This window comes from Bacteroides sp. 51, assembly GCF_010500965.1.
GTDB lineage: Bacteria > Bacteroidota > Bacteroidia > Bacteroidales > Bacteroidaceae > Bacteroides.
In genome coordinates this window covers 57,672-115,342 of the sequence record NZ_QVMI01000010.1, presented here as the reverse complement: position 1 = coordinate 115,342, position 57,671 = coordinate 57,672, and the positions used below count along the sequence as shown (strand labels likewise).

Sequence of the window (57,671 nt, the reverse complement as noted above, 5' to 3'; positions counted from 1 at the left end):
CAACATCAAGGATGAGCAACTGGCCATTGGCGGACTTGTTACGATTGAAAAGGTTTACAGTCTGGAGCCTATCCCTGCCGAATTGAAGGAGAGTGAAAAGAAGTACATTCTTGGTGCGCAGGCCAACCTTTGGACGGAATACATTCAAACCACCGAGGGCGTTGAATATATGGTCTTGCCACGTATGGCGGCCCTTTCCGAAGTACAATGGACCGAACCTGAAAAGAAAAACTATGCCGATTTCACCAAACGCCTGCCTCAATTATTGAAGATATATCAGCACGAGGGTTACAACTATGCTAAACATGTTTTTGACCTGAGGGCAGAGTACAAGCCTCAACCAGAAAAGCGCGCGGTTGAAGTGGTTCTCAGCACAGTAGACAATGCTCCGATATATTATACATTAGACGGAACAGAGCCTACCGTGAAATCACAGCTTTATACCGAACCGGTCTTCATCACAGAGAATGCCGCCTTCAATGCAGTAGCTATTCGTCCGGAGGGAAGCAGCAAGATGATTTCCGAGGAAATCAGGTTCAATAAAGCAACCGGATGCCCTATTACACTAAAAATGGAACCGTCGGATAGATACAAATTCAATGGTGCGGTTGCACTTGTAGATGGCTTGAAGGGCAATGATAGTTATTCTACCGGCCGTTGGCTCGGATTTATCGGTGGCGATATGGAGGCGGTGATTGATTTGCAGGAACCAACCGAGATTAGCCGTGTATCGACACAGGCGCTTGTAGACATGCCGTCATGGATTATGGGGTCTACCGGACTGGCGGTATATGTATCGGACAATAATACGGACTTCCGTGAAGTGGCATCCAAAGATTATCCGGTAGATACGGATTATGGTAAAAGGAACATCGACACGTACGAGGTTAGCTTCGACGCTGTTACGACTCGTTACGTTAAGGTTGTAGCCAAACGAAGCCTCGCATTGCCTAAGGGTCATGGTGGCGAAGGAAGAGCGCCGTATATGTTTATTGATGAGATTTCGGTTGAGTAACCTAACGCGCAACTAACGCAGAGATACAAGGTGCGATTTCAAAAGCTTATTCATTAAATCCAGCCCGCCACTTTGCCGGGGATCAAAAGACCCGGGTGTTTCACTCCAATACACCCGGGTCTTTCTGCATAAAACACCCGGGTGTATGCGACCGGAACACCCGGGTGTTCCAAGGTCTATGAAAGTTTCTTTTTAAACATATTCCACTGAAAGGCGACAAAAACAGAACTGCTTCCCTTTAAAACTGAAAGTATATAAACGGTTGAATCTCACTGCTCTTCACCTGAATAACCAGATAGACGAGAGCCACCATCAGCACCACCTTGCCAAGCAGGGGCAGACGGATAACGCCATTGGCAAAAGACGCCTCCCATGTCACCGGAGCAAAATGCAGCAAGAATCCCAGCAACATTAATGCAAATACCCGCCAATAGCCTTCGATGAGCTGCACAAAAAGCTGTGGTTGGAAATTAAATGCGATCTGACGAATCATATCCATCGACCCCTCAAAGGTCGTATTCCGGAAGAAGATCCAGCAGAAACAAACAAAGTGAAAAGTTATGATCACCCCGAAGAAACGACGGCAGCGAGCCGCTGCACCCAAGTTTAGCTTACGCTGACCACCATCCGCATGGACATCTGGGTGCAGCACCTTGCTGATCGTCATCCATGCCTTATGTAGCGCCAACGCCACGCCGTGAAACATACCCCATACAATGAAATTCCACGAAGCACCATGCCACAATCCGCCAAGAAACATTGTTATGATAAGGTTGAGGTATTGACGAAACTTCCCCTTACGGTTCCCCCCCAGAGAGATGTACAGATAATCGCGCAACCAGCTCGACAATGAAATATGCCACCGCCGCCAGAACTCGGTGATAGAGGCCGATTTGTATGGAGAATCAAAGTTCTTGTTTACATGAAACCCTAACAACAGAGCAATACCAATGGCCATATCGCTGTAACCCGAGAAGTCGCAATAAATCTGTAAGGCATATCCATAAACACCCATCAGATTCTCCACCCCGGAGTACAACGTAGGGTTAGCAAAGATTCGTTCTACGAAGTTAACGCCAATATAATCGGAGATAATCGCTTTCTTAAACAGACCACACAGGATATAGAATACGCCCTGGCCAAACATCTCTTTGGTAACGCAAAGCGGCTTCCGTATCTGCGGAATAAAGTCGCGTGCACGAATAATCGGGCCGGCAACCAGCGGCGGAAAGAAAGACACATAGAAGGCATAATCCAACAAGCTCGTCAGCGGAGTAATTTGCCTGCGGTACACATCAATCGTATAGCTCAACGACTGGAAAGTAAAGAACGAAATCCCCACCGGAAGGAAGATATCCAAAGCGCTAAACGTGCCTCCGGTGATTGAAGCAATCACTTCGCCAAAGAAATTGGTATATTTAAAATAACAAAGCAATCCCAGGTTAATCGCAAGGCTAAGTACGACCAAGACCTTTCGCATGGCCTGCCGGTTTATCTGGTCCATAAAGCGTGCAATCAGGAAATCGCTCACCGTAACCACCGCCAACAAGAAGAAATAGGTGCCGCTACTCTTATAATAGAAGTAATAAGAGAACAGCGTCACAAACAAAATACGGGGTGTATTCAGTTTCTTCAGCAGTGAATATATAATGATAAATCCGGCAAAGAACCAAAGGAATACCCCACTACTGAATATCATTGGCGCCTGCGGATCATACATAAATACATCGCGCAATTTCTCTAAGTCGATATCAATCAGAGACATACTTGTTATATGCGTTAATTAGTCCTTCAAATAAAATCTCGCCTTGCAGTACGTATCCCTCCGCAATATAATGCACATGATCGGGCCGCATCAGTCCGGCATCCCACCAGTTGCGGCAGGCATAGTCTTTTCCTCCAACCACATTATACATATCCCACACCGCCAGCTTCTGATCCTCGGCGTATTTGCGGATGGTATTTACTGCAATCACCGTACGCTGATTAATTGAATAAGTACGACGGCGACGGCTTTGCCGGAAACTTTCGTACGATCCCGGAGGCGTAGTCAACAAGATCGGAACACCGGGCATGCGCGAGCGCAACAACTTCACCAATTCATCCATCTGATGATAATGCACGGTAGAGTTATATCGCTTGTTGTGACTTTCGTTTGTCCCGAAAGACAGAATCAGCAACCCCGGTTTAAGTTCTGCTATAGCCGCAATACGATCAGGATGCGTAAAGGTCAGGCAAGTAGCGCCGTTCACCCCCATATCCGTATAAGAAACAGCACCGAAAACCTCGCTCAGCTTCACCCCCACCGTACGCGGATAAATCCTGCCCCGCACATGGCTGTCGCCAATATGAACGATGCGCAATGTATCTTCCGACGCACCGGTTCGCAAACGGTATAACTGTTCCATTACCGGCTTTAACACATTGGTCCGGTCTATAATCTGATTGGGCTTTGTATGCTGAAAAGCCTCTGGGAAAAGAATATGCACCCCCACCGTATCGGGCGTTAGTTTATATTCTTTCAACTCCCTGATTCCTTTTATACGTACATCCGGACGGGCCGACAAGGGCATCTGGTCCTGTCCCCAACCCGGCAAAGCAACCCAACCGAACATTATACTTATGCAAACCCGAATATACAACCCTTTACTCTTTTTCATACGCACGCCTCTTGTCGTATTGCTCTTTACCATAGATCAGTGTCTCGTAAAGCAATTCCGCCAAATAATCTCCTCCTTTAAAATTGATATGAGTATAATCGTAGTTCGCCATGGCAGGCTTGGCATTCACCAGTTTGGCCATACTTCCATCGCCGCCCATCGCTTCGAACATATTCCAGAAAGCAATTCCTGTCTCGGCCGCCAGATTCTGCTGATAACGTATCAGATTCTTTACGCCAACCATGGTACGTATTTCTCCGTTATCCGATTTATAATCGCGGTCGCCCACGCTAAGCAACAAAATACCTGCCTGCGGGAAACATTTCTTTAAATGGTCAATGGTTTGAAGCATGCCTTTATAGTAGAAATCATAATTACTTCCCCGGGGGGTTGCAATGTTCAATCCGTATTGCAACACAATCAAATCGTAGGGACGTTGCTCATTAAAATCAGTGAGCGCCTTCTCGGGAATATAGCGCAAGGAAAGTCCCGAACTGCCACGCAGCGACAGGTTATCGACGGCAACGCCATGCAAACCATCCATCGTAGCTCCAAAGAACAAGGCCGAATCGGCATGGTTGACTTGCCAGCGCACACTCCCTATACGCCCCTGGACGGACATCTTCTGTAGTTTTGTTGATGCCTCAAAGGTTCTCTGCAAATCATCCCTTTGGTTTATTCTGGCCGTAAGGCTCAGCGCACCTTTATTATAGAAATAAATGGTCGACTGCTCACATGTATCCAACAACGAGGCATACTTCGTTTGCCCCGACAGGTTTACATACGCACCGGGACCCGGTATAAAATAGTGTCCGTTTATGCCCTGCTTTTTTCGTTCAAAGTAAAGGCTATCGGTCACCGCGTGTGTACGCCATCCGCGGTATGAGTGCTTCACCGTAGGACGGAAGCCGTTAGTTGTCGAAGTGATATTTACCAGTCCAACGCCGCAACCACCATACTTTTGTTGCAACATCTCACGCAAATCGGCCGTGAGGATATCTGCTTCAATAAAAGAATCGCCAAAGAAAGCAATCCGTACCGGACGCTTCAGGGAGTCTAATCTACTTAAAGCCTCATAAAAGGGAGTCATTCCGCGCAATGTGGAGTCGCTATAATCTTCAATACAGGTTAATCCGGCACGGCATGTATCCACAAAAGCCGGTTTTATGACCGGGGGAGGGAGAAAGAAACTATCAACCTCTTCTTCTTCGGGAACAGTTGTGCGTATATCACCGAGTAAGTCTACTTGCCGCAATGTATACCCATCAATAGTGATAGGTGGCAGGAAGCCTAATCCAAAAAGACTGGCGAGCACAAGTATAGTAAACCACAGCGAATATTTTAAATAATTCTTCATGCAGACAAATGACTAAGAAGATGCAAAGATAGTGAAAAGAGGGAAAAGGTATTATATTTTAAACCGCAGAGTTTCGCAGATTAACGCAGAGTGATAAATAAAAGTAAAACTCTGCGTTAATCTGCGAAACTCTGCGGTTCAAAATGGCTTCCACCACCCCGGCCTAAAGGCCACCCCTCCTCAAAAAGGAGGGGAATTTCCATACAGTATCAAAACTTAAATGCACAGCGCGGCTTGCTGCCACTGGCAGCGGCACCTTGCCGCCTAGATACCTTTTTCTATGTTCCAGACAAAGGCACGTAAGCCTAATTGTTCTTTTCGCTCGTCCATTTCTTTCAATGCATCCAGTAGCGGGTCCACCCGGTGGTCCTCAACTATGGTAATGATGGCCGAGTTCATTGCAGGCCAGGCGTGGCTACCATAATGTGGCTCACCTGTTTTAGAACCACGTCCCTGCACCTTTTCCATATGTGTAAAACCACGGCAATTCAAACGGTCGAGCGTAGAAAGAACCTGCTCATAGTGTGCCTGGTCGAATGTTATAAGTACTGATTTCATATATTGAACGATTATTTTTTAGCTTTAGTCATCTGGCTTTTATGCTCCTGATAGTAATCATCAAGTTCACGTGCATTTTTCAGTTTCCGGCGTTGACGCTTAATACCCACACCGGCAAACATACAATAAACCACCGGAACGAGAACCAGCGTAAGAATCGTAGATACAGTTAAACCACCAATTACGGAAATACCCATCGGGCGCCACATTTCAGAACCCTGACCTGTACCTATAGCCATCGGGATCATACCCAGAATGGTAGTAGCCGTAGTCATCAATACCGGACGAAGACGGCTCTTACCTGCCGTAACAACCGAGTTAATAACCGCCTGTCCACGCTCACGGCAAAGAATGATATAGTCAATCAACACAATACCGTTCTTCACTACGATACCAATCAACATAATCCCCCCCAGCAAACTCATCACACTCAGCGTACTTCCGGTGAAGAATAGCGCCATCAATACACCACTGGCTGCAAAAGGAACGGAGAACATAATAATAAACGGATAAGTCAGCGACTCAAACTGAGCAGCCATCACGATAAATACAAGGATAATAATCAAGACACCCAATACTCCAAGATCCTGGAATGATTCTATCTGGTCTTCATACGTACCGGCAACTTGTATATTGATTCCCGCAGGAATATCCATATTGTTAATTACAGCGACTCCCTCTGCTACCACATCCCCGAGAACAGCATCTGCACCAACTACAGCAGAGACAGTTACAATACGCTCACGGTCTTTACGCTCAATCGTAGGCGGTGTAAAACGTTCAACGACTGTACCCAGATCCTTCACACGAACAGCCTCTCCTTTTGCATTATAGATGAGAATGTCTTCGATGCTTTCCAAACTGGTACGGAACTCCGGGGCATAACGTACTTTAATATCATATTCATCACCATCTTCACGATATTGCGAAGAGGTAGAACCATTAATACGGTTACGCAAATAATTACCCGCAGTAGACAGGTTGAGACCATGTAACGCCAACTTTTCACGATCGAAATCGACCTGATATTCCGGCTGATAGTCGCCACGGCTAATATTAACCTCCGTCACCCCTTTCAATTCAAAGAGCCGGCGTTTCAATTCCTGGGCCATTTCATCGGTCACAGACATGCTATATCCGTAAATTTCAAAGTCCGCCGTGGCCTGTCCACCCATACCACCACTTCCTCCGACTACAACCTGCGTCTTGCTGAATTCCGGGTAGGCTAGCAAATCCTTACGCATGCCTTCACCGATCTCCATCATACTACGTTCACGCTCACCAACATTACTCAGACGAATATTGAATGATACGATATGTGGTCCATTATCGGACATAGAGGCAAAAATATTATCCGAATCAGCCTGTCCTACACGATAGTTACAAACAATCATCTCGGGATATTTCTGCATCCACTCATCCGTAAGCTTTGCAGTAACCCTCTGAGCCACTTCTTTACGCGTACCGATCGGCAATTCAAGCGTAGCTGTTATCTGTCCACTATCCTGTACAGGGAAGAACTCCGTACTGATAAACTTAGCACAGAACATACTGACAACAAAGAAAACAACACACGCAAGGACAATCACAATACGATGACGTACAGACCAGTCGAGCAAGCGGGCATACCATTTATCCAGGCTATCCAACCCTCTTTGTATAGGACCATAGAATGTTGTAAATGCCTTAGACTGCTTTTTCTGCAAACGCAAAATCTGCGAACACATCATCGGTGTTAATGATAAGGCAGCTATGGTTGATACAATCATAATGGTACACATCATCCAGCCTAACTGTTTGAAGAGCACACCCGTCATACCTGTAATCATGGTCAACGGGAAGAACACAGCAAGCATCGTCAGCGTAGATGCGATTACCGAGATAGCAACCTCATTGGTACCGTGCACAGCAGCCTGTTTAGGATCAGACCCGCGCTCAATATGCGTGGTTACGTTCTCAAGTACCACGATCGCATCATCCACCACCATACCAATCGCAATGGAAAGTGAAGACAATGATATGATGTTCAACGAGTTCCCGGTAATGGCCAGATAGATAAACGAAGCAATCAGCGAGAAAGGAATAACGATAGAAATAATTACCGTAGCCCTCCAACGCCCAAGGAAAAGGAACACAACAAGCACAACGAACAATAGAGCAAAGCCTACGGTTTCGCCCAAACTGTTGATGGTAAGCAAAATATTTTCGGAGGTATCAAAGATAATCCCCAGCTTCACATCGGAAGGCAGTGTTTTTTGTAGTTCGGGCATGGAGTTGATAACCTTTTGAGCAATGTTTACCGAGTTTGCACCCGATTGTTTTTGCACAATGATCATCGCTCCGCGCTTACCGTTTGTATAGGCTTCCTGTGCGCGTTCTTCTACCGTATCGACAACACGTGCCACATCGCGCAGGTAAACAGTTGCCCCATTATTAGTGCCCACAACAATGCTCTCCATCTGGCGGGCATCTTTAAATTCCCCTTCTACGCGCAATGCATATGTTTCGTTACCAATATCAAAATTACCCCCCGGGATATTACGGTTTTCGGCACTGACAATAGAACTGATCGTTTCAACCGTCAGGTTATAAGCCTCCAACTTATTCGGGTCGCAATAAATCTGGATTTCACGCTTAGGTGCACCGGCAATAGAAACCGTACCCACCCCGGGAATACGAGCCAACGGATTGGCCACATTATCGTCCAGTATCTTGTAAAGTGCAGCCTGACTTTCTTCAGCCTGTACAGAAAGCATCACAATAGGGATCATGTCTGTACTAAACTTAAAGATAATAGGTGTTTCTACATCATCGGGAAGAGCAGATGTAATCATATCCAACTTATCGCGGACGTCGTTGGTAAGCACATCAATATCGTAACCATATTCAAACTCCAATGTAATTACAGAAGAGTTTTCTGATGAACGGGAACTGATATGTTTGAGGTTACTAACTGTATTCAACACGTTTTCCAGCGGACGGGATACATTGTTCTCCACGTCCGAAGCACTCGCACCCGGATAAGAAGTCATCACCATGATGGTGTTTGTTTCAATATCCGGCAACAAGTCTACCGGTAGCCTGGACAAAGAAAAGAGACCAAAGATTACCACAGCTACAAAGCACAGGTAGGTCATAATCGGTTTTTTAACCGCTCCTTCGTATATACTCATAATAATTATTCTATTTTATCAGCCTCTCTATTTTAATTTGTTACCTGGACCTCCATGTCGTTCAGTAATCGTGCCTGCCCGGCAATGACCACCTGAGCATTGTCTTCTACTCCCGAGATCAGCTCATACTCAGTATTCATACGGCGTCCAAGCTCTACTTTGTTATAAGACACTTTTCCGTTTTTGTAGACATAAACGTAACGGTCGCCCGAACCGGCCTGCTTAACAATCGCCTGATCCGGAACCACAACGTGCTCAGCAGTACCGAAATTGATCGTCGCACGGGCGAACATTCCCGGACGCACTCTCTGATCTTTGTTAGCCAACTTAATTTCCACAGGGAAAGTACGGGTAAGAGGATCAATAGTGGGGTAAACTAAACTAATATTGCCCGTAAATTCTTCATCGCCATATACATCGACTTTAACAGCGACAGCGGCTCCTTTCTTTACCTTAGTGAAATAGGTTTCGGATACGTTGATCATCAATTTCACCGGAGTGATTTGTTCTACAACCAAAACCGGATTGCCACCACTGTACATATCACCGTTATCATAATTACGGGCTGTAATCACTCCATTAATCGGGCTTACTAACCCTGTGTTTTCCAACAAGTTCTGATAAGATGTTTTCCGAACATCCAAGGTCATTTTTGCAGCATCCCATTCTGATTTAGAAGCACCACCCACTTTATAAAGCTCATCGGTACGTTTAAATTCAATCTCCTGGTTTTCCACCTGCAACTTCAGTTGGAGCAGGTTTGCCGCATCCATTTGTACCAGTTTCTGACCTTTTGATACACGGTCGCCTACTTCCACAAAGATTTTGTCAATACGAACCGGTGACTGAGGTGCTATATTATTTTTCACTTCTGCCTCAACAGTAGCTGTATACTCCTGAACCTGGTCTACCGGACGGGCAAATACATTGGCCAGTTTTACTACCGGCTTTTCTTCTTTTTTTTCTACGGTAGAATCATCCTTCCCACCGGAACATGAGCCCAGCACCACAACAGCAAGCAGGGCAATTAAATAAAAACTCTTTTTCATTTCGTTTTCTTATTTTCGTTTTTTTTCTTCGTTATTTAATGGCAGGCTCCGCACCTAACACCTGATCAAGGTCAGCTTTAGCCGTCAGGTAATCAAAAATAGATTGATTATAAGTGAGTTCTGCCTGGGTAAGTGCTACTTCCGAATCATTCAACTCAAGAATCGTTCCTTTTCCTACTTCATAACGCTTTTTAGCAATCTCCCGGCCTTTTTCAGCCTGGTGAACGCTCTCCTTATTACTTACCACCTGCTCTGTACTTGCATTCATATTGTCCAGATAGCTTGTTGCCTGCATCTGTAACTGACGTTCCGCGTTGGTTTTAGTCTCAGTCAGCTGATACATCTGGATCTTTGTTTGTTTCAGCGTTGTAAAGTTACTTGCTTTAAACAAAGGAATAGTCAGGCTAAGGCCAAGGGTAGAATAAGGATACCAATCATAATGCGCAATGCGGAAGTTCTCATTCATCGACATATAGGTGTAGTTGAACGATGCCCCCAGAGTTGGCATAAAGTTAGTTTGTTTCAGTTTCAAACTTTTTTTCAGCAGTTCTGCATTAAGATCAAGTTGCTTCAAATCACTGTTATTGCTCAGATCAACAGAGCGTTCGTCAAGTTGTTGCTGAAACATCGTTAATTCGTAGTCTTTCAGGTTGCCTATAATGGCAATTTCTATATCCGGGTCCATACCCATAAGCACTTTAAGTTGCAGGCGGGCCAAGTTCACTCCATTACGGGCAGAAACAACTGTCGGAACCAGATTGCGCATCTGTACCTCGGCACGAATCTTATCATATTCGCTCACGCTACCTTGTTCGTACTTTGCATTTACTACATTATAGTTGGCCACAGCCTGATCGTAACTTTTCTTCAGTACCACATGGCTATCCTGCGCCAAAAGCAACTGATAGTAAGCCTTGGTGACTTGGTTAACCATACTGATTTTCGACGAACGGGCTTTTTCCACAGCCAGGTCAACATCTGATTTAGTCAGACTAATACTTTTATAAAGTGCCGGAGCAAATATAGGCAAACTTATATTAAGCCCACCATTGTATGTGTTATCAATACCAATCTCAACTACTTGTCCCTGAAAAGCCATGGACTGCTTCTTTATAGCACGCTGATAACCGCCAACCAAAGATACTTCGGGAAGAAGTCCCGCGTAAGCCTCCCTGTTAGCCGTTTTCTTCAGTGTAATCTCTTGATCTGCCACTTTAATGGTCGGATTGTCATTCAATGCAATTTCCAACGCCTGATTCAGCGTAAGCCTGAGTGTATCTTGGGCACTTTGTGCCCTCACGCCACCAAAAGCCAAAACAAAGGCCAATGCCAGAGTGGTCTTTCTATTCGTAAGACATTTCATTTTCTTCATATTTCATTTCGTTTTCTTCTTAATATTGGAGAGGGGGATAGTTATTCTTTCGACACGCCAGCTTGTTCTTTACGATATTCCTTGATGAAGTCGTCAAGTTCTTCCGCCCCTTTTTGTGTGGCTATGCCACGTAAATACGTAAAAATAATGGCCTCGTAAACTTCCAGGAAAGAGAATTGTTTGGACACGTTGGAGGTCATAAGCAAGTCCATTTGTTCGCGCAACAATGCATGTATGATAGCAAAATTTATATCAGCCCTGAAGATTCCCTGATCCACTCCACGTTTCAGGAAGTTAATAACAACCGTATTATCTTTTTCACGGCTATTCATAATCATATCGTAAACTTTAGGATATTTCTTGATTTCTTCAAAAAACTTCTTGTTGGTGCGGTGGTACATTTCAATGCTACCTTTGTAGCATTTCAGAATAACCTCCAACACATTCTTTGATTCTCTGACGATTTCTTCAAGTCCCCTTTGATTTTGCTGTTGATGATATAAAATACATTCTTTCAATAGTGTTTCTTTATCTTCAAAGATTTCATAAAGAGTACGCTTGGACATTCTCAGCAGGTTTGCAATATCGTCCATCCGGATGCTCTTGATTCCGTGCCTCTTGAATGCCTCCATAGCTTCTATAATCACTTTTTCCTTTAAATCCTCGCGATAAGGAACTTCTTTTGCACTATCTTTCACCATATAATTTAGATCTAGAATGTTTTTCCGGACATATCAGACAGTCCATACGATTACTTAAGATCGCAAATATAAGTAGAAAACTTAAAACACCACACAAGTTTCCTGATATTTGTTTATGATTTGATAAAATTTATCACTTAAGCATTCTTTGATAAAGGTTATTAAACCAAAATAGTATTGACTGTCCTACTGTCAAAAACATGAAAAGGTAATGGATACATGAAAATAATTTAAGAAAAATTGTTCTTTAAGTAAGTTATTCTGTCCTATTTGGCTTTAAAAGCAAAAATATCTTATATTTGTGTTTCAACCAACTAAAACAACGTATTAAGGAAATGGAATCTTCTTCTTTTTTTTCTTCAACACCTTTTATCGCTATGCTCTCTGCCGGAAAAAATGGCATATGGGAATACAATATCGCTTCCGATGAATTAGAATTCGCCAATGATTTTTTCCAAATTCTCAATCTGGATGCTGTTGGCATTTGCTTCGATTCAATGCAACAGCTTTACAGCCTTATACATCCGGAAGATTTACCTCTATTTAACTCTTCATTCAAGATGGTTTCAGAAACGGATGAAGCAAATTCTTCGGTAAAATATCGTCTGGTACATTCCCAGGGAAAGACGGTATGGTTAAAAAGTTACTTTTACTCATACCATAAAGCGGAAAGAATTATTTCATTAACCCGGAATATTCAAAAGCAAGAAGAAGAAAAAGCAGTATTATGTAAAGAGAACAATGACTATAGGAATCTGCTTAAGGCCATACCCGATTTTGTTTTCATCTTTGATAAGAACCTGATATTTCAGGATATTATTCTTCCTGAAGGACTGAATCTGTTTCACAATAAAGAAGAAATAATTGGTCAGAACGGACGCATTATTTATTCGGAAGAAGTAAGCCAGCTATTTCTTGATAATATCAAAGAGTGCCTGGAAACGGGTCAACTTAAAGAGATTGAATATCCGGTTGATCTTTTCGGCACACGCTATTATTACAAAGCACGTATCACCCCATTAGAAGGAGAGAAAGCATTCGTGCTCATATCCGACATCAGCGACCGGATAAAACGTATGGAGAATCTTCTGGAAGCTCGCCTGTTAGCCGAAAAAGCCGACCGGATGAAATCGGCGTTCATTGCCAACATGAGTCATGAGATACGCACTCCGTTAAATTCGATTATTGGATTCAGCGATATTATTGCCACCGAAGAAGACCCCAAACTAAGGGAAGAGTATCTGGAAATTGTTCATACTAACAATACATTGCTACTACAACTGGTGAATGATATTCTTGATTTTACGCAGATTGAATCCGGAAAATATGAAATGAGCTTTACACAAGTGAATATTCATAATCTTATAAGTGAGATTGAACGCATATACCAAACGAAGATAAAGCCAGGGATAGAGTTTAAGGTTATATATCCGGATATAAGTCTGATGGTGTTGACCGATGCGAACCGGGTAAAGCAGGTTGTTTTTAATTTTCTTTCGAATGCTGTTAAGAATACCTTCCGGGGGAGTATCACGTTAGGGGTAGAGGAAAGAGGGGGTTATCTGTATTTCTATGTTAGCGACACGGGAGCGGGCATTCCTAAAGACAAGCTTAAAACTATCTTTAACCGTTTTGAGAAACTCAATAACTTTGCACAGGGAACAGGGCTCGGACTGTCAATCTCCGAAAACCTGGTGGAGCATCTTGGAGGAGAAATCAATGTAGAGTCTCGGCTTGGTGTAGGAAGTACCTTTTCATTTACTCTTCCTTATGAGAAAGAGCTATCTGACGCACAACCCTCAATCGGCAACGAATTGAAGAATGGGGCATCTCCCAAAATTCTGGTAACGGAAGATTCTGAGTCGCGGTTTGAAGTAATAAACGAAATACTGGAAAAGAACTATCAAGTGGTATGGGCCAAAAACAGAGACACGGCTATCCGCTCTTTTATCTTGGAGAAACCGGATTTTGTACTGATAAACATTCAGCTTGAGGGAATGAACGGAATAGATGCGATGAAAAAGATACGGGATATATCAAGTACGGTTCCTATTGTGGGAATTACTTCCAGCAATTTCTACATGGAACAACGCTGGGCTATGGAGAGTGGCTGTAATGAGGTTATTGCATATCCTTTCTCGGCGTCTAAACTAAAAGAGGTGGTTTTATCGTATATTTGATTATAAGAAAACAAAAGTATTACTGTAGGGGCGGTTCGCGAACCGCCCGAAGTTAGTAGATTAAAATTCCACCTTTATCCTATTCAAGAAAGCCACGGTTTTATGTATCTCTTTATACATCACGATATCATCCTTTACAAACGGCACCTCTTTACGATAAGCATGAAGGTAGCGTTCCAGAATCGGAGATGTTTTTGCCGGGCGACGGAAATCAATGCCCTGAGCAGCATTCATTAGTTCAATGGCAAGGATATGTTCCAGATTATCCATGATACGGAATAGCTTAACAGCCCCATTTGCCCCCATGCTCACATGATCCTCCTGTCCGTTGGATGAAACAATGGAATCGCTCGAAGCAGCATAACAATACATTTTATTCTGGCTGACCATAGATGCGGCGGCATATTGAGGTATCATAAAGCCCGAATTAAGCCCCGGATTGGCAACAAGAAACTCCGGCAGTCCGCGAAGCCCCATAATGAGTTGGGCCACACGGCGCTCGGAGATGTTTCCGAGTTCGGCTAAAGCGATGGCCAGGAAATCATAAGAAATTGCCAACGGTTGCCCGTGGAAGTTACCACCGGAAATAATCAAGTCTTCATCGGGGAAGATCGTCGGATTATCGGTTACGGAATTTATTTCCGTCAAAAGAACTGAGGATACATAACGAATAGCATCTTTCGTTGCCCCATGCACCTGAGGGATGCAGCGGAATGAATACGGGTCCTGAAGGTGCTCCTTGTCACGGGCAATAAGTTCGCTACCCTCCAACAGGCGGCGGAAGTTCTCGCCGGTTTCTATTTGTCCCTTGTGCGGACGGATCTGCTGGATACAATCCATGAAAGGGTCCAGCCGTCCATCAAAAGCCTCCAGAGAAAGAGCAGCAATCATATCGGCTTTCTTGGATAAACGGAAAGCCCGCAGAATAGCAAAAACACCGTTGGCACTCATAAATTGTGTACCATTGAGCAAGGCGAGCCCCTCTTTACTTTTCAGTTTAACGGGTTCCCAGCCAAATTCGTCGAGTACACTGATGGCTTCACGCTTCTGTCCTTTGTAGTACACATCTCCCACGCCGATAAGAGGTAGGAACAGATTGGCCAAAGGTGCCAGATCGCCCGAAGCGCCCAACGAACCCCGGTCGTAGACGATAGGCATGACGTCGTTGTTAAAGAAATCGAGAATGCGCTGAACGGTAATTAACTGCACCCCGCTATGTCCAAGAGAAAGCGCATGGGCTTTCAACATCATCATAAGTTTAATAATCACCGGACGGATCTCTTCGCCTACGCTACAGGCATGGCTTTTTACGAGGTTTTCCTGCAATGTGCTCAACTCATCGGGAGAGATATTGCGATTGCAAAGCGAACCAAATCCGGTAGTGATGCCGTAAAGAGGCGCGTCGGATGATGCTATTTTCTGATCCAGGTATTCGCGGCATTTCTTGATACGAACCTTAGCTTCGGGGGCAAGTTCGAGTTTCAGGTTCTCGTTAATGATACGTTCAATGATATCGAACGTCAAATCTCCCGATCCTATATAATATACGTTATTCATGATTCCAGTTCCTGTTTAACCGCATTAAGCAATGTTTTTTCTTTCTCACAAGCGTGCTGTTCAAGTTCATCGGCTTCTGTCTTTAGCGCCTGAACAAACTCGGCATCTTTTATGGACCCCAGGTTGATACGTACATTCATCAAAGCGCCCAATACCGCCGAGCGGGCAGCCATCATGGCTACACAGGCATCGGTTACGGCATTCTGATTGCCCAGGTGGGCCACATCGGAAATAATATCCATCAGTCCATAGGCATTACGTGCCACTTGCATAGGGACCATAGCGGCATATTTGGTTGCTTCCTGGATAGCCGCGCTACGGGCAGCTTTTTCCTCATCGGTGTTTTTAGGCATCTTAAAGCAGGCAAAAACCTGATTGTAGGCATCCGAGTCTTTATCCACATCGATAATGAATTGCTCTATCTGCTCCCGGGCAATCTCAGCGATATGCCCCATTAATTCCTGATGGGCTTCATAGCCTTTTTTACCCACCGTGAGATTGGCCACCATAGCTGCCAATGCCGAAGCAATGGCTCCGTTAAGGGCTGCCACACTACCGCCACCGGGAACAGGATCACTGCCTGCTACTTTATTTAAGAATTCTCTTACAGAAAGAGATACTAAAGCCTCACCCCGACCCTCTCCAAAGGAGAGGGAGGAAGAAGTTACTTTTTTTTGCATATTATCCATATTATCAATTGTTATATATATTATTACTCACCGCACTGTCTCCTTGCCCCCTCTCCTTTGGAGAGGGCCGGGGTGAGGCTCCCTTCTTTTATGGTCACATCCACGCAGTTCATTCCTACGTAGTAGGGCAACACGTGGTATGTGGGGGAGTTAAGCAATACGAGATCTCCTTTTTTGCCCACTTCGATGCTTCCGATGGAATCGGCACGATTCAGTGCGGCGGCTCCATTCAGGGTCAAAGCTGTAATGGCTTCTTCTACAGAGAGTTTCATGTAGATGCAAGCCAAAGCAAATGTCAACGGGATGGAACCGGAGAAACAACTACCGGGGTTCAGATCGGTGGCCAGGGCAACCGCACAACCGGCGTTGATCATTTCGCGGGCACGGGCATAGGGTTCTTTCAGGGCAAAAGCCGTAAGCGGAAGCAGCGTAGCTACAACACCGGCTTCGGCCATAATACGGATACCCGCATCGGATGCCTGCAAAAGATGGTCGGCAGAAAGTGCGCCCAATTCGGCCGCTAACTCTGCTCCGCCCAGAGATACGATTTCGTCGGCATGGAGTTTTAATAAATAGCCTTGTTCTTTAGCAGCCGTCAACAGCCGGCGCGATTGCTCAACAGAGAAAACTCCTTTCTCACAAAATACATCACAGCATTCGGCCAGATCTTCCCGGCGGATAAGGGGAAGCATTTCACGAATCAGAAAGTCAATATAATCATCGCTTCTGCCGGCAAACTCGGGCGGCAGAGCGTGGGCACCCAGAAAGGTGGAAACAATATCGACAGTTTTCCGTTCATCGTTATTCAGGCTACGCATGACCTTCAGTTGGAGGAGTTCCGTGTCGCGATCCAGACCGTAGCCACTCTTGCCTTCGACGGTGGTCACGCCCATTTCGGTCATTTTCTTGAGGAATCCCTGAGCTTTTACCCGGAGTTGGTCGAAAGAATATTCGCGGGTAGCCCGCATGGTACTGGCAATGCCGCCGCCGCGTTCCATAATGGACATATAGCTCTCGCCTTTCAATCGCCAGGAGAACTCTTCGGAACGTTCGCCGCCAAATACGAAATGCGTATGGGAATCGACAAAACCGGGAAGCAAACAACGTCCCTGAGCATCGTAGAAGTAGTATCCCCAATGGAAACCGGGGCGCTCGCCCCGGCGAGGAGGACCAACATAAGTGATCATGCCTTCGGTAATCTCTACCGTAGCATGATCGATGACGTGCAAAGCGGCCATCTCCTCTCCCCGACGGGATGAAAAACCTAACGGGGTAGCTACTTTGGCGTTGAATATTACTAAGTTCTCTTTCATAAGATAAGGGCTTCTTAGTGTTTAAAGTAATGCTGTGGTCGACCACCTGTACATCTAGTCAGTGACCACCTGTACATCTGGTCGGTAACCACCTGTACATCTCGTCGACAACAACATACTATGATAATTAAACGATCACTCCATGATACGAGCCTCAAGAACCTGTTGTATCGAGAAATTCTCTAATCCCAGATAGTACGAAGCGGTATCAATCAGCGCTTCCATCGGCACCAAACCGATGATTTCACTGCCTACAATCGAAACACCATAACGGCGGGCTTCGATACAGGTCAATTCAAAGGCACGATAAAGTGCTGTTTTTGAATAATCGGTCATGTTGATGGATACCTGGGTAATATTACGTTCCTTCAGCTCCACTCCCATCGCTTTGACAAATCGCAGACCGCCATTTACGTGGCGAATATTTTTGGCGATCCGGGTAGCAATATCCAGATTGTCGGTACTCAGGTTTATATTGTAAGCAACCAATGGCATGCGAGCGCCGATGGCTACAGCACCGGCAGTTGGATGACGCTTCGCCGGACCGAAATCGGGTTTCCATTCGGGCAGCTTAATCTTTTCGGCCATTCCTTCGAATTCTCCTTTACGGACCGTAGCCAGGTTTTCACGATGAGCAGCTGTTGCCGATTTTTCATATAGGAAAACGGGAAGTTGATACGCCTCTGCAACGCTACGGGCTACTTCTTTGGAAAGTCCGATGGCTTCCTCCATCGTCACATTCTTAATCGGAATGAAAGGAACAACATCAACAGCGCCCATGCGCGGATGTTGTCCCTTATGGTGGTTAAGGTCTATAAGCTGAACAGCCACACCAATGGCCTGAATTACTGCATCTCGTAAAGCCTCGGGCTCACCTACAACGGTCACAACCAGGCGATTGTGGTCTTCATCATTGCTATAATCCAGCAATTTCACACCGGGTTTCGCACGGAAAGAAGACACAATCCGGTCTATCTTTTCCAGATCACGTCCTTCACTGAAGTTAGGGACACACTCTACAATTTTATTCCAACTCATAGTTTTATTTACGATTTACAGATGTACTATTTACGATTGATATATGTTTCAATAATATTTTCATCGACAAGGTAGGGCATAGTGATATGGTAACCATCGTCTGTGTGCGATTCATTGAAAGCTCCGCTGGTTTCCATAGCATGCGGATTGCGCGCCCACGAACGACGGGCAACGCCGCCCATTACATCCCAAAGCATAGCGGAGCGAAGGATTTCGTCGACACGTTCGCTACCATCGCACACCATGCCAAAGCCACCATTGATAGCCTTGCCGATGCCCACTCCACCACCATTATGCAGAGCTACGAGGCTCATGCCACGTGCGCAGTTGCCGGCAAAACACTGCACGGCCATATCGGCCATTACATTGCTTCCGTCTTTTATATTAGCAGTCTCCCGGAAAGGAGAATCGGTTCCGCTTACATCATGATGATCGCGCCCCAGCATAATAGGGCCAACTTCGCCCCGGCGCACCATTTCATTAAAGCGAAGGGCAATCGTCATACGGCCTACGGCATCCTGGTAAAGAATGCGCGCCTGGGTGCCGACTACCAGATTGTTTTTCTCCGCATCGCGAATCCAATTATAATTATCCAAGTCTTGCCCACGACGCGTGGGATCAATACATTCCATAGCAGCCCGGTCGGTCTTGATTAAATCTTCATGTTTACCGCTAAGGCAAACCCAGCGGAAAGGACCATAACCATAATCGAACAATTCAGGTCCCATAATATCTTCTACGTAACTCGGCCAGATAAAGCCGTCTTTTTCATCTACTCCATTGCGGGAGATTTCAGTGACTCCGGCATCGTAGATGGCCTTCATAAAGGAGTTACCGTAGTCGAAGAAATAAGTAGCACGGCTCACAAGTGTCTTAATTACTGCAAAATGACGGCGAAGAGAGAGATCGACCAACCGGCGGAACGCATCAGGCTCTTCGTGCAACATCCGGGTTCGTTCCTCGAAAGTCAGCCCAGCAGGGCAATATCCACCTTCATAAACAGCATGACAAGAGGTTTGATCGGAAAGCAGTTCAATATGGATATGCTCTTTCACAGCATACTCCAGTAAATCAACAATATTCCCATGATAGGCAATAGAACAAGGCTTTTTTTTCTGCATTGCATCAAAAGCCCTGGCAAAAGCTTCCATAGCATCCGCAGTAACATGCCCCACCCATCCCTGATCGTACCGGGTCTGAATGCGGGAATAATCCACCTCGGCAATAATGGCAACAGCACCGGCAATCTCAGCGGCTTTAGGCTGAGCGCCACTCATACCGCCTAAACCGGAGGATACAAACAAATGTCCACGCAAATCTTTATCCTGTGGAATTCCGAGTTTCAACCGCCCGGCATTCAACAACGTATTAAACGTTCCGTGAACAATACCCTGCGGACCGATATACATCCAGCCGCCGGCAGTCATTTGCCCATAATTCGCCACCCCCATCTGGGCGGCAATATGCCAGTCGCGCTGATTATCGAACTGGCCTATCATCATAGAATTGGTAATAATCACCCGCGGAGCATCGGGCTTGGAGTGGAAAAGTCCCAAAGGATGACCGGACTCAATGACCAAAGTCTGCTCGTTGGTCATTACCTCGAGATATTGTTTTATCAAGAGATACTGCATCCAGTTTTGACACACCTGCCCGGTTTCACCATAAGTCACCAGTTCATAAGGATATAGTGCAATATCAAAACTAAGATTATTGTCTATCATTACTTGAAAGGCTTTACCCTCAATGCAATGGCCACGGTATTCGTCAATTGGCCTGGCCTTTAAATCACCGGGGGGACGAAAACGGTAGCCATAAATACGCCCGCGGGTACGCAACTCATTCATAAACTCTGAAGCAAGCGTAGCATGTAGTTCGGTAGGGATATAGCGCAAAGCATTCTTTAAAGCTGTTGCAGTTTGCTCAGGAGTGAGCGAATAGCCCCGGTCGGGCGCCCGGCGAATTCCCTCAACAAACGAAGGATATTCCGGCAAGGTATTGCAGAGCGTTATCTTCATAATAATTCGGTTAATCAGTTTTCAAACTGTCAACAAGACAGAGAGACACGGTATGCAATATAGAAATAATAGCTGTTTTCCACAAGGATTTCACCTATTTTATTATCAAAAAGACAGATTTAGACATTTCACTCCCTCTTAACAAGGAATTATCGCTAACAGTGACTACTTTTGTACAGATAAAATTTAGAGCAATGGAAGACATTAAAAAGATATCCGGGACTTACGCAAAAGTCATTTCCGAAACACAGGGAAAACTAAATAAGGTTCAAAAACAGATATATCACATCGGAAGTATACGCCTTATACTATTCGTTGCAGGGATAGCAGGCATTATCTATTTCTGGTCAAACCCCTGGTATGTTATTGCAGCAGTTGCCGCCATTACATTTATTCCTTTCCTGATTCTTATAAAACACCACAACCATTTATTTTATAAGAAAGATTATCTGGAAAAAAAGCAAGAGATAAATGAACAGGAACTAAAAGCAATTGAGTATGATACGTCGGCTTTCGATGGAGGAAGCGAATTCATTGATTCATCGCACCTTTATACGTACGACCTGGATGTGTTTGGGGAACACTCTTTGTTTCAGTATATCAACCGGACATCAACTGATCTGGGAAAGAATCAACTAGCCGAATGGTTTAACAATCATCTTAAGGACAAAAAGGAAATTGAACTTAAACAAGAGGCTGTTAACGAATTAGCCCCGGAACTTAAGTTTCGCCAGCGCTTCCGGGTTTTAGGATTGTTATATAAAGGAGAAAAGGCCGATGAACAAGAGATTAACGAGTGGGCTAAAAGCCCAAGTTATTATAGAAGTAAAACTGTTTTACGGGCACTCCCGACTATTATTCTTCTGGTAAATATAGTAAGCATCATTTTAGCAATAACAGACGTCATCCCCTTTAGCCTCTGGGGAGTTATATTTGTGTGTTGTGCAATCTTCAGCTTTGGTTTTTCTAAAGGAATCACTAAAATGCAATCCATGTATGGAAAGAAACTCCAGATTCTTGGAACATATGCCAAGCTAATCCAACTCATCGAAGACAAAGACATGCAGGCTTCCTATCTGAAGGAAATAAAATCCCTGGTCGGTGTAAATAGAAAAACAGCATCACAATCCGTTCAGAAACTAACGAAACTGATGAACGCACTAGACCAGCGTAATAATATACTGATCGCAGTTGTCCTGAACGGCTTGTTCTTCTGGGAACTCAGGCAAATGATGAAAATAGAATTATGGAAGGAAGAAAGTGCCGACGAACTCCCCAGGTGGCTGAAAGCAATAGCACAAATGGATGCCATATGCTCCCTGAGCACTTTTGCCTACAACCATCCCGGTTATATATATCCGAATATAGCCGAAAAAACATTTAAACTACAGGCAAAATCTCTTGGACACCCATTAATGAACCGGGAAAAATGTGTTCGCAATGATATAGATATGGAAAAACGCCCGGATTTTATCATCATTACAGGAGCTAACATGGCGGGAAAAAGCACCTACCTGCGCACCATAGGGATAAATTATCTGTTAGCCTGCATGGGAACACCTGTATTCGCAAAAGAGATGTCCATATACCCTGCACAATTAATCACCAGCCTGAGAACAACCGACTCTTTAACAGACAACGAATCCTACTTCTTTGCCGAGCTAAAACGCCTCAAACTCATCATTGATAAATTAAACGCGGGAGAAGAATTATTCATCATTCTGGATGAAATATTAAAAGGAACAAACTCCAAAGACAAACAGAAAGGCTCTATTGCACTGATAGAACAGTTCATGGCGCTAAATGCAACCGGCATAATCGCCACTCATGACTTATTACTGGGTACACTTGCCGAAAGCTATCCTGACAACATTCGTAATTTCCGTTTTGAAGCAGATATCACAAACAATGAACTCACCTTCTCATACCAGTTGCGGGAAGGCGTGGCACAAAACATGAACGCTTGCTTCCTGATGAAAAAAATGGGGATAGCCGTCATAGACAACTAACCCCCAATTAAGCAAATCAAAACTAAAATCTATACCTATCTGCTATTACTGTTTATATAGCTTACAACCACTCTTAATTAAGAATGATGAAAGTGCAGTAGCTTCACCGTTAGTATAATAACAAACCGATGTCACCGGATTAAATGCGTAAGGTACAAACTGAAACAATTGCACCGCAGCAAATTGCTTATCTTCCGACACAATAACATCCATACGGATATTGCCATTAGACTCACTCTTGATATCAGTAGACAAAGGAAATTGACCTGTTGTTACGCCATTCTTTAAATCATCCAGATATTTCAAATCAAAAAAGAAGCTTTTCTCTCTTGTTACACTTCCTGTCGGAGTATAAACGATCTCCTTACCCTTCCAAACTAAACGAAGCACTCCAAGTATAACAAGGATAGTTCCGGAAAGCAAAAGAACAATAGTCAACGGACTGGCTTGTTCTTCCAACCGGTTAGATGATATCAAAGCCACTAAACCGATAAGGATTAGCAAAGAAGATAATATAAGTCCTGAAAGACTGGTACGTTTTACGATATTCGGGTGTTCAGACGCAAAAATAGTTGCATCAATAGATTGTGGTGCCATAATTATAATTTTATTTGATTGATAAATAATAGAAAGTTGCTTCACACTATGAAAGCATGAAATCCAAAAGCTAAATATGAACCAAATCCTAAATTATAATATGTTTTAAAGCGAATACATAATATTCGCTCACAGGATGAGTTATAGAGAACAATAAAGATTTACTATATAATTTCTCCCAATGACAGAATAGCATGCCTTCACGCTCTGACATAATCTGTGCCATATCCCGCAAAGAAAAAGCTGAACCATCAAAATTAGTACGATTAGTACGCGAAGAAATTGGCTGTTGCGTACAAAAACCAATACTTCCCAATTCACCATCCGGCAAATAAGGTAACTTGATATTATCCCAGGAATACTGCTGTGAGGAACAGGGAATAGAACCACCTTCGTAAAGGTTTTCCTTTACCATACCGTCATTAGCAGAGACATGAAGTACAACAACCAACAACAAAAACAATATGGATTTAATAATGCGTGCCATAAGTCCGTGCAAATATAACAGATAAAATTCCGATATAGTTTAATAACCACTCATCTTTTAATCAATATTCAAACTTGATAACAAAAAAAGGCTACTCTGCATTTAGAGTAGCCTTTCGTTTCTATAAGAATATTGGTGTTATTCTGCTGATTCAGCTTTTGGTTCTTCTGCAGCAGGAGCTTCAACAACTGCTTCTGCAGTAGCAGCAGGTGCGGCAGCATCTGCACCTTTCTTAGAACGACGGGTACGTGGAGCTTTCTTCTTAGCAGTTTGCTCTTTCGCCATGTTCTCATTGTAGTCTACAAGTTCAATGAAGCACATTTCAGCGTTGTCACCTAAACGATTACCAGTTTTGATAATACGTGTATAACCACCTGGACGATCGCCGATTTTCACTGAAATCTCTTTGAACAACTCAGTCACTGCAAACTTATCTTGCAAGTTGCTAAATACAACACGACGAGAGTTCGTAGTATCGTCTTTTGATTTTGTAATCAAAGGCTCTACAAATTTCTTCAACGCTTTAGCCTTTGCAACAGTCGTAGTGATTCTTTTGTGCTTAATCAAAGAACATGCCATGTTCGACAACATTGCACTTCTATGAGAAGCAGTACGACCTAAATGATTGAACTTTTTATTATGTCTCATTTTTATTCTTTATCTAATTTATATTTACTTATATCGGTTCCAAACGACAGATTCAGATTATCCAGCAAATCATCCAGCTCGGTTAACGATTTCTTTCCGAAGTTTCTGAATTTCAGCAAATCAGTCTTGTTGAACTGTACCAAGTCTCCAAGAGTTTCTACATCAGCAGCTTTCAAACAATTAAGCGCACGAACAGACAAGTCCATGTCTACCAACTTAGTCTTCAGTAACTGACGCATGTGAAGAACTTCTTCATCAAACTCTTCATTACCATCAATATCTGATGTTTCAAGAGTGATCTTTTCATCAGAGAATAACATGAAGTGGTAAATCAGGATCTTAGCAGCTTCTTTCAATGCTTCCTTCGGGTGTATGGAACCATCCGTAGAAATCTCAAGTACCAGTTTTTCGTAGTCAGTCTTCTGTTCTACACGGAAGTTTTCTACCAGGTACTTAACATTACGTATCGGAGTATAAATGGAATCAATTGGAATTACATTAACATCGGTACAGTACTCACGATTCTCGTCAGCAGGAACATATCCACGACCTTTGTTAATTGTAATGTCAATCTGCATAGTTGCTTTTGAATCTAAATGACAAATAACTAATTCAGGATTTAACACTTCAAATCCAGTCAAATACTTACCTATGTCACCTGCTTTAAATTCACTAGAATTCTCGATTGTAATACTTACTTTCTCACTCTCAAATTCTTCAACTACTTGCTTGAATCTTACTTGCTTAAGATTCAAGATAATGTTGGTAACATCTTCTCTTACTCCAGGAACGCTAGAGAATTCGTGCTCAACACCCTCTATACGGATAGTGGTGATAGCAAAACCCTCTAATGAAGAAAGAAGAATACGGCGCAAGGCATTACCTACAGTAATACCAAAACCGGGCTCCAACGGACGAAATTCGAATTTACCGAATTTGGAATCCGCTTCCAACATTAATACTTTATCAGGTTTTTGAAATGCTAATATCGCCATGAAATTAATTATTATTTAGAATACAATTCTACGATCAAATGTTCTTTAATGTTTTCAGGAATGTCTGCTCTTTCAGGAACATGCAACATCTTTCCAACCTTAGAGGTTTCATCCCATTCTAACCAAGCATATTTGCTGTGGTTGAAACCTGCAAGTGAGTTAGCGATAACTTCCAATGATTTAGATTTCTCACGAACTCCAATCAATTGTCCAGGCTTAACGGCATAAGAAGGGATATTAACAACAGCGCCATCAACAGTGATGTGTCTGTGGCTAACCAACTGACGAGCAGCAGCACGAGTTGGAGCAATACCCAAACGGAATACTACATTATCCAAACGACCTTCAAGCATTTGAATCAGGATCTCGCCTGTAATACCTTTCTTAGTCGCTGCCTTGTCAAACAAGTTGCGGAATTGTTTTTCTAAAACGCCATAAGTGTATTTAGCTTTCTGTTTTTCACGAAGCTGAATACCATATTCTGAGGTTTTTCTTTTTCTTGAATTACCGTGTTGCCCAGGAGGATAGTTTTTCTTAGAGAGAACTTTATCAGCTCCAAAAATACCTTCACCGAACTTACGAGCGATTCTTGATTTTGGTCCAGTATATCTAGCCATTTCTTTTTAATTTTAATTGTTATTCAATGAACTTGGGTTTGTGCAGCCGCGATCACAGAGAAGAATTTAATGTAATCCAAACAAAATCAATGTTCATTTATTAAAGGTAAATTTTAAACTCTACGTCTTTTTGGAGGACGACAACCATTGTGTGGAAGTGGAGTTACGTCAACGATTTCAGTAACTTCAATGCCAGCGCCATGTATAGTTCTAATAGCAGACTCACGTCCATTACCAGGACCTTTAACATAAGCTTTTACCTTTCTTAGGCCAAGATCGTATGCAATTTTAGCACAATCCTGGGCAGCCATCTGAGCTGCATAAGGAGTATTCTTTTTAGAACCTCTGAATCCCATTTTACCAGCAGATGACCATGAAATAATCTGCCCTTCACTGTTCGCCAGAGAAACAATAATATTGTTGAAAGATGAATGAACATGCAATTGTCCATTAGCATCTACCTTAACATTTCTCTTCTTAGCTGCGACTGTTTTTTTTGCCATATCAACAATTATTATTTAGTAGCTTTTTTCTTATTTGCAACTGTTTTCTTTCTTCCCTTACGAGTACGTGCATTGTTCTTAGTGCTCTGGCCTCTTACAGGCAGACCAATACGATGACGTACACCGCGGTAACAACCAATATCCATTAATCGCTTAATGTTTAACTGCACTTCTGAGCGAAGATCACCCTCTACTTTAAAGCTTTCACCAATCACCTCACGAATCTTGGCAGCCTGGTCATCAGTCCAGTCTTTTACTTTAATATCCTTGTCGATCCCAGCCTTATCTAATATTTTAGCTGAGCTACTGCGTCCAATACCATATATGTATGTTAACGCTATCTCACCTCTTTTATTTTGAGGTAAATCTACACCAACTATTCTTATAGCCATATATTTATTTTAATTTTTTTGCAAAAATAACAAATTATCCTTGACGTTGTTTATACTTAGGATTTTTCTTGTTAATAACATACAAGCGGCCATTACGTCTAACGATCTTACAGTCAGCCGTACGTTTCTTCAATGATGCTCTTACTTTCATATCTTATTTTTATTTATATCTAAATACAATTCTTCCCTTCGATAAATCGTAAGGTGACATTTCAACTCTTACTTTATCACCTGGCAAAATTTTAATGTAATGCATTCTCATTTTACCAGAGATATGAGCAGTAATCTCATGCCCGTTTTCTAATTCTACACGAAACATTGCATTGGACAATGCTTCAACGATAACTCCGTCTTGCTCTATTGCAGATTGCTTTGCCATATTATATTGATTTATCTCCTAAAACTGCTTCAATGAATTCAAATGATGATAGAATGTCTGCCTTACCCGCACTAACTGCTACAGTATGCTCAAAATGAGCAGCAAACTTTCGGTCTCTTGTTCTTACTGTCCAACCGTCTCTTTCCATTGTAATTTGACGATCGCCCAAGGTAATCATCGGTTCAATAGCGATACATAAACCTTTTTTCAACAATGTTCCTGTACCTCTCTTTCCGTAATTCGGAACTTGCGGATCTTCGTGCATTTCCTTACCGATACCATGACCGACAAATTCACGCACAACACCATAAGAGTTAGATTCACAATGTTGTTGGATAGCATATCCTATATCACCAAGTCTTTTCCCTTGAACTGCATTCTGAATACCCAAGTATAATGCTTCTTTTGTGACTTTCAGTAGATTCAAAACATCTTCTTCTACTTCACCTACACAGAATGTATAAGCCGAATCACCACAAAATCCATTCATGTATGTTCCACAATCAATGGATACAATATCACCATCTTTCAGAACTATACTTTGGCTTGGTATGCCATGAACTACCTGGTCATTTACAGAAGTACACAGAGAACAAGGAAAAGGGTCACCGTACTGATTAGGGAAACCCTTAAAAGTCGGAACAGCACCATTATCTCTAATGAACTCCTCAGCAACTTTATCCAGTTCGCCAGTAGTAACTCCCGGTTTGATCAACTTAGCCATTTCGGCTAATGTTTTTCCAACCAACAAATTACTTTGGCGAAGTAATTCTATCTCATCTTCTGTTTTAAGAAATATCATTTCTTCTTCAAGAATTAATATGCAGATACACTACCTGAGCGTCCCTTAATACGACCTGATTTCAACAAACCATCATAATGTCTCATCAACAAATGACTTTCAATCTGTTGCAGTGTATCAAGAACAACACCTACAAGGATTAACAGAGATGTACCACCGAAGAATTGAGCAAATTCAGCTTGTACCCCAAACAGACCAGCAAAAGCAGGCATAATAGCAACTAATGCGAGGAAGAAAGATCCGGGAAGAGTGATACGAGACATAATATCATCAATATACTCTGCTGTCTTCTTACCAGGTTTAATGCCAGGGATAAATCCATTATTTCTCTTCATATCTTCAGCCATCTGAGTTGGATTAATTGTAATCGCAGTATAGAAGTATGTAAACAAAATAATCATTACTGCAAAAACAAAGTTGTACCAGAAGCTTGTATGATCTGTAAACGCACGAACAAAACCGTTAGCATTTTCTGCACTTGAGAAGCCGATAAATGTAATTGGAATAAACATGATTGCTTGAGCAAAGATGATAGGCATAACCCCCGCAGCATTCACTTTCAAAGGAATATATTGTCTAGCACCACCATACTGTTTGTTTCCAACAATTTTCTTCGCATATTGCACAGGTATCTTTCTTGTTCCTTGTACCAGAAGAATTGCAGCAGCAATAACCAGTAATAGGAACACAATCTCAACCAGGAACATGATCAATCCACCAGTTTTATCAGTCATACGAGAGATAAGTTCTTGAAAAAGAGACTGAGGCAAACGAGCAATGATACCTACCAAAATGATGAAGGAAATACCATTACCAATACCTTTATCAGTGATTCTTTCACCAAGCCACAGAATAAACATACTGCCAGCTGCCAGAATTATGGTAGAAGTCACCATAAAAAGAGTCCAATCTAATGAAGCATTTAAAGCCGGTCCGGCTTGCATCTTCAAGTTAATCAGATAAGAAGGTGCTTGAACAATAAGAATAGCAATAGTCAGATAACGAGTATACTGATTAATCTTTCTTCTGCCACTTTCACCTTCACGTTGCAGTTTTTGAAAATAAGGAACTGCAATCGCTAATAGCTGAATAACGATTGATGCAGAGATATAAGGCATAATACCCAATGCAAAAATTGACGCATTGGAAAATGCACCTCCGGAGAACATGTTTAATAAGGCCAAAAGACCTTCACTTGTTTGTTGATGCAATTGCGACAACATATTCGGATTAATACCTGGCAGTACCACATACGAACCGAAACGGTAAATTGCAACAAACAATATGGTGATGAGGATCCTTTGTCTCAGATCCTCAATCTTCCATATATTCTTTAATGTTTCAATAGCTTTTCTCATTGAATTAGAGTTTTACTGCATTACCACCAACTGCTTCAATTGCAGCAACAGCGGTTTTTGAGAATGCGTGAGCTTCTACTTCTACTTTAGCAGTCAAGGTTCCGTTACCTAATACTTTCACTAACTGTTTTGAAGAAACAAATCCAGCCTCGATAAATTCGTTAACACCAACTTTATCCAGCTTCTTTGCTTCAGCAAGTTTTTGGATAGTATCCAGGTTAATCGCTTTATACTCTACTCTATTGATGTTCTTAAAACCAAATTTAGGAACACGGCGTTGTAAAGGCATCTGACCTCCTTCAAAACCGATTTTCTTAGAGTAACCGGATCTGGATTTAGCTCCTTTATGACCTCTTGTAGATGTACCACCCAAACCTGAACCGGTACCACGACCAATTCTTTTCCTAGTTTTAGTAGATCCACTCGCAGGTTTCAAATTACTTAAGTTCATATTGTAATTCTTTTAATATTCGATGAATAATTACTTAACGATAGTAACCAAGTGCTTTACCTTGTTTACCATTCCAAGAATTGCAGGAGTTTCCTCATGTTCAACAACACGATTCAATTTACGAAGTCCCAGTGCATCAAGCGTTCTCTTTTGATCTGCAGGAGCACCAATTCTACTTTTTGTTTGTTTGATCTTTATAGTTGACATATATACTTCCTCCTTATCCTCTAAATACTTTTTCCATACTAATTCCTCTGTTCTGAGCAACCATTCTAGCATCACGCATCTCACTAAGTGCTACAATTGTAGCTTTAACAAGGTTGTGTGGGTTAGAAGAGCCTTTTGATTTAGCCAAAACATCAGTAATACCAGCACTTTCCAATACAGCACGCATAGCACCACCTGCTACTACTCCAGTACCGTGAGAAGCTGGTTTGATGAATACTTCAGCACCACCAAATCTTGCACTTTGTTCATGAGGAACTGTACCCTTCAATACAGGAACTTTAACCAGATTCTTCTTTGCAGACTCAACGCCTTTAGCAATAGCAGCAGTTACTTCACCTGCTTTACCAAGACCCCAGCCGATAATTCCATCTTCGTTACCAACTACAACGATGGCAGAAAAACTGAATGTTCTACCCCCTTTAGTAACTTTGGTAACACGATTAATAGCAACTAATCTATCTTTCAGTTCTATATCGTTAGTTATCTTTACTCTATTATTAATTGCCATAATGATTAAAATTTAAGTCCAGCGTTACGAGCTGCATCAGCTACTTCTTTAACTCTCCCATGATACAAATAACCGTTACGGTCGAAAACAACAGCTGTTACGCCTGCTTCCTGAGCTTTCTTGGCAATCATTTCACCAACTTTAGCAGCTTGTTCTTTTTTAGGCAATTTACCTTCCATGCCTAATGATGAAGCTGCAGCTAACGTCTTACCTGTAAGATCATCGATAATTTGTACATAGATTTGCTTGTTGCTTCTAAACACACTCATACGAGGACGCTCAGTAGTACCTGAAATCTTGTTACGTACTCTATATTTGATTTTAATTCGTCTTTCTACTTTTGTTGTCATAATAATACTTATTTACATCATTATTTACTTAGCGCCTGCTGATTTACCAGACTTTCTGCGAATAATTTCGCCAACAAACTTAACACCTTTACCTTTATATGGTTCAGGCTTGCGGAAAGAACGTATTTTAGAGCAAACTTGACCTAGCAATTGCTTGTCACAAGATTCCAAAAGAATAAGAGGATTCTTATTTCTTTCTGATTTCGTTTCAACCTTAACTTCCGGTGGCAACTGTATAAAGATAGGATGGGTATAACCTAATGACAATTCAATGATATTACCATTGTTTGATGCACGGTATCCCACACCTACTAATTCCAATTCTTTTTTATATCCTTCTGACACACCAACAACCATGTTGTTTACCAATGAACGATATAAACCGTGAAATGCACGTTCTTGCTTTTCGTCGCTGTTACGGCTCAATGTAACCTGGCCATCTTCAACAGTAACATTTATCAGCGGGTTAATATACTGACTTAATTCTCCTTTGGGTCCTTTTACTGTAATGACATCGTCTTTCAAGGTCACAGTAACACCTGCTGGTACACTAATGGGTAGTTTTCCAATTCTTGACATTACTTATCCTCCTATTAATAAACATAGCACAATACTTCACCACCGATTTTCAGTTCAGCAGCTTCTTTGTCTGTCATTACACCTTTGGAAGTAGATATTATTGCAATACCTAAACCATTAATTACACGCGGCATATCTTTATAACCGGTATACTTACGTAAACCCGGAGAAGATACTCTTTGAAGTTTCTTGATAGCGTTAACCTTGTTAACAGTATCATACTTCAAAGCAACTTTGATAGTACCTTGAGGACCATCTTCTACAAACTTATAGTTAAGAATGTAGCCTTTTTCAAAAAGGATCTTAGTGATCTCTTTCTTCAAATTTGAGGCAGGGATTTCTACTACTCTGTGCTTAGCACCGATAGCGTTTCTCAACCTCGTTAAATAATCTGCTATTGGATCAGTCATATATAAAAAATTAAATTAATCAGGACTACCCTGACAATATTTAAAAAAATTACCAGCTTGCTTTCTTAACACCTGGGATAAGGCCATTAGATGCCATTTCGCGGAACTGAATTCTGGAAATACCAAATTGACGGATATATCCTTTAGGACGACCAGTCAATTTACAGCGGTTGTGCAAACGCACAGGAGAAGCATTTTTAGGCAAAGCCTGTAGTGCTTCATAATTTCCTTCTTTTTTCAGTTGCGCTCTTTTATCAGCATATTTGGCTACTAACTTCGCTCTCTTTACTTCGCGAGCTTTCATTGATTCTTTTGCCATATATATCAGTCTTTTTTAGCGTTTTTAAATGGCAAACCAAATTCCTTCAATAAAGCATAACCTTCCTCATCAGTTTGCGCAGAGGTTACAAAGGTAATATTCATACCTAAGATTCTTGTTATACTATCGATATTTATTTCAGGGAAAATGATTTGTTCCTGAATTCCTAACGTATAGTTACCTTTTCCATCGAATTTGCTTTCAATACCTTTGAAGTCACGGATACGAGGAAGAGCTACACGAACCAACTTTTCAAGGAATTCGTACATTCTTTCGCGACGCAATGTTACCATTACTCCGATAGGCATTTTCTTACGCAATTTAAAGTTTGAAATGTCCTTACGAGACACTGTTGCTACAGCTTTCTGACCTGTAATAGCAGTAATTTCGTTAATAGCCACTTCTATGATTTTCTTATCGGCAGTAGCCATACCTAAACCTTGATTGATAACAATCTTTTTAAGTACAGGCACCTGCATAGATGAAGAATATTCGAACTGTGATTTTAATGCAGGAACAATGCGTTCTGCATATTCTTTCTTTAGGCTAGCAGTATTAGTCATTATTTAATCTCCTCTCCCGATTTTTTAGAATAACGCACTAAAGTTCCTTCTGAACTCTTTTTTCTCCCAATACGAGTTGCTTTACCTGTCTTAGGATCAAGCGGGTTCAAGTTTGACAAGTGGATAGAAGCTTCTTGCTTAACAATACCACCTTGTGGGTTCTTTGCATTAGGCTTAGTGCTCTTAGACACCATGTTAACACCTTCTACAATTGCGCGTCCTTCTTTTACGAGAACCTTCAATACACGACCAGTTTTACCTTTGTCTTCACCAGCATTTACGTAAACTGTATCGCCTTTTTTAATATGTAATTTACTCATTACTTAAATCTTTTACAAAATTAAAGTACTTCAGGCGCAAGTGATACAACTTTCATGTTTGTTGCACGAAGTTCTCTTGCTACAGGACCGAAAATACGACTACCTCTAATTTCACCAGCGCCATTCAATAGAACGCAAGCGTTATCATCAAAACGTATATAAGAACCGTCAGCACGACGAATTTCTTTCTTAGTACGTACGATCAAAGCCTTTGATACTGCACCTTTTTTAACATCACTAGCAGGGATTACGCTCTTCACAGAAACAACGATCACATCCCCAACAGAAGCGTAACGACGACCTGTACCACCTAAAACACGGATACACAAAGCCTCTTTCGCTCCACTGTTGTCACATACTGTAAGTCTGGATTCTACTTGTATCATAATTACTTAGCTCTTTCAATTATTTCTACTAATCTCCATCTTTTAGTCTTGCTCAATGGACGAGTTTCCATAATGCGTACAGTATCACCTATATTGCATTCATTCTTTTCATCGTGAGCGTGGTATTTTTTCGTTTTACTAACGAACTTACCATACATAGGGTGTTTTTCCTTGAACTTAGATGCAACTGTGATGGTTTTTTCCATTTTGTTGCTCAGGACAACCCCTGTTCTTTCTTTTCTTAAATTTCTTGCTTCCATCAAGCCAATCATTTATTGTTTAGTTCTCTCTCACGTAATTCTGTTTTCATACGTGCGATATCTCTGCGTAATTGTTTAATCTTAGCAGGATTATCCAGAGGAGAGATAGAATGATTTAAAATCAATTGGTTATAGTTAACCACTTCAGCTTCTACTCTTTCTACCAAATCATTGGTAGTCATTTCTTTAATTTCTGCACTTTTCATAAGACGTTACGCATTTTGGTTCTGATCGTAATCACGTCTAACTACAAACTTTGTAGTTACAGGAAGCTTTTGAGCTGCTAAGCGCAAGGCTTCTTTTGCGATTTCGAATGATACTCCTTCTACTTCAATAATAATTCTTCCCGGCGTAATTGGTGCAACAAATCCTTCTGGTGAACCTTTACCTTTACCCATACGTACTTCGGCTGGTTTCTTGGTAATTGGTTTATCAGGGAAAATGCGGATCCAAATTTGTCCTTGACGTTGCATATATCTTGTTACAGCAATACGTGCTGCTTCAATCTGACGACCGGTAATCCACTTATTTTGCAAAGCTTTAATACCAAAAGAACCAAAAGCAAGTTGGTTGCCCCTTTGAGCATTGCCCTTCATGCGCCCTTTTTGTTGTCTTCTGAATTTTGTCTTTTTCGGTTGTAACATGATTCCTAAGATTCAAATTCGTTTAGCGATTATTTTTCTTTCTTTTGAAGTTCTTTCCGCCGCCATTGTTATTATTATTGCCACGGCCACTTTCTTTGCTTTGTGTAAAGTTTGGAGCTAATTCTCTCTTGCCAAACACTTCACCTCTACAAATCCAAACTTTAATTCCAAGAAGACCAACTTTAGTCAATGCTTCTGCATGACAATAGTCGATATCTGCTCTAAAAGTGTGTAACGGAGTTCTTCCTTCTTTATACATTTCAGAACGAGCCATTTCAGCTCCATTCAAACGTCCTGAAATCTGAATTTTGATACCTTCAGCACCCATACGCATAGTGTTTGCGATAGCCATTTTTATGGCACGGCGATAGGCAATTTTACCTTCTACCTGACGAGCGATGTTGTTTGCAACGATCACAGCATCAAGTTCCGGTCTTTTCACTTCAAAAATGTTGATTTGAATATCTTTATCGGTAATCTTCTTCAACTCTTCTTTCAACTTGTCAACTTCCTGACCACCTTTACCGATAATGATTCCCGGACGAGCAGTACAAACAGTAATAGTGACAAGCTTCAGGGTACGTTCGATGATAATTCTGGATACACTAGCTTTCGCAAGGCGTGCATTCAGATATTTACGGATTTTGCTATCTTCTAACAGTGCATCACCGTAATCGTTACCACCATACCAATTAGAATCCCAACCTCTGATGATTCCTAAACGGTTACTTATTGGATTTACTTTCTGTCCCATGCTTAAATCTGTTCTTCATTATTATTTTTTGAACCAACGAACAACGTTACGTGGTTTGAACGTTTGCGAATTCTGTATCCTCTTCCTTGTGGAGCTGGTCTCATTCTTTTGAGTGTAGATCCACCATCAACATAAACCTGTGTCACAAACAATTCTCCACTTTCTGCTTTGCGTTCGTTTTTCTGCTCCCAGTTAGCAATTGCAGAGCGCAATAACTTTTCCACTCTTGCAGCAGCTTCTTTGGAAGAAAACTTCAAAACACCAAGTGCTCTGTTCACTTCCATTCCACGAATCATGTCAGCCACGAGACGCATCTTGCGTGGGGAAGTAGGAACATTTTGCAATTTCGCAAAATACATGGTCTTAAGGGCTTCTTTTCTTTTTTCAGCCGATATTTTTTTTCTTGCTCCCATTATATTAATTACTTTATTATTTCAGATGAATTCCTTTATCTTTTCTTGTTACCGGCATGTCCTCTGAAAGTACGAGTTGGAGCAAATTCGCCCAACTTGTGACCTACCATATTTTCGGTAACATAAACAGGAATAAATTTATTTCCATTGTGAACTGCAACAGTATGCCCTACAAAGTCAGGCGAAATCATTGAAGCTCTGGCCCAGGTCTTAACCACAGTCTTCTTACCTGATTCATTCATGGTAAGAATCTTATTTTCAAGCTTTACGTTAATGTATGGACCTTTTTTTAATGAACGACTCATAGTTTACTCAATTAATCAGATTACTTTTTTCTTCTCTCAATAATGTACTTAGATGAATGTTTCTTAGGAGCTCTTGTCTTAAGTCCCTTAGCGTACAATCCTTTACGAGATCTTGGGTGTCCTCCGGAAGCGCGTCCTTCACCACCACCCATTGGGTGATCAACCGGGTTCATAACCACACCACGAGTTCTTGGACGACGTCCAAACCAACGTGTACGGCCTGCTTTACCTGATTTTTCCAACCCATGATCTGAGTTACCTACACTACCGATAGTAGCTTTACATGTGCTAAGTATCTGTCTTACTTCACCTGAAGGCAATTTGATAACACAATACTTACCTTCTCTCGAAGTCAACTGAGCAAAGTTTCCTGCTGATCTAACCAAAGCAGCGCCTTGACCAGGACGTAATTCGATATTGTGAATTACGGTACCAACAGGAATATTCTGCAAAGGAAGTGCATTACCAATCTCTGGCGCTGCTTCTGCCCCTGACATCAAAGTCGAACCTACTTGCAATCCATTGGGAGCAATAATATATCTCTTTTCTCCATCTGCATAAAACAAAAGAGCGATACGAGCCGAACGATTCGGATCGTATTCGATTGTTTTAACTACTGCAGGAACACCGTCCTTATTTCTCTTGAAGTCAACAAGTCTGATCATCTTTCTGTGTCCGCCACCTACGTAGCGCATGGTCATCTTACCTTCGTTATTACGACCACCTGATGATTTCTTACCATATACAAGAGACTTTTCTGGTACCCGTGCAGTAATTTCATCAAAAGTACCAATAATCTTATGTCTTTGCCCCGGTGTTGTGGGCTTAAATTTACGTACTGCCATTTCTATTAAATATTGCTATAAAAATCAATAGTATCTCCTTCTTTCAATGTTACTATTGCTTTTTTATAAGCATTAGTTCTACCACTGATAATACCAGAACGAGTATAACGGCTCTTGTTTTTGCCGATATACTTAGCGGTATTTACGTCAACTACTGTAACATTATATAAGGCTTCAACTTCTTTCTTAATTTCAAGTTTGTTAGCATCAGGACGCACAATAAAGCCGAAACGATTCAGCTTATCTGTTATTGCGGTCATTTTCTCTGTTACTATCGGTTTAATAATAATTCCCATTATTTAAGCCTCCTTATTACTTAAGATATTGTCAATAGCCGAGAGAGCGCTTTCTGTAAGCACGACAACTCCAGCATTCAATACTCTGTAAGTATTTAATCCTGAAACAGTTTGCACATTAGCTTTCTCTATGTTACGAGCCGACAAATATACGTTTTTATTTGATTCTGATAAAACGACAAGTAACTTTTTGTCGGATATTTTAAGATTTTTTGTCATTGAGATAAACTCCTTAGTCTTAGGAGCTTCGAAATTGAAATCTTCAACAACAACAATTGCGTTATCTTTAGCCTTATAAGCCAAAGCAGACTTTCTAGCCAGCTGTTTAACTTTCTTATTTAGTTTAAAGAAGTAATCTCTTGGTTTTGGACCGAATACGCGACCACCACCAACTAGTACTGGAGAGTTCACATCACCACGACGTGCACCACCACCACCTTTTTGACGACCGATCTTACGAGTAGATCCGCTGATTTCACTTCTTTCTTTTGACTTATGAGTACCTTGACGCTGGTTGGCCATAAATTGTTTTACGTCCAAGTAGATAGCGTGGTCGTTAGGCTCAATTCCGAAGATAGATTCGTTTAACGTAATCTTTCTCCCAGTGTCTTCACCTTTAATATTGTATACGTTAACTTCCATTATTTCTCAATTAATACGATTGAACCTTTGCAACCTGGGATAGAACCTTTTATCAGAAGAAGATTGTGGTCCGCGATTACTTTTAATACTCTTAGGTTTTGAACAGTTACTCTTTCACCACCCATTTGTCCGCCCATGCGCATTCCTTTGAATACTTTTGCAGGGTAAGAACAAGCACCGATAGAACCCGGTTTACGGGCGCGGTTGTGCTGACCGTGTGTAGTCTGACCTACACCACCAAAACCATGTCTTTTAACAACTCCCTGGAAACCTTTACCTTTAGAAGTACCGACTACGTCAACAAAGTCAACGTCATTGAATAGTTCTACGGTAACTGTGTCACCCAGATTTAATTCACTCTCAAATTCTTTGAACTCGGCCAAGTGTCTCTTTGGTGTTACTCCTGCTTTTTTGAAGTGACCCATCAACGCTTTAGTTGTGTGCTTATCCTTTTTATCCTGGAAGCCCAACTGAACAGCTTGATAGCCATCATTTTCTACAGTTTTTACTTGAGTAACAACACAAGGACCTACTTCGATAACAGTGCATGGTACGTTTTTACCATCGGCACTGAATACGGATGTCATTCCGATTTTCTTTCCTAATAATCCTGGCATTTCACTATTATTTAATTATCAAACTTTAATTTCAACTTCTACACCACTAGGCAATTCCAGCTTCATCAAAGCGTCTACTGTTTTAGCAGTTGAGCTATAGATGTCGATTAATCTCTTGTATGAGCTTAATTCGAACTGCTCTCTTGATTTCTTGTTAACGAACGTTGAACGGTTTACTGTGAAGATACGTTTGTGTGTTGGAAGAGGAATTGGACCACTAACAATTGCACCTGTAGCTTTCACTGTTCTTACGATTTTTTCAGCCGACTTGTCTACCAAGTTGTGATCGTAAGATTTCAATTTAATTCTAATCTTCTGACTCATGTCTGTTTTTAGTTATATATTATAAAATAAAAGTGGCAGGTTAAGAGTCATTCGCTAACCTGCTACTTTTTTATTTAATTTTAGATCAAATCTACGCGACCTTTCACTTCTTCAAGTACTGCCTTAGCGATTGACTGAGACACTTGAGCGTGATGTGAATATGTCATAGATGATGTTGCACGACCTGAAGTGATTGTACGTAATGCTGTAACGTATCCGAACATTTCGCCCAGTGGCACCATCGCTTTTACGATTCTGGCTCCGGAACGACTTGATTCCATTCCTTCTACCTGGCCACGACGTTTGTTCAAGTCACCGATTACATCACCCATGTTTTCTTCCGGAGTTACAACTTCCAGCTTCATGATTGGTTCCATCAATACTGGACCTGCCTTAGCACAAGCGTTCTTGTATGCCTGGATAGCACAGATTTCAAATGAAAGCTGATCGGAGTCAACTGCGTGGAATGAGCCATCAATTAATTTCACTTTCATTGAATCCATTGGGTATCCTGCCAATACTCCGTTCTTCATTGCTGTTGCAAAACCTTTCTGAACTGAAGGGATAAATTCTTTAGGGATATTACCACCTTTTACTTCGTCGATGAATTGCAATCCGCCTTGTGTAAAGTCTTCATCTACTGGTCCAAGATCAACTATGATATCAGCAAATTTACCACGACCTCCTGATTGCTTTTTGTATACTTCGCGCAGGTTAACAGTCTTAGTAATAGCTTCTTTATAGTTTACTTGTGGACGACCTTGATTACATTCTACTTTAAATTCACGTCTTAAACGGTCGATAATGATATCAAGGTGAAGCTCACCCATACCTGAAATAATTGTCTGACCTGATTGTTCGTCTGTTTTAACTGTAAACGTTGGGTCTTCTTCAGATAGTTTAGCCAAACCATTAGACAGTTTATCCATGTCTTTTTGAGTTTTTGGCTCAACAGCGATACCGATTACAGGTTCTGGGAAGTCCATTGATTCCAGTACGATTGGGAATGCTTCGTCACAAAGCGTATCACCTGTACGGATGTCTTTGAAGCCTACTCCTGCACCAATATCACCTGCGCTAATAACTTCTACAGGGTTTTGTTTATTTGAATGCATTTGGAATATACGTGAAACGCGTTCTTTTTTGCTTGAACGAGAGTTGTACACATACGATCCTGCTTCAATTTTTCCAGAATATACACGGAAGAATGTCAAACGTCCCACATAAGGGTCTGTAGCAATCTTGAATGCAAGTCCTGAAGTCTTTGCATCTTCGCTTGGTTCTCTGGTTTCTTCCTCACCTGTATCCGGATTGGTACCTGTAACACTTCCTGTATCCAATGGAGAAGGCAGGAAAGCACAAGCATAGTCAAGTAGAGTTTGTACGCCTTTGTTCTTGAATGAAGAGCCGCACAGCATGGGTACGATAGCCATTTGGATGGTTGCATTACGCAATGCTCTCAGGATCTCTTCTTCGGTTATAGTTGAAGGATCGTCAAAGTATTTTTCCATCAATGCTTCATCATACTCTGCAACTTTTTCGAGCATTTTGTCTCTCCATTCTTCACATTCTACCAAAAGGTTTGCAGGTATATCTTCAACATCATAGGCAGCGCCCATTGTTTCGTCATGCCAGAGGATGGCTTTCATACGAATCAAATCAACAATGCCTTTGAATGTTTCTTCTGCACCGATAGGAACAACAATAGGACATGGATTTGCACCTAACACATCCTTCATCTGACGAACAACTTCAAAGAAGTCTGCACCAGAACGGTCCATTTTGTTCACGTAACCAATACGTGGAACATTGTATTTATCTGCCTGACGCCATACTGTTTCTGACTGTGGTTCAACACCACCTACAGCACAATATGTAGCCACGGCGCCATCCAATACACGAAGTGAACGCTCTACTTCGACAGTAAAGTCAACGTGTCCCGGAGTGTCAATTAGGTTAATTTTATAAGTATTACCTGCATATTTCCAGCTTGTTGTTGTAGCTGCCGATGTGATAGTAATACCGCGTTCTTGCTCCTGCGCCATCCAGTCCATAGTAGCAGTACCGTCATGAGTCTCACCAATTTTGTGAGTTAATCCGGTATAGAACAGGATACGTTCAGAAGTTGTAGTTTTTCCGGCATCAATGTGAGCCATGATACCGATATTACGAGTCAAATGTAGATCTTGCTTTGCCATTTTTAATTCCTTCGCTTTCTATTTTTATACTTTGTTTTCCGTTCGTATTAGAATCTAAAATGTGCAAAGGCTCTATTTGCTTCAGCCATTCTATGCATATCTTCTTTACGTTTGAAAGCTCCGCCTTGCTCGTTGAATGCGTCCATGATTTCAGCAGCTAGTTTATCTGCCATAGTCTTTCCACCTCTCTTGCGAGCATAAAGGATCAAGTTCTTCATTGAGATTGATTCTTTGCGGTCAGGACGGATTTCTGTTGGAACTTGGAAAGTTGCACCACCTACACGGCGTGATTTTACTTCAACTTGTGGAGTTACGTTATCTAAAGCTTTTTTCCAGATTTCAAGAGATGATTTCTCTTCGTTAGGAAGTTTTTTCTTCACTACTTCTAAAGCGCCGTAGAAGATTTCATAAGAAGTGTTCTTTTTGCCATCGTACATCAGATGGTTTACGAACTTAGTAACCTTTTGGTCATTAAACACGGGATCCGGAAGGATCACGCGTTTTTTTGGTTTTGCTTTTCTCATTTGTTTGATCAAAAATGTTTTGTTTTTGGCTGCGATTCTCTGACTTCAACTCTCCCACCGGAGAATTTACTCAACCTATTGCTTATCCAACAAACTAAAACGAGTTATACTTAATTATTTTTGCTATTATTTATAGCTTATTTTTTCTTCTTTCCTGCTGCAGCTGCTGGTGCTTGTCCTGGTTTTGGACGCTTAGCTCCGTATTTAGAACGTCTTTGTGTACGTCCGGCCACACCTGCTGTATCTAAGGTACCACGTACGATGTGATAGCGTACCCCTGGAAGGTCTTTCACACGACCACCACGTACAAGTACGATGGAGTGTTCCTGCAAGTTGTGTCCTTCTCCCGGTATGTATGAGTTCACCTCTTTTTGGTTAGTCAAACGTACACGAGCTACTTTACGCATCGCTGAATTTGGTTTTTTTGGAGTTGTTGTGTACACTCTCACGCAAACGCCACGTCTTTGAGGACATGAATCCAAAGCCGGAGATTTACTTTTCTCCGTCAAAACTTCACGCCCTTTTCTTACTAATTGCTGAATTGTAGGCATTGTAATTGTTTTTTAGTTATATATTATTGTTATTTAATTTTTCGCTATGATACATTTCGGGCTGCAAAGTTACGAATAATATTTGAACATTCAATTAAATGCCTCTTTTTTTTGCAATTACGCTTCGCCACCCAGGTTCATAATGGGAGGAATTATGTTTTCATCGCCTAGATCTAATGGTCCAAAAACGGACTCGTATTTTCGGATGTTATCTTCAAGGGCTCTCAATAAGCGTTTAGCATGTTCGGGGGCAAGAATGATACGTGACTGCACGCCAGCCTTAGGTAGACCGGGCATTACACGGATAAAATCTAAGATAAACTCGGAGCTTGAGTGGGTGATAATAGCCAGATTGGCATAGGTTCCTTGTGCGATTTCATCGTTTAATTCAATCTGCAATTGATTCTCGGCATGTTTCTTTTCCATTTCGGTTTTCTGTTTTAGTTAATCATTGGGTGCAAAAGTAAGTGATTTCTGTTACTCATTGAGTTTTTCGGGGAAAAAAGTATCATGAGCCACAATATCTGCTGCAAGTAAGTTGAAATGCTACTAGCATTTGGCCCAGATGGTACTGGCATTCAGTTAAAATGCTACTGGCATTTGATTGAAATGCTACTGGCATCCGAAGCAAATGCCAGTAGCATTTATAGGGATGTATATATGCAAAAAAAGAGTACCGGAGGTTTCCGATACTCTTTTATATAATATAGGTATGTCAGTATTATACTTCGTGATAATCTAACACGGTCTTTTTATTTGCCTGGGCACGTTCGTACTCTTCTTTAGATCCAACAATGATTTTGTCGAACTCGCGTTGTCCGGTACCGGCAGGGATTAAGTGTCCGCAGATCACATTTTCCTTCATACCTTCAAGTTTGTCGACTTTACCATTGATTGCTGCTTCGTTAAGCACCTTCGTTGTTTCCTGGAAGGAAGCAGCCGACATGAAGCTCGAAGTTTGCAGCGCAGCACGCGTAATACCTTGAAGAATCTGAGTAGAGGTTGCAGGAACGGCATCACGAACTTCAACAGGTTTCATGTCGCGACGTTTCAGCATACTGTTTTCATCTCTCAGTTTGCGGGCCGTTACGATCTGGCCTGGTTGCATGGTTTGTGAATCGCCTCCGTCAAGAACGACTTTCTTGCCCCAGATACGATCATTTTCTTCCATGAACTCAAGTTTATCAACCACTTGTTGTTCCAGGAAGCGGGTATCACCCGGTTCATCGATCTCAACTTTACGCATCATCTGACGAACGATGATTTCAAAGTGCTTATCGTTGATCTTCACCCCTTGCAGACGGTATACATCCTGAACTTCATTCACGATATATTCCTGTACAGCAGTAGGCCCTTTAATCGCAAGGATATCGGCAGGAGTAGTAGCACCGTCGGACAGTGGAGTTCCGGCACGTACATAGTCGTTTTCCTGAACAAGGATTTGTTTGGAAAGGGCAACCAGATACTTCTTCACTTCACCAGTCTTGGATGTTACAATAATCTCACGGTTACCGCGTTTGATCTTGCCCATAGTTACCTCACCGTCGATTTCGGATACAACTGCTGGGTTAGATGGGTTACGTGCCTCAAACAACTCGGTCACACGAGGAAGACCACCGGTGATGTCACCAGCCTTACCTACTGCGCGAGGTATCTTCACGATCACTTCACCGGCTTTCACTTTCTGGCCGTTTTCAACCACAACGTGTCCGCCTACCGGAAGGTTATATGTACGGATCAACTCACCATTTGCATCAAAGATATGAGCCGAAGGAACTTTCGTTTTGTCTTTAGACTCAATAATAATGATTTCGCGCAAACCGGTGGCTTCATCCGATTCTACCTTATATGTAACGTTTTCGATTACACCCTCAAACTCAATCTTACCGGTTGCTTCTGTGATGATAACAGCGTTAAATGGGTCCCATTTTGCTATGAGCTGGCCTCTCTTCACTGTATCGCCATCTGTTGCATATAGTTTAGAGCCATAAGGTATATTGTGTGTCGATAATGTAATTCCGGTATTACCATCAATAAAACGGACTTCGGCCAAACGGCCAACTACCACTTTCGCAGCTTCGCCCAATTCATCTACAGTATCTACTGTACGCAATTCGTCGAATTCAACGCGAGAGTCGTTCTTCGCCATGATCGTTGCATTGGCTGCAATGTTCGAAGCAGTACCCCCGGCGTGGAACGTACGAAGCGTCAACTGTGTACCCGGCTCACCGATAGACTGAGCAGCGATAACTCCAACAGCTTCACCTCTTTGAACCATATTATTTGTAGCCAGGTTACGTCCGTAACATTTAGCACAAACACCTTTCTTCGATTCGCAAGTCAATACCGAACGGATTTCAACGCTTTCAATTGGCGATTGCGCAATAATCTTAGCAATATCTTCGGTGATTTCCTCACCACCATTAACGATGATTTCGCCGGTAGTCGGGTGAATAATATCATGTACAGAAACACGTCCCAGAATACGTTCGTACAGCGTAGCAACAATTTCGTCGTTGTTCTTCAAGTCTGTACAAATCAATCCACGCAATGTTCCACAATCTTCTTCATTAATGATCACGTCATGCGAAACGTCAACCAAACGACGAGTCAGGTAACCCGCGTCGGCTGTTTTCAATGCCGTATCCGCCAAACCTTTACGAGCACCGTGGGTAGAGATAAAGTACTCTAACACCGAAAGTCCTTCTTTAAAGTTCGAAAGGATCGGGTTCTCAATGATCTGACCACCTTCTGCACCTGCCTTCTGAGGTTTCGCCATCAAACCACGCATACCCGACAACTGACGAATCTGTTCCCTGGAACCACGAGCACCGGAATCAAGCATCATAAATACGGAGTTGAATCCCTGATCGTCATTCGTAATGGTCTTCATCAGAATGTCTGATAATTCAGAGTTGATGTGTGTCCAAATATCAATTACCTGGTTGTAACGTTCGTTGTTGGTGATGAAACCCATATTATAGTTATTGATCACCTGCTCAACTTCGTCGTAACCACGTTGAACGAGTTTTTCTTTTTCTTCCGGTATGATGATATCGCCCAAGTTGAACGACAATCCACCCTGGAATGCCATATTATAACCCAGGTCCTTGATTCCATCAAGGAAGTCAGCCGTACGTGCAACACCACATGCCTTAATTACATCGCTAATGATATCACGAAGTGACTTCTTAGAGATGATGGTATTGATATAGCCTACTTCAGGTGGAACGATTTCGTTTACAATAACACGTCCTACCGAAGTTTCGCGCATGATATCAACGATATTTCCGTTCTCGTCAAGGTCCTTAACGATCACTTTTACCGGAGCATGGATATCTACCTGACCTTCATTGTAAGCAATCAATGCTTCTTCCGGCCCGTAGAATGTTAAACCTTCGCCTTTTGCACCTTTTCTTAGTTTGGTAATGTAATACAAACCAAGCACCATGTCCTGAGAAGGCACAGTAATAGGAGCACCATTAGCAGGGTTCAGGATATTGTGAGAAGCCAGCATCAACATCTGCGCTTCAAGAATTGCTTCATTGCTCAAAGGCAAGTGAACCGCCATCTGGTCACCATCGAAGTCGGCGTTGAACGCTGTACATGACAGTGGGTGTAGCTGAATTGCTTTACCTTCGATCATTCTAGGCTGGAATGCCTGGATACCCAGACGGTGAAGTGTCGGCGCACGGTTAAGCAATACCGGGTGACCTTTCATTACGTGTTCCAGAATATCCCAGATGATTGCTTCCTTACGGTCAACAATCTTCTTCGCTGACTTCACTGTCTTAACAATACCACGCTCAATCAATTTACGGATGATAAATGGTTTGTACAATTCAGCAGCCATCAGTTTTGGAATACCACATTCGTGCATCTTCAACTCAGGACCAACAACGATTACCGAACGCGCAGAATAGTCTACACGTTTACCCAACAGGTTCTGGCGGAAACGTCCTTGCTTACCTTTCAAGCTATCAGACAGTGATTTCAACGGACGGTTAGCGTCGGTCTTCACTGCACTTGATTTGCGTGAGTTATCGAATAGAGAGTCAACCGACTCTTGAAGCATACGTTTCTCATTACGCAGGATTACTTCAGGAGCTTTAATCTCGATCAATCTCTTCAAACGGTTATTACGGATAATTACACGTCTGTACAGGTCGTTCAAGTCGGAAGTTGCAAAACGTCCACCATCCAGTGGCACCAACGGACGAAGCTCAGGTGGGATAACCGGAACAATTCTCACGATCATCCATTCTGGTTTGTTGCGTCCTCTTGAAGCACGGAATGATTCTACTACCTGCAAACGTTTCAATGCCTCATTCTTACGTTGTTGCGAAGCATCGTTACTTGCGCGGTGTCTCAATTCATAAGACAAAGCATCCAAATCAATACGAGCCAATAAGTCATAGATAGCCTCAGCACCCATTTTAGCGATAAACTTATTGGGGTCGTTGTCTTCCAGATATTGGTTTTCTCTTGGAAGCGTATCCAGAATATCCAGATATTCTTCTTCAGAAAGAAGGTCATACGTAACCACACCGTCTTCGGCTTTGATACCTGGTTGGATTACAACATAACGCTCGTAATATATAATTGAATCAAGTTTCTTAGTTGGCAAGCCTAACAAATAACCGATTTTATTAGGAAGTGAACGGAAATACCAAATGTGTGCAACCGGCACAACCAACTGGATGTGTCCTGTGCGTTCACGACGTACTTTCTTTTCTGTAACTTCCACCCCACAACGGTCACATACAATACCTTTATAACGAATACGTTTGTATTTTCCGCAATGGCATTCATAGTCTTTAATCGGACCAAAAATGCGTTCGCAGAACAAACCATCGCGTTCTGGTTTATATGTACGGTAGTTAATGGTTTCAGGCTTCAGCACTTCACCACTTGAGTTTTCCAGAATTTCTTCAGGAGACGCCAAGCCGATTGAAATTTTTGAGAAATTACTCTTTGCTTTACTTTCTTTTCTAAAAGCCATATTATTTATTCCTATAAAAGGTTATTATAAAATTATTCTAAGTTGACGCTTAAGCCCAATCCTCTAAGTTCATGCAACAATACATTCAGAGATTCAGGGATACCGGCTTGTGGCATTGGTTCACCTTTCACGATTGCTTCATAAGCTTTAGAACGTCCAACAACGTCGTCAGACTTGATTGTCAGGATTTCCTGCAAGATGTGAGATGCACCGAATGCTTCGAGTGCCCAAACCTCCATCTCTCCGAAACGCTGTCCACCGAACTGTGCTTTACCACCAAGTGGTTGCTGAGTAATCAGTGAGTATGGTCCGATAGAACGTGCATGCATCTTGTCCTCAACCATGTGACCAAGTTTCAACATGTATGTCACACCTACTGTTGCAGGTTGGTCGAATTTCTCACCAGTTCCACCATCGCACAGATATGTTTTACCATAACGTGGCAAGCCAGCTTTATCCGTCCATACAGACAAATCGTCTAAGGATGCACCGTCGAAAATAGGAGTCGCAAACTTCATGCCCAATTTCTTACCGGCAGAACCAAGAACAGCCTCGAAAATCTGTCCGATGTTCATACGTGAAGGTACCCCTAGTGGGTTCAACACGATATCAACCGGCGTTCCGTCAGCCAAGAATGGCATATCTTCCTGACGAACAACACGGGAAACAATACCTTTGTTACCGTGACGACCCGCCATCTTATCTCCTACACCAATCTTACGTTTCTTAGCGATATAAACTTTAGCCATCTGAATGATACCTGCAGGAAGTTCATCACCGATTGTCAGGGCAAACTTCTTACGCTTCAGTTCGGCATCCAGTTCTTTATATTTCTTCAGGAAGTTCAGAATCACGTCGCGAATCATTCCGTCAACGCGAGCATCACCAGTCCAGTTACTTAATTGTACAGAGTTGAAATCCAGGCTATCAAAGTCAGAAACACTGAATCTTGCATTCTTAGCAATTACTTCGGCGCCCAAATAGTCTTTAACTCCTTGTGAAATCTTACCTTCTGTCAATGTAACCAGCTTCTGTACCAAAATACCACGCAACTTCGATACTTTATTTTCAAAGTCATCGTCATATTTAGGAAGCAACGCTTTATCTGCTAACTTAGCACTACGGTTTTTGATTACACGAGAGAAAAGTTTCTTATCAATAACCACACCTTGCAAAGAAGGAGAAGCTTTCAAAGAAGCATCTTTCACATCACCAGCCTTATCACCAAAGATTGCACGAAGCAGTTTCTCTTCCGGCGATGGGTCCGATTCTCCTTTTGGAGTGATCTTACCAATCAAAATATCTCCCGGTTGGATACGCGCACCGATTCTTACGATACCGTTTTCATCAAGATCCTTAGTTGCTTCTTCGCTCACGTTAGGAATATCAGAAGTCAACTCTTCCATACCACGTTTTGTTTCGCGTACTTCAAGTGAGTATTCTTCCACATGAACAGAAGTCAATAAGTCTTCACGAACAACACGTTCGTTCAATACGATCGCATCCTCATAGTTATACCCTTTCCAAGGCATGTATGCAACCAACAGGTTTTTACCCAAAGCCAATTCACCCATTTCGGTAGAATAACCTTCAGTAAGTATTTGTCCTTTGGTCACGCGATCACCTTTTTCACAAATTGGGCGAAGGTCGATCGTCATATTCTGGTTCGTTTTACGGAACTTAGGAATAGAATATTCTTTCAATGCCGATTCGAAGCTTACGAACTCTTCATCTTCGGTTCTATCGTAAAGGATACGGATGTTAGTTGCATCTACAAACTCAACTACACCATCACCTTCAGCAGTAATCTGAGTACGAGAGTCTTTTACCAACTGTCCTTCAATACCTGTACCTACGATAGGAGCTTCGCTCTTCAACAATGGAACTGCCTGACGCATCATGTTAGATCCCATCAACGCACGGTTCGCATCATCATGCTCAAGGAACGGAATCAAAGAAGCTGCAATAGAAGCGATCTGCTGAGGAGCAACGTCCATCAATTCAACCTGATCGGGTTCTACCACTGGATAGTCAGCATCCTGACGCGCTTTTACACGGTTACGGATAAACTTACCATTGTCATCAAGCGGAGCATTACCCTGAGCGATGATCTTTTCTTCTTCTTCTTCGGCAGTAAGGTAAATAATACCTTTATCTGAAATATCTACTTTCCCGTTGGCAACTGTGCGGTAAGGAGTTTCGATAAATCCAAGTTCATTGATCTTTGCATACACACACAAAGAAGAAATCAAACCGATGTTCGGACCTTCAGGAGTTTCAATCGGACAAAGACGACCGTAGTGTGTATAGTGAACGTCACGAACCTCAAATCCGGCACGTTCGCGGGAAAGACCACCAGGTCCGAGGGCCGACATACGTCTCTTGTGTGTTATTTCAGCCAATGGGTTGGTTTGGTCCATGAACTGAGACAAGGCATTTGTTCCAAAGAATGTATTGATCACCGACGAAATTGTCTTCGCATTGATCAAGTCGATCGGAGTAAATACTTCATTGTCTCTTACATTCATACGTTCACGAATGGTACGTGACATACGAGCCAAACCTACAGCAAACTGATTTGACAATTGTTCGCCTACTGTACGAACACGTCTGTTGCTCAAGTGGTCAATATCGTCGACATCTGCTTTTGAGTTAATCAACTCAATCAGATATTTGATGATCTCAATAATATCTTCCTTGGTCAGTACTTTGACATCCATATCGGTGGTCAAGCCCAGTTTCTTGTTGATTCTGTAACGGCCAACATCTCCAAGGTCATATCTTTTTTCAGAGAAGAACAGGTTGTTGATAACCTCGCGAGCACTTGCATCATCTGCAGGGTCTGCATTACGCAGCTGTCTGTAGATATACAATACGGCTTCCTTTTCCGAGTTACTTGGGTCTTTCTGAAGGGTATTATATATGATAGAGAAATCCGATTGGTTAGGCTCATCTTTATGAATCAAGATGTTGCCAACACCCGAATCAAGGATTTCATCGATATGTTCTTCTTCAAGGACAGTTTCACGGTCAATGATAACCTCGTTACGTTCGATGGATACTACCTCACCGGTATCTTCATCTACGAAGTCTTCAATCCATGTCTTCAATACACGTGCAGCAAGTTTACGACCAATGACTTTATTCAGGTTTTGCTTGGTAACCTTTACGTCTTCAGCCAAGTCAAAGATTTCAAGAATGTCTTTATCATTTTCGAAACCAATAGCTCTTAACAGTGTTGTTACAGGCAATTTCTTCTTACGGTCGATGTATGCATACATCACATTATTGATGTCTGTAGCAAACTCAATCCATGAGCCCTTAAACGGAATAATACGAGCTGAGTATAGCTTTGTTCCGTTAGCATGTACACTTTGTCCGAAGAACACGCCTGGTGAGCGGTGAAGCTGTGACACCACCACACGTTCAGCTCCATTGATGACGAAAGTTGCCTTATCGGTCATGTATGGAATAGGGCCAAGGAATACATCTTGAATTACGGTATCAAAATCCTCGTGATCCGGGTCTGTACAATACAGTTTCAGTTTTGCCTTTAACGGAACACTATAAGTAAGCCCACGCTCTATACAATCATCAATGGTATAGCGCGGCGGATCAATATAGTAATCCAGGAACTCAAGAACGAAGTTGTTTCTTGTATCGGCAATAGGGAAGTTTTCGGCAAATACTTTATACAATCCCTCTTTTTTACGCTTTTCAGGCGGAGTGTCTAATTGTAGAAAGTCTTGGAATGACTTCAATTGTACTTCCAGGAAGTCCGGATATTCAAGCGGATTCTTAGTTGAAGCAAAATTAACTCTTTGATTTACAGTATTTGAAGACATCTGTCAATGAATTTAGAACTTATTTTTAAATATATACACAAAAAGGCTAAGAACCCTCTTTTGGAGGATTCTTAACCGAATTACCTGATTACCAGGCTAATGTTATTTAAGTTCAACTTCAGCTCCAGCTTCTTCTAATGTTTTCTTCAATGATTCTGCTTCGTCTTTAGCCAAACCTTCTTTTACTACACTTGGTGCACCGTCTACCATGTCTTTAGCTTCTTTCAAGCCAAGTCCACATGCTTCTTTAACGGCTTTCACAACTTGCAATTTAGCTGCGCCAGCGCTTTTCAATACTACGTCGAAAGAAGATTTTTCTTCTTCAACAGCAGCACCACCAGCTGCAGGACCAGCAGCAACAGCTACAGCTGCAGCAGCAGGTTCAATACCATATTCTTCTTTAAGGATAGTTGCAAGTTCATTAACTTCTTTCACTGTCAAGTTAACTAATTGTTCCGCAAAAGCTTTCAAATCTGCCATTTTTGTATGATTTTTAATTGTTTAATTTACTAAAATAATTTTGGGTTTATCTTTCACTAAGTGTTTGAAGCACTCCGTGAATGGTGTTGCCACCTGATTGAAGAGCTGAGATAACGTTTTTCGCAGGTGATTGCAGCAATGCAATAACATCGGCGATAACTTCGTTCTTGCTCTTAATGCTAACGAGAGCATCCAATTGCTGAGCTCCGATATAGAAGCTTTCTTCTGCATAAGCAGCTTTCAGTCCAGGAATACCATCTTTAGCTGTATCTTTGATCAACTTAGCCGGTGCGTTCGCTACGTTGCTGAACATCACGGCAGTTGCACCTTTCAAAGAATCGTAAAGAGGGCTGAAGTCTTCTTCTAAAGTTTCAAGCGCCTTTTGAAGCATTGTGTTCTTCACAACCATCAATTTGATGTCTGCTTTGAAACAAGCTCTTCTCAATTTGCTTGTCTTCTCTGCATTCATTGCAGTAAGATCTACCAAATAGAAGTGACCGTATTCTTTAACTGTAGTAGCAATTTGCTCTATAATCGTATTTTTATCTTCCTTTCTCATTGTTCGTCTTTTTATTAGATTTCTTCAACTGTTTTCGGGTCTACTTTGATTCCCGGACTCATTGTACTAGAAAGATAAATACTCTTTATATATGTACCCTTAGCAGCGCTTGGTTTCAGTTTATTCAATGTAGCAATGAATTCTTTTGCGTTTTCGCGAATTTTCTCTGCATCGAATGACACTTTACCGATTGATGTGTGAACGATACCAGCTTTATCAACTTTGAAGTCGATCTTACCAGCTTTCACTTCGGTTACTGCTTTAGCAACATCCATAGTAACGGTACCACTTTTAGGATTAGGCATCAAACCGCGAGGTCCTAACACACGTCCTAAAGCTCCAATTTTACCCATGATAGATGGCATAGTGATGATTACATCAATATCTGTCCATCCACCTTTGATCTTATCAATATACTCGTCAAGACCAACATAGTCAGCGCCAGCTTCTTTTGCAGCAGCTTCAGCATCAGGAGTACAAAGTACCAACACACGTACATTCTTACCAGTTCCATGAGGAAGTGAAACAACACCTCTCACCATTTGGTTAGCTTTACGTGGGTCAACTCCTAAGCGTACATCAATATCTAATGAAGCATCGAATTTAGTGAAAGTGATTTCTTTCACTAAAGATGCAGCTTCTTTCAGTGAGTATGCTTTCCCTGCTTCAATTTTTTCTGCAGCTAACTTTTGATTTTTTGTCAGTTTACCCATTATAAATTGAAGTTTAATTAATTGTTAACCGGGAACTCCCCTTTTACAGCGATACCCATACTTCTGGCAGTACCTGCAACCATTTTCATTGCGGCCTCGATGGTGAAACAGTTAAGATCGACCATTTTGTCCTGAGCAATCGTTTGTACTTGTTCCCAAGTGATCTCGGCAACTTTCTTACGATTAGGCTCTGCAGATCCACTTTTTTGCTTTGTTACTTCAAGTAATTGGATAGCAACGGGTGGAGTCTTGATTACGAAATCAAAAGACTTATCTGCGTAGTAAGTAATGATTACGGGTAATACTTTACCTGCTTTGTCCTGGGTTCTGGCGTTGAATTGCTTGCAAAATTCCATGATGTTGATCCCTTTGGAACCTAATGCAGGTCCTACTGGGGGTGATGGATTTGCCGCGCCTCCTTTAATCTGTAATTTGATTTGTCCAGCAACTTCTTTAGCCATTTGTTATTAAATTATATGTGAATTAATGAAGAATACCACAGCGTAACACCTGTACTATTCTTTTTCAACTTGCATAAAGCCCAACTCGAGCGGAGTTTTCCGTCCGAATATCTTTACCATGACCTTTAGTTTCTTCTTTTCCGTATTGACTTCTTCAATGATACCACTGAATCCGCTGAACGGTCCGAAAGTAACTTTTACAGTTTCGCCGACTACATACGGGATGTTCAGGTCTTCACCTGATTCCTGTAATTCGTCCACTGTACCTAGTATTCGATTCACTTCTGATTGTCTGAGTGGCACCGGTTTCTCGGAACCACCTAAAAATCCAATCACATTCGGCGTGTTTCTTAGCTGATGAGCTACCTCACCGACTAGAGCTGCCTCTACCAATACGTATCCAGGGAGATAACTTCTCTCCTTCACAATTTTTTTACCATTGCGAACCTGATATACTTTTTCGGTAGGAATCAAAACCTGAGATACATATTCACCAAGGTCGCTGTTTTTCATATCAGCTTCGATGTATTCTCTAACCTTGGCTTCTTTTCCGCTAATAGCACGCAGAACGTACCATTTCTTTTCAATCTCAGCCATTTTAATTCGTTTCTTTTTAATGTGGATAGATTAGTTTTTCCATGAATGTCTGGAAACAGAAGTCCATCGCGAACACTACCAATGCAATAATTAGGGAAGCATATAAAACTACTACTGCACTGTTAGTTAGTTCAGAATACGTAGGCCACGATACTTTATGAACAAGTTCGTTGTAAGATTCTTTAATGTAATTCGTTATCTTTTTCATTTCGATAATATTAGCACGGGAGGAGAGGCTCGAACTCCCGACACCTGGTTTTGGAGACCAGTGCTCTACCAACTGAGCTACTCCCGTAGAAATTCAGTTCTCATTACTGCTGCAATGAGAACTGAATATATTTATTAAAGGATTTCTGTAATCTGACCAGCACCTACTGTACGACCACCTTCGCGGATAGCGAAACGAAGACCTACGTTCAATGCAACTGGGTAGATCAAATCTACTGTGATAGTTACGTTATCACCTGGCATTACCATTTCAGTTCCTTCTGGAAGAGTGATCTCACCAGTTACGTCCAATGTACGGATGTAGAACTGAGGACGGTATTTGTTGTGGAATGGAGTGTGACGTCCACCTTCTTCTTTTTTCAGGATATACACCTCAGCTTTGAATTGGCTATGAGGAGTGATCTGTCCTGGGTGACAGATAACCATACCACGTTTGATTTCGTTTTTGTCGATACCACGAAGCAACAAACCTACGTTGTCACCAGCTTCACCTGTATCAAGAAGTTTACGGAACATTTCAACACCGGTTACTACTGATTTCTTAGCTTCAGAACCAAGACCGATGATTTGAACTTCGTCACCTACTTTAACGATACCAGCTTCGATACGACCAGTTGCTACAGTACCACGACCTGTGATTGAGAATACGTCTTCAACTGGCATCAAGAATGGTTTATCAACGTCACGTGGAGGCAATGGAATCCAAGTATCAACTGCATCCATAAGTTCCATGATTTTTTCTTCCCATTTGTCAACGCCGTTCAATCCACCAAGAGCAGAACCTTGGATAACTGGAGTGTTGTCACCGTCGAAGTCATAGAATGAAAGAAGTTCTCTCATTTCCATTTCTACAAGTTCCAACATTTCTTCGTCGTCAACCATATCACATTTGTTCATGAAAACAACCAATTTAGGTACGTTTACCTGACGAGCCAAAAGGATGTGTTCACGTGTTTGAGGCATAGGACCATCAGTTGCAGCAACTACAATGATAGCACCGTCCATCTGAGCAGCACCAGTTACCATGTTCTTAACGTAGTCGGCGTGACCCGGACAGTCTACGTGAGCATAGTGACGATTAGCTGTTTCGTATTCTACGTGTGAAGTATTGATAGTAATACCTCTTTCTTTTTCTTCAGGAGCATTGTCGATTGAATCGAAAGAACGCAACTCTGAAAGACCTTTCTTCGCCAACACTGTTGTGATAGCAGCAGTTAATGTGGTTTTACCGTGGTCAACGTGACCAATAGTACCGATATTAACATGCGGTTTGGAACGATTAAATTTCTCTTTAGCCATAGCTTTACTTTATTTATTATGATTAATAATCAGCTTCTTTTTTAAGTTGTGAGTTATGAGTTGTGAGTTTTAAGTTCTTCCATGCGGCATATCGGCATCGCACTCATAACTCATTACTCCAGACTCAAAACTTTTCCTGAGCTGTTACCGGGATTTGAACCCGGGACCTCTTCCTTACCAAGGAAGTGCTCTACCACTGAGCTATAACAGCAAAATAAAAAGAGCGGAAGACGGGGCTCAAACCCGCGACCCTCAGCTTGGAAGGCTAATGCTCTATCAACTGAGCTACTTCCGCAATTTGACTGAGAACTTTAAAAGTGGGGGAAAGTCGGCGGTTAAGCAAACATTCTTCGTTCTTTTCTGTTCTCTAATCAGAGCTGTTCACTCGTGGGTAGTGATGGATTCGAACCACCGAAGTCGAAAGACAGCAGATTTACAGTCTGCCCCATTTGGCCACTCTGGTAACTACCCTTTTTAAGTAGATAGTAGTTAGAAGCTAGAATTCAAGTTTATACATTAAAAAGAATTCCTTACTACTAGATTCTATATTCTAGCTACTTATTCTTGAGCCTCTTGTCGGATTCGAACCAACGACCCCGAGATTACAAATCACGTGCTCTGGCCAACTGAGCTAAAGAGGCGTATATTCAAAAAAATGCAACCGTTACGTTCTAATGCGAGCGAAACGGCTGCAAATTTAGTTATTTATTTCTTTTCCGCAAAATATTTGCTTTTATTTTTATTTGTTTCTCACCTTTTCCTTGTGCTTCATCATTTGCTTCTCTAAAGCCTCTACACAAAGGTCTACAGCTTCTTCGAATGAATCGCAGATTTTATTGGCATAGAAATCGTAATTCGGAACGTTTACCTTAATTCCAGCCTCTTTATTGTCGGCTACTTCGGGCTTCACTACTTTCAGTACTACTTCTACGGATTTTATATCGTCATAAAACTTTTCCAGTTTCGCTACTCTCTTCTGAACAAAAGCCTGCAAACGTTCTGCAGCATCAAAATGAATTGATTGAATTCTAATTTCCATACTTACCTCCTTTTTTTTAAGCTCTTGGATGAGCTTGTTTATACACTTTTTTTAGTTCTTCAAAAGTGGTATGCGTATAAATCTCCGTAGTAGCGAGGCTACTATGACCAAGCAGTTCTTTTACTGCGCCAAGCTCGGCTTCGTGGTTGAGCATGGTTGTTGCAAAAGTATGCCTCAGCACATGGGGACCTCTCTTCTTTTGCGTTACCACCTTTGAAAGGTTCCGTTTCACGATATTATAGACTAGACTTTTGTAGAGCCGCCCGCCATCTTCTTTTACAAAGAATGCATCGGATGTTCTCGGGGTCTGTTCGTTTCTTATATTAACATATTCGAGCATCGTTTGTTTCAGCTCATCGCCAAAAGGTATCAACCGTTGCTTATTTCTTTTCCCTGTGACTTTAAGTTGGGAGGAGGACATATCGACATCGCCATCGTTCAAACCAATCAGTTCCGACAATCGCACGCCTGTGGCATAAAATGTCTCAATGATTAACCGGTCGCGACATCCCACAAATCCTTCGCCAAAATCGGTTTCATCCAGTAGCCTATCCATTTCATTCTCTTTTACGAATGCCGGAAGCGGTTTCTTTTTCTTCGGACCTGTTATTTTCCGTAACGGGTCTTTAGCTACTTCACCACGTTTCAAGAGATATTTATAGAACGAGCGCAGGGAACTCAATTTGCGGTTTACGGAACTTGCGGCGCACCCTCCGTCCATGAGCGAGATGATCCATTCGCGAATCATTTCCGCCGTCACGTCGGCAGGTACAAACTCTTCACTACCCCCTTCTTGAAGAAAATTCCGGAACTGAGCGATATCCCTGCCATATTCTACTATGGTCTTATCAGAATAGTTCCGCTCGAACCGGAGATAATCAAGAAAAGATTCTGTTAACATAATACCGTTACATCTATAATTCTATGCAACGAATGTATGAAAAAGAATTTAATAAATCAAAGTATTTTGGATTTATTAATCCTCTACTTGCTGTAGTTGTTGAACGTAAACGGCACGTTCCATTTTCAATCTTTTCACTACAGACGGTTTGTCAAACTGTTGTCTGCGTCTAAGTTCTTTGATGGTGCCTGTTTTCTCGAATTTTCTTTTAAATTTCTTCAGCGCTTTTTCAATGTTTTCGCCTTCTTTTACTGGTACTACGATCATTTTGCTTTTTTGATTAAATTATTTATATTTTTTAATTTCGTACACTTTTAGCGGGGCAAAATTACACATACTTTCGCAATCTTCCAAATTTAGCTAGTTTTTTTTGCGGCAAGGTGCCGCTGCCAAGTTATGCTATATAGCTCAGCGGCTCTGAGAAAGTACTTCGCGGCTCCTGAGAAAGTTTCTCAGAGTGGATGAGAAAGTTTCTCAGGGCGGCTGAGAAGGTTTCTCGAAACGGAGGGGTTTGAGGCGCCAACAATATCTGCTGTTACTACTACTGTAGTAGCAGTAGTAGTTTTATTTCATTTAATCTAGTTTTATTTAGT

General features: G+C 41.9%; 63 protein-coding genes, 5 tRNA genes and 2 pseudogenes (1 of these 70 only partly in view). 3 read left to right on the top strand and 67 right to left on the bottom strand.

Going from position 1 to position 57,671, the window contains the following annotated elements; all coding sequences use genetic code 11:
• Window positions 1–1,015, top strand: the 3' end of a protein-coding gene (locus D0T87_RS10140; protein ID WP_163175009.1) for a family 20 glycosylhydrolase. The gene continues 1,316 nt to the left of window position 1, outside the view; only the last 1,015 of its 2,331 coding nucleotides appear in the window; its start codon lies off the left edge, out of view; its stop codon occupies window positions 1,013–1,015.
• A 238-nt stretch (window positions 1,016–1,253) separates the two neighbouring features.
• Here D0T87_RS10140 and D0T87_RS25075 read toward each other — a convergent pair.
• The 9 genes and pseudogenes from D0T87_RS25075 to D0T87_RS10100 all read right to left on the bottom strand — a co-directional run.
• Window positions 1,254–1,598, bottom strand: a pseudogene (locus D0T87_RS25075) (MBOAT family protein); the annotation flags it as partial.
• A 75-nt stretch (window positions 1,599–1,673) separates the two neighbouring features.
• Window positions 1,674–2,780, bottom strand: a pseudogene (locus D0T87_RS10135) (MBOAT family protein); the annotation flags it as partial.
• Window positions 2,767–3,708 (bottom strand): SGNH/GDSL hydrolase family protein, encoded by a 942-nt coding sequence (locus D0T87_RS10130; protein WP_163175007.1) that lies wholly within the window; start codon window positions 3,706–3,708, stop codon window positions 2,767–2,769. The gene D0T87_RS10130 and the pseudogene D0T87_RS10135, both read right to left, overlap by 14 nt.
• Window positions 3,662–5,032: an SGNH/GDSL hydrolase family protein gene (locus tag D0T87_RS10125; protein WP_163175006.1), complete on the bottom strand. Its 1,371-nt coding sequence runs from the start codon at window positions 5,030–5,032 to the stop codon at window positions 3,662–3,664. Before D0T87_RS10125 ends, D0T87_RS10130 begins: the two co-directional genes overlap by 47 nt.
• A gap of 264 nt (window positions 5,033–5,296) precedes the next feature.
• Entirely contained in the window at window positions 5,297–5,590 is a 294-nt protein-coding gene (locus tag D0T87_RS10120; RefSeq protein WP_163175005.1) for a PG0541 family transporter-associated protein, read from the bottom strand.
• An 11-nt stretch (window positions 5,591–5,601) separates the two neighbouring features.
• Entirely contained in the window at window positions 5,602–8,763 is a 3,162-nt protein-coding gene (locus D0T87_RS10115; RefSeq protein WP_163175004.1) for an efflux RND transporter permease subunit, read from the bottom strand.
• Between the two features lie 32 nt (window positions 8,764–8,795).
• Window positions 8,796–9,812 (bottom strand): efflux RND transporter periplasmic adaptor subunit, encoded by a 1,017-nt coding sequence (locus D0T87_RS10110; protein ID WP_163175003.1) that lies wholly within the window; start codon window positions 9,810–9,812, stop codon window positions 8,796–8,798.
• Between the two features lie 31 nt (window positions 9,813–9,843).
• Complete coding sequence (locus tag D0T87_RS10105) at window positions 9,844–11,184, bottom strand: TolC family protein (protein ID WP_163175002.1); 1,341 nt, start codon at window positions 11,182–11,184, stop codon at window positions 9,844–9,846.
• Window positions 11,185–11,225: 41 nt separating this feature from the next.
• The gene (locus tag D0T87_RS10100; RefSeq protein WP_203558663.1) at window positions 11,226–11,885 is read right to left on the bottom strand and encodes a TetR/AcrR family transcriptional regulator; all 660 of its coding nucleotides are present in this window, start codon (window positions 11,883–11,885) and stop codon (window positions 11,226–11,228) included.
• A 335-nt stretch (window positions 11,886–12,220) separates the two neighbouring features.
• On the opposite strand from D0T87_RS10100, the gene D0T87_RS10095 reads away from it, so the two are divergent.
• Window positions 12,221–14,065, top strand: coding sequence for an ATP-binding protein (locus tag D0T87_RS10095; RefSeq protein WP_163175001.1), 1,845 nt, complete (start codon window positions 12,221–12,223; stop codon window positions 14,063–14,065).
• A gap of 60 nt (window positions 14,066–14,125) precedes the next feature.
• Here the strand turns inward: D0T87_RS10095 and hutH are convergent, their stop codons facing one another.
• The 5 genes from hutH to D0T87_RS10070 form a co-directional block, all read right to left on the bottom strand.
• The gene (hutH, locus tag D0T87_RS10090; protein WP_163175000.1) at window positions 14,126–15,622 is read right to left on the bottom strand and encodes a histidine ammonia-lyase; all 1,497 of its coding nucleotides are present in this window, start codon (window positions 15,620–15,622) and stop codon (window positions 14,126–14,128) included.
• Window positions 15,619–16,302, bottom strand: coding sequence for a cyclodeaminase/cyclohydrolase family protein (locus D0T87_RS10085; protein WP_163174999.1), 684 nt, complete (start codon window positions 16,300–16,302; stop codon window positions 15,619–15,621). The genes hutH and D0T87_RS10085 overlap by 4 nt, the downstream gene beginning before the upstream one ends.
• A 32-nt stretch (window positions 16,303–16,334) precedes the next feature.
• Window positions 16,335–17,624, bottom strand: coding sequence for an imidazolonepropionase (gene hutI / locus D0T87_RS10080; protein WP_163174998.1), 1,290 nt, complete (start codon window positions 17,622–17,624; stop codon window positions 16,335–16,337).
• Window positions 17,625–17,759: 135 nt separating this feature from the next.
• Window positions 17,760–18,662, bottom strand: a complete 903-nt coding sequence (gene ftcD / locus D0T87_RS10075) for a glutamate formimidoyltransferase (protein WP_163174997.1) — start codon at window positions 18,660–18,662, stop codon at window positions 17,760–17,762.
• 26 nt (window positions 18,663–18,688) lie between these two features.
• Entirely contained in the window at window positions 18,689–20,680 is a 1,992-nt protein-coding gene (locus tag D0T87_RS10070) for a urocanate hydratase (protein ID WP_163174996.1), read from the bottom strand.
• A 194-nt stretch (window positions 20,681–20,874) separates the two neighbouring features.
• Between D0T87_RS10070 and D0T87_RS10065 the strand changes: the two genes are divergently transcribed.
• Window positions 20,875–22,689 (top strand): MutS family DNA mismatch repair protein, encoded by a 1,815-nt coding sequence (locus D0T87_RS10065; RefSeq protein ID WP_163174995.1) that lies wholly within the window; start codon window positions 20,875–20,877, stop codon window positions 22,687–22,689.
• A gap of 45 nt (window positions 22,690–22,734) precedes the next feature.
• On the opposite strand, the gene D0T87_RS10060 is transcribed toward D0T87_RS10065, so the two are convergent.
• The 53 genes from D0T87_RS10060 to rpsU form a co-directional block, all read right to left on the bottom strand.
• The gene (locus tag D0T87_RS10060) at window positions 22,735–23,286 is read right to left on the bottom strand and encodes a hypothetical protein (RefSeq protein WP_163174994.1); all 552 of its coding nucleotides are present in this window, start codon (window positions 23,284–23,286) and stop codon (window positions 22,735–22,737) included.
• Window positions 23,287–23,374: 88 nt separating this feature from the next.
• A complete protein-coding gene (locus D0T87_RS10055) occupies window positions 23,375–23,773 on the bottom strand; it encodes a hypothetical protein (protein ID WP_163174993.1) in 399 nt (132 codons plus the stop codon).
• A 138-nt stretch (window positions 23,774–23,911) separates the two neighbouring features.
• Window positions 23,912–24,421 (bottom strand): 50S ribosomal protein L17, encoded by a 510-nt coding sequence (rplQ, locus tag D0T87_RS10050; RefSeq protein ID WP_163174992.1) that lies wholly within the window; start codon window positions 24,419–24,421, stop codon window positions 23,912–23,914.
• 2 nt (window positions 24,422–24,423) lie between these two features.
• Window positions 24,424–25,416 (bottom strand): DNA-directed RNA polymerase subunit alpha, encoded by a 993-nt coding sequence (locus D0T87_RS10045; protein ID WP_163174991.1) that lies wholly within the window; start codon window positions 25,414–25,416, stop codon window positions 24,424–24,426.
• 11 nt (window positions 25,417–25,427) lie between these two features.
• Window positions 25,428–26,033 (bottom strand): 30S ribosomal protein S4, encoded by a 606-nt coding sequence (gene rpsD / locus D0T87_RS10040; protein ID WP_163174990.1) that lies wholly within the window; start codon window positions 26,031–26,033, stop codon window positions 25,428–25,430.
• A 113-nt stretch (window positions 26,034–26,146) separates the two neighbouring features.
• Window positions 26,147–26,536, bottom strand: a complete 390-nt coding sequence (gene rpsK / locus D0T87_RS10035; protein WP_073402471.1) for a 30S ribosomal protein S11 — start codon at window positions 26,534–26,536, stop codon at window positions 26,147–26,149.
• Between the two features lie 11 nt (window positions 26,537–26,547).
• Window positions 26,548–26,928, bottom strand: a complete 381-nt coding sequence (rpsM, locus tag D0T87_RS10030; RefSeq protein ID WP_163174989.1) for a 30S ribosomal protein S13 — start codon at window positions 26,926–26,928, stop codon at window positions 26,548–26,550.
• Between the two features lie 34 nt (window positions 26,929–26,962).
• Window positions 26,963–27,079, bottom strand: coding sequence for a type B 50S ribosomal protein L36 (gene ykgO / locus D0T87_RS10025; RefSeq protein WP_163174988.1), 117 nt, complete (start codon window positions 27,077–27,079; stop codon window positions 26,963–26,965).
• Window positions 27,080–27,088: 9 nt separating this feature from the next.
• The gene (gene infA, locus D0T87_RS10020) at window positions 27,089–27,307 is read right to left on the bottom strand and encodes a translation initiation factor IF-1 (RefSeq protein WP_002558052.1); all 219 of its coding nucleotides are present in this window, start codon (window positions 27,305–27,307) and stop codon (window positions 27,089–27,091) included.
• Window position 27,308: 1 nt separating this feature from the next.
• Complete coding sequence (map, locus tag D0T87_RS10015) at window positions 27,309–28,109, bottom strand: type I methionyl aminopeptidase (protein WP_163174987.1); 801 nt, start codon at window positions 28,107–28,109, stop codon at window positions 27,309–27,311.
• Window positions 28,110–28,123: 14 nt separating this feature from the next.
• Entirely contained in the window at window positions 28,124–29,467 is a 1,344-nt protein-coding gene (gene secY / locus D0T87_RS10010) for a preprotein translocase subunit SecY (RefSeq protein ID WP_163174986.1), read from the bottom strand.
• 4 nt (window positions 29,468–29,471) lie between these two features.
• On the bottom strand, window positions 29,472–29,918 hold the full coding sequence (gene rplO, locus D0T87_RS10005; protein WP_163174985.1) for a 50S ribosomal protein L15: 447 nt from the start codon (window positions 29,916–29,918) through the stop codon (window positions 29,472–29,474).
• Between the two features lie 30 nt (window positions 29,919–29,948).
• Window positions 29,949–30,125, bottom strand: a complete 177-nt coding sequence (rpmD, locus tag D0T87_RS10000) for a 50S ribosomal protein L30 (protein WP_163174984.1) — start codon at window positions 30,123–30,125, stop codon at window positions 29,949–29,951.
• Between the two features lie 13 nt (window positions 30,126–30,138).
• Complete coding sequence (gene rpsE / locus D0T87_RS09995) at window positions 30,139–30,654, bottom strand: 30S ribosomal protein S5 (RefSeq protein ID WP_163174983.1); 516 nt, start codon at window positions 30,652–30,654, stop codon at window positions 30,139–30,141.
• Window positions 30,655–30,659: 5 nt separating this feature from the next.
• The gene (gene rplR / locus D0T87_RS09990) at window positions 30,660–31,004 is read right to left on the bottom strand and encodes a 50S ribosomal protein L18 (RefSeq protein WP_163174982.1); all 345 of its coding nucleotides are present in this window, start codon (window positions 31,002–31,004) and stop codon (window positions 30,660–30,662) included.
• A gap of 24 nt (window positions 31,005–31,028) precedes the next feature.
• Window positions 31,029–31,583, bottom strand: a complete 555-nt coding sequence (gene rplF / locus D0T87_RS09985; RefSeq protein ID WP_163174981.1) for a 50S ribosomal protein L6 — start codon at window positions 31,581–31,583, stop codon at window positions 31,029–31,031.
• 14 nt (window positions 31,584–31,597) lie between these two features.
• Window positions 31,598–31,993: a 30S ribosomal protein S8 gene (gene rpsH, locus D0T87_RS09980; protein WP_163174980.1), complete on the bottom strand. Its 396-nt coding sequence runs from the start codon at window positions 31,991–31,993 to the stop codon at window positions 31,598–31,600.
• A 49-nt stretch (window positions 31,994–32,042) separates the two neighbouring features.
• Window positions 32,043–32,312 (bottom strand): 30S ribosomal protein S14, encoded by a 270-nt coding sequence (gene rpsN / locus D0T87_RS09975; protein WP_163174979.1) that lies wholly within the window; start codon window positions 32,310–32,312, stop codon window positions 32,043–32,045.
• Between the two features lie 5 nt (window positions 32,313–32,317).
• A complete protein-coding gene (rplE, locus tag D0T87_RS09970) occupies window positions 32,318–32,875 on the bottom strand; it encodes a 50S ribosomal protein L5 (protein WP_163174978.1) in 558 nt (185 codons plus the stop codon).
• A complete protein-coding gene (gene rplX / locus D0T87_RS09965) occupies window positions 32,875–33,195 on the bottom strand; it encodes a 50S ribosomal protein L24 (protein WP_163174977.1) in 321 nt (106 codons plus the stop codon). The genes rplE and rplX overlap by 1 nt, the downstream gene beginning before the upstream one ends.
• 20 nt (window positions 33,196–33,215) lie before the next feature.
• Complete coding sequence (gene rplN, locus D0T87_RS09960; protein WP_163174976.1) at window positions 33,216–33,581, bottom strand: 50S ribosomal protein L14; 366 nt, start codon at window positions 33,579–33,581, stop codon at window positions 33,216–33,218.
• 2 nt (window positions 33,582–33,583) lie between these two features.
• On the bottom strand, window positions 33,584–33,853 hold the full coding sequence (gene rpsQ / locus D0T87_RS09955; protein WP_203558662.1) for a 30S ribosomal protein S17: 270 nt from the start codon (window positions 33,851–33,853) through the stop codon (window positions 33,584–33,586).
• Complete coding sequence (gene rpmC, locus D0T87_RS09950; protein ID WP_163174974.1) at window positions 33,850–34,047, bottom strand: 50S ribosomal protein L29; 198 nt, start codon at window positions 34,045–34,047, stop codon at window positions 33,850–33,852. The genes rpsQ and rpmC overlap by 4 nt, the downstream gene beginning before the upstream one ends.
• Window positions 34,048–34,053: 6 nt before the next feature.
• Window positions 34,054–34,485: a 50S ribosomal protein L16 gene (rplP, locus tag D0T87_RS09945; protein ID WP_163174973.1), complete on the bottom strand. Its 432-nt coding sequence runs from the start codon at window positions 34,483–34,485 to the stop codon at window positions 34,054–34,056.
• Window positions 34,486–34,507: 22 nt separating this feature from the next.
• On the bottom strand, window positions 34,508–35,239 hold the full coding sequence (rpsC, locus tag D0T87_RS09940) for a 30S ribosomal protein S3 (RefSeq protein ID WP_163174972.1): 732 nt from the start codon (window positions 35,237–35,239) through the stop codon (window positions 34,508–34,510).
• 2 nt (window positions 35,240–35,241) lie between these two features.
• Entirely contained in the window at window positions 35,242–35,652 is a 411-nt protein-coding gene (gene rplV / locus D0T87_RS09935) for a 50S ribosomal protein L22 (RefSeq protein ID WP_163174971.1), read from the bottom strand.
• 35 nt (window positions 35,653–35,687) lie between these two features.
• Window positions 35,688–35,957, bottom strand: a complete 270-nt coding sequence (rpsS, locus tag D0T87_RS09930) for a 30S ribosomal protein S19 (RefSeq protein ID WP_163174970.1) — start codon at window positions 35,955–35,957, stop codon at window positions 35,688–35,690.
• A gap of 20 nt (window positions 35,958–35,977) precedes the next feature.
• Window positions 35,978–36,802, bottom strand: coding sequence for a 50S ribosomal protein L2 (gene rplB, locus D0T87_RS09925; protein ID WP_163174969.1), 825 nt, complete (start codon window positions 36,800–36,802; stop codon window positions 35,978–35,980).
• A 5-nt stretch (window positions 36,803–36,807) separates the two neighbouring features.
• The gene (rplW, locus tag D0T87_RS09920) at window positions 36,808–37,098 is read right to left on the bottom strand and encodes a 50S ribosomal protein L23 (RefSeq protein ID WP_163174968.1); all 291 of its coding nucleotides are present in this window, start codon (window positions 37,096–37,098) and stop codon (window positions 36,808–36,810) included.
• A 3-nt stretch (window positions 37,099–37,101) separates the two neighbouring features.
• Window positions 37,102–37,740: a 50S ribosomal protein L4 gene (gene rplD / locus D0T87_RS09915; protein WP_163174967.1), complete on the bottom strand. Its 639-nt coding sequence runs from the start codon at window positions 37,738–37,740 to the stop codon at window positions 37,102–37,104.
• On the bottom strand, window positions 37,740–38,357 hold the full coding sequence (rplC, locus tag D0T87_RS09910; RefSeq protein WP_163174966.1) for a 50S ribosomal protein L3: 618 nt from the start codon (window positions 38,355–38,357) through the stop codon (window positions 37,740–37,742). Before rplC ends, rplD begins: the two co-directional genes overlap by 1 nt.
• An 18-nt stretch (window positions 38,358–38,375) precedes the next feature.
• Window positions 38,376–38,681, bottom strand: a complete 306-nt coding sequence (gene rpsJ, locus D0T87_RS09905) for a 30S ribosomal protein S10 (protein WP_002558075.1) — start codon at window positions 38,679–38,681, stop codon at window positions 38,376–38,378.
• An 80-nt stretch (window positions 38,682–38,761) separates the two neighbouring features.
• Entirely contained in the window at window positions 38,762–40,879 is a 2,118-nt protein-coding gene (gene fusA, locus D0T87_RS09900) for an elongation factor G (protein ID WP_163174965.1), read from the bottom strand.
• Window positions 40,880–40,926: 47 nt separating this feature from the next.
• On the bottom strand, window positions 40,927–41,403 hold the full coding sequence (rpsG, locus tag D0T87_RS09895; protein ID WP_163174964.1) for a 30S ribosomal protein S7: 477 nt from the start codon (window positions 41,401–41,403) through the stop codon (window positions 40,927–40,929).
• Window positions 41,404–41,540: 137 nt separating this feature from the next.
• Entirely contained in the window at window positions 41,541–41,954 is a 414-nt protein-coding gene (gene rpsL, locus D0T87_RS09890; protein WP_163174963.1) for a 30S ribosomal protein S12, read from the bottom strand.
• 117 nt (window positions 41,955–42,071) lie between these two features.
• Window positions 42,072–42,380 carry a DUF3467 domain-containing protein gene (locus D0T87_RS09885; protein WP_163174962.1) on the bottom strand — a complete coding sequence of 103 codons (309 nt, stop codon included), beginning with the start codon at window positions 42,378–42,380 and terminating at the stop codon, window positions 42,072–42,074.
• A 295-nt stretch (window positions 42,381–42,675) separates the two neighbouring features.
• Window positions 42,676–46,956, bottom strand: coding sequence for a DNA-directed RNA polymerase subunit beta' (rpoC, locus tag D0T87_RS09880; protein WP_163174961.1), 4,281 nt, complete (start codon window positions 46,954–46,956; stop codon window positions 42,676–42,678).
• A gap of 32 nt (window positions 46,957–46,988) precedes the next feature.
• Complete coding sequence (gene rpoB / locus D0T87_RS09875; protein WP_163174960.1) at window positions 46,989–50,801, bottom strand: DNA-directed RNA polymerase subunit beta; 3,813 nt, start codon at window positions 50,799–50,801, stop codon at window positions 46,989–46,991.
• 102 nt (window positions 50,802–50,903) lie between these two features.
• Entirely contained in the window at window positions 50,904–51,281 is a 378-nt protein-coding gene (rplL, locus tag D0T87_RS09870; RefSeq protein WP_163174959.1) for a 50S ribosomal protein L7/L12, read from the bottom strand.
• 46 nt (window positions 51,282–51,327) lie between these two features.
• Window positions 51,328–51,840, bottom strand: coding sequence for a 50S ribosomal protein L10 (gene rplJ / locus D0T87_RS09865; protein WP_163174958.1), 513 nt, complete (start codon window positions 51,838–51,840; stop codon window positions 51,328–51,330).
• Window positions 51,841–51,854: 14 nt separating this feature from the next.
• Window positions 51,855–52,553, bottom strand: coding sequence for a 50S ribosomal protein L1 (rplA, locus tag D0T87_RS09860; RefSeq protein WP_163174957.1), 699 nt, complete (start codon window positions 52,551–52,553; stop codon window positions 51,855–51,857).
• Window positions 52,554–52,570: 17 nt separating this feature from the next.
• Entirely contained in the window at window positions 52,571–53,014 is a 444-nt protein-coding gene (rplK, locus tag D0T87_RS09855; RefSeq protein WP_163174956.1) for a 50S ribosomal protein L11, read from the bottom strand.
• Window positions 53,015–53,068: 54 nt separating this feature from the next.
• Window positions 53,069–53,611, bottom strand: coding sequence for a transcription termination/antitermination protein NusG (nusG, locus tag D0T87_RS09850; protein ID WP_163174955.1), 543 nt, complete (start codon window positions 53,609–53,611; stop codon window positions 53,069–53,071).
• A gap of 16 nt (window positions 53,612–53,627) precedes the next feature.
• A complete protein-coding gene (secE, locus tag D0T87_RS09845) occupies window positions 53,628–53,819 on the bottom strand; it encodes a preprotein translocase subunit SecE (RefSeq protein WP_163174954.1) in 192 nt (63 codons plus the stop codon).
• A gap of 14 nt (window positions 53,820–53,833) precedes the next feature.
• Window positions 53,834–53,906, bottom strand: a tRNA-Trp gene (locus D0T87_RS09840).
• A gap of 47 nt (window positions 53,907–53,953) precedes the next feature.
• The gene (gene tuf / locus D0T87_RS09835; protein ID WP_163174953.1) at window positions 53,954–55,138 is read right to left on the bottom strand and encodes an elongation factor Tu; all 1,185 of its coding nucleotides are present in this window, start codon (window positions 55,136–55,138) and stop codon (window positions 53,954–53,956) included.
• Between the two features lie 139 nt (window positions 55,139–55,277).
• A tRNA-Thr gene (locus tag D0T87_RS09830) sits at window positions 55,278–55,349 on the bottom strand.
• A gap of 11 nt (window positions 55,350–55,360) precedes the next feature.
• Window positions 55,361–55,433, bottom strand: a tRNA-Gly gene (locus D0T87_RS09825).
• A 93-nt stretch (window positions 55,434–55,526) separates the two neighbouring features.
• A tRNA-Tyr gene (locus D0T87_RS09820) sits at window positions 55,527–55,609 on the bottom strand.
• A 96-nt stretch (window positions 55,610–55,705) separates the two neighbouring features.
• Window positions 55,706–55,779: transfer RNA gene (locus D0T87_RS09815), tRNA-Thr, on the bottom strand.
• A 98-nt stretch (window positions 55,780–55,877) separates the two neighbouring features.
• Window positions 55,878–56,177 (bottom strand): ribosome hibernation-promoting factor, HPF/YfiA family, encoded by a 300-nt coding sequence (gene hpf / locus D0T87_RS09810; RefSeq protein ID WP_163174952.1) that lies wholly within the window; start codon window positions 56,175–56,177, stop codon window positions 55,878–55,880.
• A gap of 16 nt (window positions 56,178–56,193) precedes the next feature.
• On the bottom strand, window positions 56,194–57,078 hold the full coding sequence (xerC, locus tag D0T87_RS09805) for a tyrosine recombinase XerC (protein ID WP_163174951.1): 885 nt from the start codon (window positions 57,076–57,078) through the stop codon (window positions 56,194–56,196).
• Between the two features lie 75 nt (window positions 57,079–57,153).
• Window positions 57,154–57,345, bottom strand: a complete 192-nt coding sequence (gene rpsU, locus D0T87_RS09800; protein WP_163174950.1) for a 30S ribosomal protein S21 — start codon at window positions 57,343–57,345, stop codon at window positions 57,154–57,156.
• Window positions 57,346–57,671 lie beyond the last annotated feature (326 nt).

Coding starts and splice junctions, on each gene's coding strand:
- D0T87_RS10130 (WP_163175007.1), bottom strand. CDS start 3,708: ATGGTAAAGAGCAATACGACAAGAGGCGTGCGTATGAAAAAGAGTAAA.
- D0T87_RS10125 (WP_163175006.1), bottom strand. CDS start 5,032: ATGAAGAATTATTTAAAATATTCGCTGTGGTTTACTATACTTGTGCTC.
- D0T87_RS10120 (WP_163175005.1), bottom strand. CDS start 5,590: ATGAAATCAGTACTTATAACATTCGACCAGGCACACTATGAGCAGGTT.
- D0T87_RS10115 (WP_163175004.1), bottom strand. CDS start 8,763: ATGAGTATATACGAAGGAGCGGTTAAAAAACCGATTATGACCTACCTG.
- D0T87_RS10110 (WP_163175003.1), bottom strand. CDS start 9,812: ATGAAAAAGAGTTTTTATTTAATTGCCCTGCTTGCTGTTGTGGTGCTG.
- D0T87_RS10105 (WP_163175002.1), bottom strand. CDS start 11,184: ATGAAGAAAATGAAATGTCTTACGAATAGAAAGACCACTCTGGCATTG.
- D0T87_RS10100 (WP_203558663.1), bottom strand. CDS start 11,885: ATGGTGAAAGATAGTGCAAAAGAAGTTCCTTATCGCGAGGATTTAAAG.
- D0T87_RS10095 (WP_163175001.1), top strand. CDS start 12,221: ATGGAATCTTCTTCTTTTTTTTCTTCAACACCTTTTATCGCTATGCTC.
- hutH (WP_163175000.1), bottom strand. CDS start 15,622: ATGAATAACGTATATTATATAGGATCGGGAGATTTGACGTTCGATATC.
- D0T87_RS10085 (WP_163174999.1), bottom strand. CDS start 16,302: ATGCAAAAAAAAGTAACTTCTTCCTCCCTCTCCTTTGGAGAGGGTCGG.
- hutI (WP_163174998.1), bottom strand. CDS start 17,624: ATGAAAGAGAACTTAGTAATATTCAACGCCAAAGTAGCTACCCCGTTA.
- ftcD (WP_163174997.1), bottom strand. CDS start 18,662: ATGAGTTGGAATAAAATTGTAGAGTGTGTCCCTAACTTCAGTGAAGGA.
- D0T87_RS10070 (WP_163174996.1), bottom strand. CDS start 20,680: ATGAAGATAACGCTCTGCAATACCTTGCCGGAATATCCTTCGTTTGTT.
- D0T87_RS10065 (WP_163174995.1), top strand. CDS start 20,875: ATGGAAGACATTAAAAAGATATCCGGGACTTACGCAAAAGTCATTTCC.
- D0T87_RS10060 (WP_163174994.1), bottom strand. CDS start 23,286: ATGGCACCACAATCTATTGATGCAACTATTTTTGCGTCTGAACACCCG.
- D0T87_RS10055 (WP_163174993.1), bottom strand. CDS start 23,773: ATGGCACGCATTATTAAATCCATATTGTTTTTGTTGTTGGTTGTTGTA.
- rplQ (WP_163174992.1), bottom strand. CDS start 24,421: ATGAGACATAATAAAAAGTTCAATCATTTAGGTCGTACTGCTTCTCAT.
- D0T87_RS10045 (WP_163174991.1), bottom strand. CDS start 25,416: ATGGCGATATTAGCATTTCAAAAACCTGATAAAGTATTAATGTTGGAA.
- rpsD (WP_163174990.1), bottom strand. CDS start 26,033: ATGGCTAGATATACTGGACCAAAATCAAGAATCGCTCGTAAGTTCGGT.
- rpsK (WP_073402471.1), bottom strand. CDS start 26,536: ATGGCAAAAAAAACAGTCGCAGCTAAGAAGAGAAATGTTAAGGTAGAT.
- rpsM (WP_163174989.1), bottom strand. CDS start 26,928: ATGGCTATAAGAATAGTTGGTGTAGATTTACCTCAAAATAAAAGAGGT.
- ykgO (WP_163174988.1), bottom strand. CDS start 27,079: ATGAAAGTAAGAGCATCATTGAAGAAACGTACGGCTGACTGTAAGATC.
- infA (WP_002558052.1), bottom strand. CDS start 27,307: ATGGCAAAGCAATCTGCAATAGAGCAAGACGGAGTTATCGTTGAAGCA.
- map (WP_163174987.1), bottom strand. CDS start 28,109: ATGATATTTCTTAAAACAGAAGATGAGATAGAATTACTTCGCCAAAGT.
- secY (WP_163174986.1), bottom strand. CDS start 29,467: ATGAGAAAAGCTATTGAAACATTAAAGAATATATGGAAGATTGAGGAT.
- rplO (WP_163174985.1), bottom strand. CDS start 29,918: ATGAACTTAAGTAATTTGAAACCTGCGAGTGGATCTACTAAAACTAGG.
- rpmD (WP_163174984.1), bottom strand. CDS start 30,125: ATGTCAACTATAAAGATCAAACAAACAAAAAGTAGAATTGGTGCTCCT.
- rpsE (WP_163174983.1), bottom strand. CDS start 30,654: ATGGCAATTAATAATAGAGTAAAGATAACTAACGATATAGAACTGAAA.
- rplR (WP_163174982.1), bottom strand. CDS start 31,004: ATGACAACAAAAGTAGAAAGACGAATTAAAATCAAATATAGAGTACGT.
- rplF (WP_163174981.1), bottom strand. CDS start 31,583: ATGTCAAGAATTGGAAAACTACCCATTAGTGTACCAGCAGGTGTTACT.
- rpsH (WP_163174980.1), bottom strand. CDS start 31,993: ATGACTGATCCAATAGCAGATTATTTAACGAGGTTGAGAAACGCTATC.
- rpsN (WP_163174979.1), bottom strand. CDS start 32,312: ATGGCAAAAGAATCAATGAAAGCTCGCGAAGTAAAGAGAGCGAAGTTA.
- rplE (WP_163174978.1), bottom strand. CDS start 32,875: ATGACTAATACTGCTAGCCTAAAGAAAGAATATGCAGAACGCATTGTT.
- rplX (WP_163174977.1), bottom strand. CDS start 33,195: ATGAGTAAATTACATATTAAAAAAGGCGATACAGTTTACGTAAATGCT.
- rplN (WP_163174976.1), bottom strand. CDS start 33,581: ATGATACAAGTAGAATCCAGACTTACAGTATGTGACAACAGTGGAGCG.
- rpsQ (WP_203558662.1), bottom strand. CDS start 33,853: ATGATTGGCTTGATGGAAGCAAGAAATTTAAGAAAAGAAAGAACAGGG.
- rpmC (WP_163174974.1), bottom strand. CDS start 34,047: ATGAAAAGTGCAGAAATTAAAGAAATGACTACCAATGATTTGGTAGAA.
- rplP (WP_163174973.1), bottom strand. CDS start 34,485: ATGTTACAACCGAAAAAGACAAAATTCAGAAGACAACAAAAAGGGCGC.
- rpsC (WP_163174972.1), bottom strand. CDS start 35,239: ATGGGACAGAAAGTAAATCCAATAAGTAACCGTTTAGGAATCATCAGA.
- rplV (WP_163174971.1), bottom strand. CDS start 35,652: ATGGGAGCAAGAAAAAAAATATCGGCTGAAAAAAGAAAAGAAGCCCTT.
- rpsS (WP_163174970.1), bottom strand. CDS start 35,957: ATGAGTCGTTCATTAAAAAAAGGTCCATACATTAACGTAAAGCTTGAA.
- rplB (WP_163174969.1), bottom strand. CDS start 36,802: ATGGCAGTACGTAAATTTAAGCCCACAACACCGGGGCAAAGACATAAG.
- rplW (WP_163174968.1), bottom strand. CDS start 37,098: ATGGGAATTATTATTAAACCGATAGTAACAGAGAAAATGACCGCAATA.
- rplD (WP_163174967.1), bottom strand. CDS start 37,740: ATGGAAGTTAACGTATACAATATTAAAGGTGAAGACACTGGGAGAAAG.
- rplC (WP_163174966.1), bottom strand. CDS start 38,357: ATGCCAGGATTATTAGGAAAGAAAATCGGAATGACATCCGTATTCAGT.
- rpsJ (WP_002558075.1), bottom strand. CDS start 38,681: ATGAGTCAGAAGATTAGAATTAAATTGAAATCTTACGATCACAACTTG.
- fusA (WP_163174965.1), bottom strand. CDS start 40,879: ATGGCAAAGCAAGATCTACATTTGACTCGTAATATCGGTATCATGGCT.
- rpsG (WP_163174964.1), bottom strand. CDS start 41,403: ATGAGAAAAGCAAAACCAAAAAAACGCGTGATCCTTCCGGATCCCGTG.
- rpsL (WP_163174963.1), bottom strand. CDS start 41,954: ATGCCTACAATTCAGCAATTAGTAAGAAAAGGGCGTGAAGTTTTGACG.
- D0T87_RS09885 (WP_163174962.1), bottom strand. CDS start 42,380: ATGGAAAAGAAACATGCCGAGAATCAATTGCAGATTGAATTAAACGAT.
- rpoC (WP_163174961.1), bottom strand. CDS start 46,956: ATGGCTTTTAGAAAAGAAAGTAAAGCAAAGAGTAATTTCTCAAAAATT.
- rpoB (WP_163174960.1), bottom strand. CDS start 50,801: ATGTCTTCAAATACTGTAAATCAAAGAGTTAATTTTGCTTCAACTAAG.
- rplL (WP_163174959.1), bottom strand. CDS start 51,281: ATGGCAGATTTGAAAGCTTTTGCGGAACAATTAGTTAACTTGACAGTG.
- rplJ (WP_163174958.1), bottom strand. CDS start 51,840: ATGAGAAAGGAAGATAAAAATACGATTATAGAGCAAATTGCTACTACA.
- rplA (WP_163174957.1), bottom strand. CDS start 52,553: ATGGGTAAACTGACAAAAAATCAAAAGTTAGCTGCAGAAAAAATTGAA.
- rplK (WP_163174956.1), bottom strand. CDS start 53,014: ATGGCTAAAGAAGTTGCTGGACAAATCAAATTACAGATTAAAGGAGGC.
- nusG (WP_163174955.1), bottom strand. CDS start 53,611: ATGGCTGAGATTGAAAAGAAATGGTACGTTCTGCGTGCTATTAGCGGA.
- secE (WP_163174954.1), bottom strand. CDS start 53,819: ATGAAAAAGATAACGAATTACATTAAAGAATCTTACAACGAACTTGTT.
- tuf (WP_163174953.1), bottom strand. CDS start 55,138: ATGGCTAAAGAGAAATTTAATCGTTCCAAACCGCATGTTAATATCGGT.
- hpf (WP_163174952.1), bottom strand. CDS start 56,177: ATGGAAATTAGAATTCAATCAATTCATTTTGATGCTGCAGAACGTTTG.
- xerC (WP_163174951.1), bottom strand. CDS start 57,078: ATGTTAACAGAATCTTTTCTTGATTATCTCCGGTTCGAGCGGAACTAT.
- rpsU (WP_163174950.1), bottom strand. CDS start 57,345: ATGATCGTAGTACCAGTAAAAGAAGGCGAAAACATTGAAAAAGCGCTG.